Consider the following 57,671-nt stretch of genomic DNA (forward strand, 5'->3'; position numbering starts at 1 on the left):
CGACCGCCGCTCGTTTTTTCTTTATTGTACACAAAAAAACCTACAAGATGACTTTTTTCAAAGTGTCCATCTTGTAGGGTACAGTTTATACAGGCTCCTCCTTTTTTGTGTTCACTATTCCTGTGCAGTTCCGATCACGTACCAATGCGAATGAGTTTTCCCCGGTCGCTGTGTTCTGCAGGAGATGAGAAGGAGGAGGCCGTGTGAGATGAAATGGATAAAGGCATATTCTTGAGGTATCCATGCAGGGGTCCATGATATAATTCTTGCAGCTGCGGGGAGTTGGAGAAATCCCCAGGTGTGACTAGATGAGGCGGTTTATCGACAGGGCGGATTCCGGCTTGTTCAAAAACGGTAGCTACGAAGTGTGAGCAAAAGTAGGCATTATCCCGGTCAATATGAAGCCTGAACAAGATTCCCAGCAGACCCAGCAGGTTATATTTATACATATCCTGATGATCCATCATCTGCTGAACGAGATGATACATTCGGTCATAGTCTCTCTTGCTGACAGCGCAGCGATACACAGCGCATTGGGAGGAATAAAAAAACGGTGAGCGCAGATTCTCGCAAACCATTCCGCCGCTGAACGGATTGTTCGCTTGTTTGCGGCCAAAGCTGTAAACTTCGCGCAGTTCGGAATCAAACGCGATCGATGCGTGATTCAGAGGGGCGTTTGTAAAGCATTGGATCATACGGCTGAACCAGGTACCCGTGCCTGTAAGCACGATCCAAATATCTTGTTCCGTTGACATTCTCGCAAACTCCTTTTAACGGTCTTACATGTACGTACTCTATGATGTCGCGCTCTTGCTTCTTTCACAATAAACGAAATTGGTACGTTGTTCAAGGTTAATTAAAACCATTTTATTCAAATTTCCATCTCTATAAAACGGTTCGTTATAAGTCTCGGCACGATGCGACAGAATGAGTTTTTTTACGACATCTTCAGATAAAAATCTTGTTTGAATGCGTTCGGAGAAGGAGAACGGCTGGACAGCCTCGAATGTAAGTAAAAATGATTGTACAACGAGAATGGAGGAACGTTCGGATCATGATTGATGATGAAGGCCTCTGGAAGAAGATGATGCTGCAGGCATTGGAGAGCTCACCGATGGGTATGGCATGTCTCAGTCCGGATGGCCGTATTCAAAATGTGAATCCTTCGGCCTGCTTGATGCTGGGATACGAGGCAGAGGAACTTATCCACCATTATTATGAGGAATGGGTTCACCCTGATGATGCCATCCTTAATCCCTTATATCGTTCGGAGTGGGCGAAAGATGAGCCATATACTTATGAGACGGAAGTGCGATTAATACACAAACTGGGACACATCGTCTGGGTTTCTTTTACCTTGCAATCGGTTACGGAGAAGGATGGGGCACCTGTAGGATATATAGTATATCTTCAGGATTTGACGGAACAGAAGCGGGCCAGTGACTATGCGGAGTCCATGATGATCCAGTCAGACAAGCTGTCTATTGCGGGTCAGCTGGCAGCAGGTATTGCCCATGAAATACGGAATCCGATGACATCGATAAAAGGGTTTGTTCAGCTGCTGCGAACCGGTTACGGAAGCAAACAACAGTATTTCGATATCATTTCCTCGGAGATTGAGCGCATCGAATTGATATTGGGTGAGTTATTGATTCTAGCCAAGCCGCAGAGCATCAAATACGAATCCAAGGATATCCGGCTGCTGCTGGAACAGGTTATTACCTTGTTAAATACCCAGGCGATTCTGAACAATGTGGAGATCCAGACGGATTTTGATTTGAACGCTCCCTATGTGCAGTGTGATGAAAATCAAATGAAGCAGGTGTTCATCAATTTTATCAAAAATGCGGTGGAATCTATGGCGAGCGGCGGTACAATAACGATCCGCATGGATGGCGGCAGTCCCGGGGAGCTGCATATTTATTTCACGGATGAGGGCTGCGGCATGCCGGATTCTATCTTGTCACGGCTGGGAGAACCGTTTTATACAACGAAAGAGAAGGGGACCGGGCTCGGTTTTATGATCAGCAAAAAAATGATTGAAGAACATCAGGGCTCTGTTCATGTGAATAGCAAACCAGGTGAGGGTACCACCATTAAGGTTACGCTTCCTGCAGTTTCGGATGCCCGAACGACATCTTCCTGAATTTAATATTCGGGATGCATGCTAAAGCTCGTTTAGTATCAACATAATATAGAAGCAAGGAGGGCTGATCATGAGTACGAAGATCATAAGAAATCCGAAACAGCGTAAACTTCTGTTCAGTGCCGGTCTGAGCTGGATGTTCGATGCGATGGATGTCGGCATCATTTCATTTATCGTCGCTGCCTTGGCGAAAGAATGGGCACTGGGATCACAGGAGGTAGGCGTACTGGCGAGCAGTACCTCGATCGGAATGGTTTTTGGCGCCATGCTGGCAGGTATTCTCGCAGACAAATACGGACGTAAGAATATTATGCTGTGGACGCTGTTGATATTTTCTGTCGCAAGCGGACTTTCCGCACTTGCCACAGGCTTTGTGGTGCTTTGCTTGCTGCGATTCATTGCTGGCCTTGGACTTGGAGGCGAGCTGCCGGTGGCTTCAACCCTGGTGTCGGAGAGCATGCCGGTGGAAGACCGGGGACGTTCGGTTGTGCTGCTGGAAAGCTTTTGGGCAGCGGGCTGGATTTTATCGGCGCTCATTGCCTACTTTGTCATTCCTGACTACGGCTGGCGTACAGCATTTGTCATCGGTGCGCTGCCTGCACTGTACGCTTTATACTTGAGGCGTGCCATTGAGGATCCTCCAAGGTATTTGAAGCAGAAGAAGGCGCGGCGTCTGTCGTTATCCGAACGGGTGAAATCAGTGTGGTCCGGACAGCACCGGAAGACGACGATTATGCTCTGGGTGCTGTGGTTTACCGTTGTGTTTTCTTACTATGGCATGTTTTTATGGCTGCCTACGGTTATGCTCGACAAGGGCTTCAGTCTGGTCAAAAGCTTTCAATATGTGCTGATTATGACGCTGGCCCAGCTTCCCGGGTATTTTACCGCAGCTTATTTTATTGAAAAGTTCGGCCGCAAGTTTGTGCTTGTTACCTATTTAATATTTACTGGGCTCAGTGCGTTCTGGTTCGGTTATGCAGAGTCAGTAAATATGCTGCTGGCCGCTGGCATTTGTTTGTCCTTCTTCAATCTGGGAGCATGGGGCGGTCTGTATGCCTATACACCAGAACTGTACCCGACCCGTATACGCTCTACCGGTGTAGGTCTTGCAACATCATTCGGCCGGATCGGTGGAGTCATTGCCCCGCTGCTGGTAGGGGTGATGAAGGAGAACGGAACTGCTATCCCCGCGATTTTTATCATGTTTTTCTTGACCATATTGGTGGGTGCCTTCGCAGTGCTATTATTAGGAAAAGAAACCAAAGGTATAGAGCTGGCAGACTGAACGCTTCCTCCAGCAGCGATAGAGCGCAGCAAAAAAGACGGTGCCGGGATAAACTCCCTGACACCGTCTTATTTTTTGTTTCAGTTAAACCTCCATGATGGAGGGCATAATGAACGGGCTGCGCCCGAGTTCTCTTTTGAAATAGCGGTTTAACGTGGATGTGGTCATCTGCTCCCATGCCGTCTGATCATAATCACGCTGTTCTCCCGCCTTGTTAAGATGCTTGCGGAGCATAGCTTCTGCACGACGCAGCAGAGGCTTGGAGTCCTGCATATAGACAAATCCTCGTGTAATCAGCTCCGGTCCGGCCATCAGCTTCCGGGTCTCACGATTCAGCGTCATAGCTACGATCACGACGCCGTCATGGGCAAGCTGAACACGTTCTTCCAGCAGCTCCTTCTCATGGGTGCGAAGCTCACCGTTATTGATATATACATCACCCGATGGAATGTTGCGTCCTTTGCGGGCGCCGTTGCGGAAGAGAGAAAGCGTGTTGCCGATGTTCAGCAGGTACACGTTATTCTCCGGAACGCCGACGTCCATGGCGAGCTTGCGGTGGTTAAGCAGCATCCGGTATTCTCCGTGAATCGGGACAAAATACTTGGGACGAATGCTGCTGAGCATAAGCTTGAGATCTTCACGGCAGCCGTGGCCGGAGGTATGAATGTCCAGAATCGATCCGTAACGGACCTCTGCACCTGCACGCATTAACAGATCAATACTGCGGTTCACATTTTGTGTATTGCCTGGAATCGGTGACGAAGAAAAAATGACGGTATCATCCGGATGAATCTGAATGGAGCGGTGAGCTCCTGAAGCGATGCGCGTCAGTGCTGCGTTCGGCTCTCCTTGACTCCCGGTACAGATCACGACCACCTGATGGTCCCGGTAGCGGTTAACGGACTTCGCATCAATCATCATACCGTCAGGTATGCGAATGTAACCGAGTTCCTGGCCGATGGTAAACACCTTCTCCATGCTGCGGCCGACAATAGCCAGCTTCCGGTTCGTCTGGATGGCGGCTTCTACAACCTGCTGGAGACGATGCACATTGGATGCAAACGTGGCGAATAAAACTCTTCCCGGACTTTCCTGAAATTGTTTTAATATCGATTGCCCCACGGTACGTTCAGAGGGAGTAAAGCCTTCTCGTTCACTGTTCGTACTGTCTGCAAGCAGTGCAAGCACACCCCGCTTGCCGAGGCTCATAATTTTATGGATATCAGCAGGCTTGTCCTCTGGCGTAAAATCAAATTTAAAATCACCTGTGTGCACGATCGGCCCATAAGGCGTTTCTACAACAACACCATAAGCATCGGGAATACTGTGTGTGGTGCGGAAGAAATGAACGGCCAGATGTTTGAATGAGAACTTGTCAGTCTCATGAAACACTCGCAGATCACTCTGATCCAATAGACGATGTTCCTCCAGTTTGGTACGGACCAGGCCAATCGTAAGCGGACCGCCATAAATCGGCATTTGAATCTGCCGCAGTACGTAAGGAATTGCTCCGATATGATCTTCATGACCGTGGGTCAGGAACAGGCCCTTGATTTTGTTTTTATTTTCAATCAAATAGCGGATGTCAGGAATAATGTAGTCGACACCGCTCATTTCGGCATCCGGGAACTTGAGCCCGGCATCTATAATAATAATCTCATTTCGAAATTCTACGGCATACATATTCTTGCCGATTTCTCCCAAACCGCCAAGAGCAAAGACGCGGACTGGAGGAGAGGAGGGCTTGGGTTTGCGGGCTGGTGGCGTACTCTGTATCTTCTCGTTTAATAAAGGCTTGGACATAATGTAAAAGTATTCCTCTCTATGGATAATATTGTCGGACATCGAACATCAGGGCGCAGTCGAATGGAGCCGTCTCCTGAGGCCTACGGATCTTAGTGATCATCCCGCCCCATTGTGATCTTGATCAGATCGGAGCGGAAAATAATTATGAATGGAAACAATATTTAATACGAGACAGTGAGGAATCACTGCCTTCGTGTCCATTTAAACAATCAATCATTAAATAAGGTGGACCTTATGTAGCAAAGGATAATGGTCTTTATCGATTAGAACAGGGCTGGCTCCCATGGGAGACTATACGTCTATCCTGCCCCTCTCATGGTCCATCCTAACCTCGCTGTTCTGATATTGAACCGATCGCACATGAAATGATCTTATTTCAGTTTACCATTTTTATAGCAGCGTGTGGTAGTGATATATGATAAAAAAGATCTTGCCGGCTAGACACCCTGTTTTTTCCGGAATTGTGACGGGGTGCATCCCATAAACCGGCGGAATACTCTGACGAAATAACTGATATGGCCAAATCCGACATCCATGGCGATATCGGATATTTTTCGTTCATGATCCTGCAGCATTCCTGCAGCTACACGGACCCGGTAGGAATTAATATAATCCATCGGAGTCTGGCCGGTCATGCTTTTGAAGAACCGGCAGAATTGGCCTTCGCTCATCGGAATCAGGGCGGAAAGTTCGCCAAGACGGATCGGCTGCTGGTAATGAGATTGAATGAAGGCGATCACCTTCTTCAGTCGTTCAGTCCGGCTTCGGCTGTGATCTGCGCTTCGGCTGCGGTTAACCAGGAAGTTCGCGGCAGCAGCCTGGGACAGAAGGACAAGCAGGCGGCCCTTGATAGCAGCCTGATATCCTGGAAGGCGCTCTGTCGCTGCTGACATCATAGCCTTGATCTGTGCCGCCAGCTCTGGGTGCTGCACTGGGCTGATCCAGCGGGGAATTGTCGCTTTTCGTTCCTGGAAAGGGAGAACCGTTTCTTCCTGAATCACGTCGTATCCCGAACTTGCCAGCAGGGAAGGGTCAAATACCATCGCCCGGAACCGGCAGCCGCGGCTGCCTTTCGCATGGCCGGTATGAATATCCCCGCCATCGATCATGACAGACTCACCCGCCTGTACGTGGATCATCTCCGTATCAATCTGAAACAGTACTTCACCCTCCAGCACGGTGAAAATTTCATTTTCCGGATGCCAGTGGGAATCGACAACATGAGCGCCCGGCGGGAAATGGTATTCATAGATTTCAAAAGGGAAGCGTGCATCTCCATGCATCTGCATTTCTTTCAAGGAGAGTCGTAAACTCTGGTCCATAAATGGGCCTCCTTAATTACTTGTTATACAGACTGAAGTTAATAGTTTCCTCTCCGGTGGCTGCGATGGCAAGTGTTCTTACGACCGCTGTTGCCTCCAAAATGCTTGGAATTATGATCTATGGTTGCATTTCGGAGGCAAAGGCGGACGCTGCCGCTTCTTCAGAATCACTTGTCACCTCCGCAATAAGATGGTTCAAGCTTAACTTCATTCTAAATATAACAAAAAATTAGTTTGTATCAATATTATGCTATAAAAGCATGGAATCCTGTTAGTTTTGTGTCCATGATATCAGTATAATGACATTATAGCGCTTACACATTGAATGATAAACAGGAGAGGCGGTTAGTTTTATGAAATTTACGGATGGAAACTGGATGATCCGCGAAGGGTTTACCGTTTCGGGGGCAGTACAAGCCCATGATTTTGATATACGTGATAACACACTGACAGCTTATGCGTCGACAACACCGATTCCCGGCCGGGGCGCGATGATTAATACACAGCTCATTACAGTGCAGTTTCATTCACCAGCTCCAGGCGTAATCGGCGTCAAGCTGATTCATTACGCCGGGGTTCAAGATCACGGTCCTGCCTTCGAGCTGTATAAAGACAGCGGCAGCCATGCCGTCATTGAAGAAACAGAAGAGAAAGCAGTTCTTCGGAGCGGCAATCTTAGCGTTGTGATTCAAAAAGGCCCGCAGTGGTCTGTTCATTTCTATCGTGGAGAGGACCGGATTACCGGCAGCGGCTTTAAATCGATCGCACATGTTGAAGAGACCGGCGGCAAGGGCTACATGCGCGAAGAGCTGGATCTGGGTGTAGGCGAATGGATTTACGGCCTGGGTGAACGCTTCACGCCTTTTGTCAAGAACGGTCAGGTCGTGGATATTTGGAATGCAGACGGCGGCACAAGCTCCGAGCAGGCCTATAAGAACATTCCGTTCTATATTAGTAATAAAGGCTACGGTGTATTTGTAAACCAGCCGGATCTGGTTTCTTTTGAGGTGGGTTCCGAAAAGGTCAAAAAAGTTCAATTCAGCGTTCAAGGCGAATCCATGGAATATTTCATCATTGACGGACCAGATCCGAAGGGTGTGCTGGAGAAGTATACGACATTGACCGGAAAGCCTGCGCTTCCGCCGGCATGGACCTTTGGCCTGTGGCTGTCGACTTCATTCACAACCCAATATGATGAAGCGACGGTCAATGCTTTTGTCGATGGCATGATTGAGCGGGATATCCCGCTGCATGTATTCCATTTTGACTGCTTCTGGATGAAAGGGTTCCAATGGACAGACTTTAAGTGGGATGAGGAAGTGTTTCCGGACCCGCAGGGCATGTTGAAGCGGCTGAAAGAAAAGGGACTCAAGATCTGCGTCTGGATCAACCCGTACATTGCTCAGCGCTCCCGTCTGTTTGAAGAAGGGAAAGAAAAAGGCTATTTCGTGAAAAAGCGTAACGGCGACGTCTGGCAGTGGAATATGTGGCAGCCAGGCATGGCGCTGGTGGACTTCACGAATCCAGAGGCCTGCGAATGGTTTGCCGGTTATTTAGGCGAGCTGGCAGATATGGGCGTAGACAGCTTCAAGACCGACTTTGGTGAGCGGATTCCGACCGATGTTGTTTATTTCGATGGCTCTGATCCGCATAAAATGCACAATTACTATACCCAGCTTTACAATAAAGTAGTATTCGATCTGCTGGTAGAGAAGTTTGGCAAGAACGAAGCTGCAGTGTTCGCACGTTCTGCTACGGTCGGCGGGCAGCAGTTCCCTGTACACTGGGGCGGAGACTGTTATGCGGATTATGAGTCGATGGCGGAAAGCCTTCGCGGAGGCCTCTCGCTCGGCCTGGGCGGCTTCGGTTTCTGGAGCCATGATATCGGCGGATTTGAAAACACGGCACCGGCCCATGTATTCAAACGCTGGCTGGCCTTCGGCCTGCTCTCCAGTCACAGCCGTCTGCACGGCAGCACCTCCTACAGAGTGCCTTGGGCATATGATGAGGAAGCGGTAGATGTAACGCGCTTCTTCACAAAGCTGAAGTGCAGTCTCATGCCGTATCTGTTCGATACAGCGGTGGAAGCATCGGAGAAGGGAATTCCAAGCATGCGCGCGATGCTGCTTGAATATCCGAATGATCCGGCTGTCGAGCTGCTGGACCGTCAATATATGCTGGGAAGCTCTCTGCTGGTGGCACCGGTGCTCAGCGAAATTGGAGAAGTGACCTATTACCTGCCGCATGGCACATGGACGCACCTGCTGACTGGTGAAACGGTGGAAGGCGGCATCTGGAAAAAGGAAACGTATGATTTCCTGGGACTCCCGATTTACGTACGCCATAATTCTTTCCTGGCAAGAGGCAAGGACCATACCCGTCCGGATTACGACTATGCGAATGACGTAAGCTTAAATCTTTACGTGCTGGAAGACGGGAAAGAAGCAGAAGTTGTGGTCCGCAGCATGAAAGGCCAGCCTGAGCTGACCGTACGTGCGGTCCGCCAGGGCAGCCGTGTGGTGTTCACCGCCGAAGGCGCAGGTAAAGCATTCACGGTACAGCTGCACGGTATGGATACTGTTCAGGATGTGGAAGGCAAGGGTGTGACTCTTGCGGATGGTACAATTCAGATCGAAGCAGGACAGTCATCCCAAGAGTTTACGGTCACCTTGAAATAGCAAGTTTGACTGGTGATTACCCGCACTAAGATGGAATAAGCCCGGACCGGCCGACAGCCGGCAGCCGGGCTGTTCCCTATTTAGGAGCAGCAAGGGTCTTGTCGTATTCTGACAGTAGAATATAATTAGTTTACGGCAGTGAATCCTGGTTTGCATGTAAACGTTTACACATATGCCGGTGTCAGAACAGACAGGAGTGGACAGGCTTATGTTGACGTATTTTGTTCAACAGATTAATGATATGAAGATTCGCAGCAAGCTGATCCTTTCTTTTATCGTGGTAGGCTTTGTTCCCATGGCCATCATAGCGATATTTTTGACCGGTGAATTGCGGAGTTTCTCTTTTGACAACGCACTTGAGCTGGCTAAACAGAATGTAGAGAGGGTTAAGAAGAGAACGCTTGAAGTCACCAATGTGGCAGATGATCTTTCTTACCGGCTTTCCTATGATGAAAGGCTGAAGAACCTGGCTAATCAGCAATATGAAAGTGTATCCGAAGTTGTGAAAGCTTACCGGGAGTATCCCGATCTGCGCCTGGCGATTCAGATGTATAAAGAAATTTCCAACATCCGTTTTTATAGTGAGAATCCTACGATGCTGAACAACTGGGAGTTTATATATCCGCAGCCGGAAGTCAAGGGGATGAAGTGGTTCCAGTCGGCTGAAGAAAATATTGGTTTAATCCGATGGGAGTATATTACGGATGAACGGGATCATAAACAATATCTCAGCCTGATTAAGGGAGTTGACCTTGGCAGCCGCGACAACCGCGGCGTGCTGGTTATTAATGTGAGCTCGCGTCTGCTGGAAACGATATTAACGCAGGAAACCTTCGATACCATACTGGTGGACAATAACAATCAAATTGTGGCTTCAAACCGTCCCGAATTAAATGGCGGTACGCTGGATCATATTCAAGACGATTCCGGAGTGATCTACAATCAAAGCGGTATCTATGAGTCGGTCATTGAAGGTGAAGCTTCCAAAGTGCTGATTGAGCCGCTGATGCCGGACAGCAATAATGAAGGATTGCGCATTATCTCTATTTTTTCAATCGACAGCATTATGAAAGATGCCAACCGCACGAATAAGCTTGCTTTGACAGTAATTATGATCAGTTTACTGCTGATGCTTCTGCTCATTTACAGCTTCTCATCCCTGATCTCCAACCGGCTGCTGCGTCTCAGTAAACACATTACGAAAGTAGGAACCGGAAATCTGCAAATATCGATGGAGATTGACGGCAAAGATGAAATCGGCCAGCTGTCCCGTCAGTTTAATTCCATGGTATCCAGTGTCAACGAATTGATGAACGAGGTGCAGGAGTCTAATCATCAGAAGCGGATGATGGAGCAGAAGCAGAATGAAATTAAATTCAAAATGATGGCTAACCAAATCAACCCCCACTTTTTGTTCAATGCCCTAGAATCCATTCGGATGGAGGCCCATATTAAAGGGCAGAAAGAAATAGCCCACGTGGTTCGCATGCTGGGCCGAATGATGCGTAGCAACCTTGAAATCGGTACCGGTAAAATCAAGATCAAAGAAGAAATCGAGATGATCCGTTGTTACCTGGATATTCAAAAATTCCGTTACGAGGATCGCCTGATTTTTGAACTTGATGTAGATCCGGCTGCAGAGTCGGTCCAAATTCCGCCGCTGATCATTCAGCCCCTGGTGGAAAACGCCGTCATTCACGGTATGGATCATAAGCAGGAAGGAACGACCGTACGCGTGCATGTAGAGGTGCTTGATAACGGCAGTCTGCGTGTTGTGGTGGAGGATAATGGAGCAGGGATTCAGCCGGAGAGGCAGGAGCAGATCAGAAACTTCCTGAATGATCCGGATGAACATGAAGGAGAGCGTATTGGATTGCGAAACGTCCATGTTAGGCTGCAGCTCGCCTTTGGATCGGAATCCGGTTTACAGATTTGCAGTGAACCACTAGTCGGAACATCGATTCAATTTATCATACCTGCAGGAGGAGATGGAATATGATCGAGGTGCTGATTGTTGATGATGAGCCCAAATTACGAGAGGGCCTAAAGAGTATAGTTCCCTGGAGTGAGATCGGTTATCATATTGCGGATACTGCAGCTAACGGCATGGAGGCTTTGGAAAAGCATAAGCAGATTCACCCAGGACTCATGGTGGTGGATATTCGCATGCCGGGCATGGACGGCATTCAGCTGATTGAGGCGATACGTGAAACAGACCCTGATGTTCATCTGCTGATTCTGAGCGGTTATGCTGATTTTGACTATGCGAAGCGGGCGATATCCCAAGGCGTCGATGGCTATCTCTTGAAGCCGGTCGATGAAGAAGAACTGGAAAACTATCTGTACCAGATTCGGGACAAAATATTGCAGGAGCAAACATCGGACGCGATTCAAATGACCTCATCAGGAGGCGAGAGGGAGCGGTTCATACAAAAACTTGTCTCGGCAGGTACGGCGGATGCTTCGGGGCTGGAGAGGGCAGGGCAGCTGAACCTCCTTTGGGATCAGTACCAGGTGATTCTCTTGTATATCCATGGAATAGAGGGAACAGAGGCAGAGGGGGATGCCGCGCTCAAACAGATGCTTTATGAAAAGTATGAACAGAATGGCGAGGGCATTGTATTCTCCACACGATCCTGTCTGGGCATTCTTCAGCCCGTTCCGGTGTCGGGGGAGCCTTCAAGAAAGGAACTGTTGACCCATCTACAGGAGGCGGTCCAACAATGCGGACTGACAGCGGTATTCGCTATAGGTGCACCGGTTCGTGCTTTGAAGGAACTGCCGGCAGCTTATCGATCGGCGCGTGAGCTGATCTCTGCGCGTTTCTTTTATGAAGACCAGCTTCTCTTATATCCTGACTCTGTGAGATTTGGCAGTGAACATACCGGGTATAGCGATCTTGCTTATTCATCCGGTGCAGTGACAGATCAGCTGTACTACGCCATTGATGCAGGTCAGATGGAGACGCTGAGCGCGCTGGTGAATGCGGCCGCTGAGACGATGATGCAGGAACAATATACAGAAGAGAAGATGAAGGGGGCCTTTGTAGAGCTTCTGACTGCTGTGTATGGAAAGCTGACCCGCCATCGTGCTGAACTACAGTCACGTACCAGTGAGAAAGAGTACAGCGACCATATCGCTGCCGTATACCGTCAACCGAATGTGTATGCCTTGTGCAGGCATTCCATTTCTTTCCTGGAGATGCTGGCAGGGCAGGATGTCAGGGACAGCCGCGGCCAGGAAATGAAAAAAATTCTAGACCTGATTGACCGCAATTATAATGAGAATTTGAAGCTGGAATCGCTGGCAGCCGTCTTTAATTATAACAGTGCATATCTGGGGAAAATGTTCAAAAATACGACAGGAGAATATTTCAACACCTATCTTGATAAAGTGAGGATGGAGAAGGCAAAGGAATTATTGAAGCAGGGTATGAAGGTATACCATGTGGCAGAGCAGGTCGGATACAGTAATGTAGATTATTTTCACAGCAAATTCAAAAAATACGTTGGCACTTCTCCATCAAATTACCGCAAAGAGCCGGAGGAGTAGAAGAACAGGGCGCATTTGTCATGCGTCCTTTTTCGCGCGGAAAGGGGATTTCATCTCACACCGTATGTAATGTCTAATTTCTATATGATTTTTAAGCCAATCCTGTGGGTACTCCAATGATCGCGCTTCCATTATCATGAATGTATACAAAGAGAAGGGAGTGGTTGGCTTGAAAGCGGTAACACCTGGAGAGACAAAACTGCATTCTACCGCAAAAAAGAAAAGAGGGTTTTGGGCCACCTTCAAGGAGCAGAAAGTACTGTATGGGATGTCCATCCCCTTTATCATTGTGGTTTTTATATTCAGCTATATGCCGGTCTGGGGCTGGCTGATGGCCTTTCAAAACTATCGTCCGGGTAAAGGGATTCTGGAACAAAAGTGGGTCGGTTTCGATCATTTCGTAGCCTTGTTCTCAGACGAGAAGTTTTATCAGGTTATGCGGAATACACTCGCGATGAGCTTTATGGGATTGATTGTAGGCTTTACGGTGCCGATTCTTTTCGCAGTCCTTTTGAACGAGATCCGCGGAAGCGTATTCAAGAGAACGGTGCAGACGATCTCTTATCTGCCGCATTTCGTATCTTGGGTCGTTGTAGCGGGAATTGTAACCAAGATGCTGGCCGTAGAAGGAGGAGCGGTCAATCAGCTTTTGATGGGCTTGGGCTTTACTGACTCACCCATTTCGTTTATGTCCAAAGGCAGCTGGTTCTGGACGATTGTGACGAGTGCCGAGCTGTGGAAGACGATGGGCTGGAACGCCATTATTTATCTGGCTGCCATTACAGGCATCGACCAAGAGCAGTTTGAGGCAGCGAAGGTGGATGGTGCTAACCGGATCCGGCAGATATGGCATATTACACTGCCAAGCATAGCACCCACGGTTGCGATCCTGCTGATTATGTCCATCGGTCATCTGATCAGCATCGGCTTCGAGAAACAGTTCCTGCTCGGGAATCCGCTCGTCGTAGATTACTCCGAGGTTCTGGATCTGTACGCATTGAACTATGGTTTGGGAATGGGTCGATTCTCGTTCGGTACCGCCATCGGAATGTTTAACTCACTTGTCAGTATTTTGCTGCTGCTCCTGGCTAACGGAGCGTTCAAAAAATTCGCGAAGCAGTCCATCATGTAAGGAGGGAACAACATGGCTAGATCCACAGTATTTAAACCAACATTGGGAGACCGGATCTTTGATATAGCGAATTACACCTTCATGATTGTCGTTCTGATTGTGACGCTGTATCCGTTCCTGAACGTGCTTGCGATTTCATTGAACGATTCGGTAGATACCGTCCGCGGCGGCATCTATATCTGGCCCAGAGAGTTTACACTAGAAAACTATGTTCAAATATTTCAATATGAAGGCCTGCTGACCGGTGCAAAAATTTCCGTTCTTCGGACACTGGTTGGAACACTGCTCGGCTTGATCAGCGGTTCCATGCTGGGATACGTATTAAGCCGCACCGAATTCCAGGGAAGAAAATTCATTTCCGTGTTTCTGGCCTTGACCATGTACTTCTCAGGCGGATTGATTCCAGGCTTTATCCTGATCCGAGATCTGAACCTGATGAATACATTCCTGGTTTATGTCATTCCGGGTATGGTCAGCGCATTCAACGTTTTCGTCATCCGTTCCTTTATCGACGGTTTGCCGTACTCTCTTCAGGAGTCGGCCAAGCTGGACGGCGCGAATGATTTTACAATTTACTATAAGATCATTCTTCCGCTCTGTAAGCCGGTGCTGGCGACCATAGCATTGTTCCTGGCCGTAGGCCAGTGGAACTCCTGGCTGGACACCTATCTGTACAACGGCCAATCTCCGCATCTGACCACACTTCAGTTCGAATTAATGAAGGTGCTCTCGAGTACGCAGGGCACGGGGGGATCCGCTGCTGCAGTTGCTCAAGGCAATATGGCTGAACTGGTGAAGCAGGTGTCGCCGGAGGCGATCAAGATGGCTATTACGATCGTCGTCACGGTTCCCATTCTTCTGGTATATCCGTTCCTGCAGAAGTATTTTGTCAAAGGTATGACTCTAGGGGCGGTAAAAAGTTAATTCTTGGTATCAACAGGGTGACCTGTTATACAATATAGTTTTCATTTTCATTATATCAACTTATGAAATAGGGGGTAAGATCAATGAAATTTAAAAAGAAAACATCCATGCTGCTGGCCCTGACGATGGCAGCTAGTATGGTCCTATCGGCTTGCGGCGGAAATGAAGACGGTGCAAGCAGTACTGAAACGCCGGCTGAGACAGAGACAAGTACAGCGCCAATCACATTCAGCTTTTACGGTGCGGACCAGAACCCGAATTGGAACAACATGCAGGATGCAGTCGGCAAGAAAATTACGGAAGCAACCGGCGTAAGCCTGCAGGCAGAGTTTTCTGTAGACGGCTCCAATCAGAAGCTGCCGCTGCTGGTAGCTAGTGGTGAGTATCCAGATCTGGTATGGCCTAAAGGCGATGCGAACCTGTTCGTAGATGCGGGGGCGTTTATTGATCTGACAGACCTGATTGAAGAGCACGCACCGAACATTAAAAAAGTGTACGGCGATTACATGAATCGTCTGAAATGGAACAACGAAGATGAAGCGATTTACGTACTTCCTACATTAAATGCAGTCGGTCATGAAGCTCTTGATGCAGGAGGTACGTTCCAGATTCAGCATGAAGTGCTGAAGGAACTCGGCTATCCTGAAATCAAGACCGTTAAAGATTATGAGAACGCCCTGAAAGAATACTATGATAAGAACAAAACAATTGACGGCCAGCCTACGATTCCACTGACACTGAATGCAGATGACTGGAGAATTATGATTTCCGTAACAAACCCTGCATTCCAGTCCACTGGCGCTCCGCAGGAAGGTGAATTTACGATCGATCAAGACACTTATGAAGCACAGTATCACTATAAGCGTCCAGAAGAAAGAGAGTACTTCCGCTGGCTGAACCACATGAACGATATCGGATTGTTGGATAAAGAAACATTTGTCCAGAAGACAGACCAATATGAAGCCAAAATTTCCTCCGGCCGTGTGCTTGGTTTGATCGATGCAGAATGGGGCTTTGGAAACGCAACGAATGCACTGCGTACAGCTGGCAAGGAAAACCGTACGTATGCACGTTTTCCGGTACAGCTTGATGAAACGACAAAAGATACTGCTTTTCAAAGTGCAGGTTATGCTTCTGGATGGGGCGTAGGTATTACGACATCCTGTGAAGATCCGGTTCGTGCGATTAAGTTCCTGGATTACCTGGCATCTGACGAAGGACAGGTTCTGCTGAACTGGGGTATTGAAGGCGAACATTATAATGTAGAAGACGGTAAGCGTGTTATTCCTGACGATGTTCAGGACCGCAAAATCAACGATCAGGCTAACTTTGCCAAAGAAGTAGGTATCGGTCTCTACGCGAACCTGGCTGTTCGTTACGGTGATGGTGTTCAGGATCCATCCGGCAACTACTATACAACCAATTATCCTGAACTGATTCAGAAAAACTACACTGCTGTTGAAAAAGAAACGCTCAAGGCATATGGTGTAGAGATGTGGAAAGATCTGTGGCCAAGCAAGGACGAGTTCAAGGAAAAGCCATGGGGAGCATCTTATCTGATTTCCTGGCCGTCAGACTCCAATATTAACGTGATTAACAAAAAAGTAGAAGAAATCACACGTAAACGTATTCCGGAGATCATTCTGGCGGATCCGTCCAAATTTGATTCCCTGTTTGACAGCTTCCTGGCGGAGCTGGATAAAGCAGGAGCAGAAGAGGCGGAAAAAGGATTCACCGAGCTTGTGAAAGAGCGAGTAGAACTGTGGAATAACTAACATCTTCATAGGAAGGGGCCAGCGAATAGCCGGCCCCTTTGCTTTATGGAAGGAGGCAGGAATGACATTGACTGTACAGGAGCAAATGACGGAGAACCATCTTTGGTACAGTAAACCCGCGGGGATTTGGGAAGAGGCGCTTCCGTTAGGAAATGGACGGTTAGGTGCGATGGTCTTTGGAGGTGTGCCGGAAGAAAAAATTCAATGGAATGAAGATACACTGTGGTCGGGATATCCCCGCGATATGCATAACTACGATACGGTTCGGTATCTGGCTAAAGCGAGGGAGCTGTTGGCGTCTGGGCAGTATCTTCAGGCCGAGGAGCTGATCGAGCAGCGCATGCTGGGACAGCACGCGGAAGCCTTCCTTCCGCTGGGTGATCTGATGATCAGACAGGCAGGTCTGTCTCTGGAAAATGTAGAAGATTACCGCAGATCGCTGGACCTGAGCCGGGGGATATCGAAGGTCGTTTTTTCATCCAATGGTGTGCTGTATACCCGGGAGATGTTCATCAGTGCGGTAGACAAGACAGCTGTGCTGAAATACAGCTGCAGCGACGGCAGCACGATGAATTTGGAGGTCGAGTTAAGCTCTCCCTTAGAGCATGATGTTCGAGGCTCGAAGAACGGATTAGTAATGAGCGGCCGGGCACCGATACATATTGCGGACAACTATCTCGGTGATCATCCACAGCCTGTGCTGTATGAGGAAGGTTTGGGACTGAAGTTTAACATGCTGCTGAGCATTGAAAGGGATGGAGGGAGGCTTGACGTCCAGGACGGGAAGCTGTTCATTACCGGCACAGCCAGTGTGACATTCCATATCGATGCCGCCACAGATTATGCCGGATACGATAAGATGCCGGGCAGCGGAAGTGAGCTGCCGGAGGCCGTATGTGCTCGAAGAATCAAGGAAGCGCAGCAGCAGGGGTATGACAACCTGCTCCGGCGGCACCTTGAGGACCACATGAATATGTTCCATCGCGTGGAGCTGAAGCTGGGAAGTTCCGCGTCATCTGTGGACATGCCAACTGATGCGCGTCTGCGCGCTTATTCGGAAGGCGCTGAAGATCATGGGCTGGAAGGGCTTATGTTTCAATACGGCCGTTATTTACTTATGGCCAGTTCACGTCCTGGAACGCAGCCTGCCAATCTGCAGGGGATCTGGAATCACCATGTTCAGCCGCCCTGGGGCAGCGGATTTACGACGAATATCAATCTGGAAATGAATTATTGGCCCGCTGAAATCACCAATCTGAGTGAATGTCATGAGCCCCTGATTGCCATGATCGGCGAGCTGAGCCAAACGGGAGCCCGCACAGCCCGCATCCATTATGGCTGCAGAGGTTGGGCCGCCCATCACAATGTGGATTTATGGCGAAAATCGACGCCGAGTGATGGCAAAGCTTCCTGGGCGTTCTGGCCGATGAGCGGAGTGTGGCTGTGCCGTCATGTATGGGAGCATTATATATTCCAGCCGGATCTGGACTACCTGCGGGGGACAGCATATCCGCTGATCAAGGGCGCTGCACTGTTCTGCCAGGATTGGCTCATTGAGGATGACAACGGAAGGAGGATCACAAGCCCGTCCACATCACCGGAAAATCTGTTTCTGACCCCGGAAGGGGAGCCCTGCAGCGTATCCGCCGGTTCTACAATGGACATGGCGCTGATCCGTGACCTGCTCCGCCTAGGAATCCAGGCTTCAGACATGCTGGACTGTGATGGTGAACTGCGAAGAGAATGGGAGGCTATTGTGTCCAGCCTGGCTCCGTACAGCATTGACGGGGACGGGAAACTGATGGAGTGGCTGGAGCCTTTCCGTGAAGGCGAGCCGGGACATCGTCATGTATCACATCTGTACGGAGTTTACCCCGGAGAGGACATTACGATGGAAGAAACACCGGATCTAGCTGCAGCAGCGAGTGCATCCCTGGCTTCCCGGCTGAACCACGGAGGCGGCCATACGGGGTGGAGCTGTGTATGGCTGATCAATCTGTATGCCCGCCTTCAAGATGGCGAGGCGGCTTATGACTATGTCCGCACTTTGCTTACCCGTTCTGTCAATCCGAACCTGTTCGGGGATCACCCGCCGTTTCAGATTGACGCGAATTTCGGGGGAACGGCAGGAATGGCGGAAATGCTGCTCCAAAGCCAGAATGAAATCATCCGCCTGCTTCCGGCACTGCCTCAAGCATGGCAGGAAGGAGCAGTACGGGGGTTAAAAGCGCGCGGAGGCTTTACCGTGGATATGAAGTGGAGTGAAGGGCATTTGAGCTCGGCAGCGATCATATCCACACATGGCGGAATTTGTACGATAAGCGGGTCAGAACCATTGTATATAGAAGGGTCAGATGGAAAATGTAAGGCAGAAGGCCGGATTTGCAGGTTTGAAACATTTTCCGGCGAATCGTACAATGTGTTCATACATTCTAATCACGAGGAAGTGAAGAACAATGATTAATGAAAAACTGCCAAAAATGTGGTACGGCGGGGATTACAGCCCTGAGCAGTGGGACGAAGAAACCTGGAAAGAGGATGACCGCCTGTTCAAGATGGCGGGCATCGATGTCGCGACCGTTAATGTATTCTCCTGGGCTTTGAATCAGCCGGATGAGGATACATATGATTTCGGCTGGCTGGATGAGACACTGGATCGTTTGTACAAGAATGGTGTTTATGCTTGTCTTGCTACCAGCACGGCAGCACACCCGGCCTGGATGGCACGGAAATACCCCGATATACTGCGGGTGGATTATGAAGGACGTAAACGGAGATTCGGCGGACGTCATAATTCTTGTCCGAATAGCCCCACATACCGCAAATATTCGGCAGTTATGGCCCGGAAGCTGGCGGAAAGATATAAGGATCATCCTGGGCTGCTGATCTGGCATGTATCTAACGAATACGGCGGTTACTGCTATTGCGACAATTGTGCATCCGCTTTCCGGAAATGGCTGGAGCAGCGCTACGGGTCGCTTGAGGCAGTCAACAAGGCATGGAATACCCGTTTCTGGGGCCACACGTTCTATGATTGGGATGACATTGTGGTGCCGAACGCGCTGAGTGAGGAGTGGTCGGGCAATCGCACGAATTTCCAGGGCATTTCGCTGGACTACCGCCGTTTTCAATCGGCAAGCCTGCTGGAGTGTTACAAGATTGAGCGGGACGAGTTGAAAGCGGTCACTCCGGATATCCCGGTTACGACGAACCTGATGGGCTTTTATCCGGAACTGGATTATTTTGAGTGGGCTAAAGAGATGGACGTCATTTCCTGGGATAACTACCCTTCGCTGGACACGCCGGTCAGCTTTACGGCCATGACCCATGATCTCATGCGGGGATTGAAGAGCGGTCAGCCCTTTATGCTGATGGAACAGACACCCAGCGTGCAGAACTGGCAGCCTTATAACTCTGCCAAGCGTCCCGGCGTTATGCGGTTGTGGAGCTACCAGGCTGTGGCCCGTGGAGCCGATACGGTCATGTTCTTCCAACTGCGGCGCTCCATCGGCGCTTGTGAGAAATACCATGGCGCGGTCATAGACCATGTGGGAACCGAACAGACCCGCACCTTTAAGGAATGCGCAGAGCTGGGAACAGAGCTGCAGCAGCTGGGAGATACACTGCTGGATGCTCGTGTGGATGCCAAGGTTGCCATTATATTTGACTGGGAGAACCGCTGGGCTTTGGATTTAACGAGCGGTCCGAGCATTGCGCTTAAATATGTGGACGAGGTTCATAAATATTACGGCGCCTTATTTGATCTGAACATTCAGACCGATATGGTCAGCGTAGAAGAAAACCTGAGCAGCTATGATGTCGTTATTGCTCCAGTCATGTATATGGTGAAGCCTGGATTTGCGAAGCGGGTGGAAGAGTTTACGGCCGCAGGCGGAACCTTCCTGACGACCTTCTTCAGCGGCATTGTGAATGAGTGCGATCTGGTTACGCTGGGCGGCTATCCGGGTGAGCTCCGCAATCTGCTCGGGATCTGGGCTGAAGAAATTGATGCACTGCTGCCGGGTCACAGCAACCGCGTGGAAGTCACCTCGGAACAGGGTCAGCTGAAAGGCTCCTATGAATGCGGCATATTGTGTGATGTCATTCATACAGAGGGAGCAGAGGTTATCGCGCAATATGGTGAGGATTATTATAAAGGTACGCCGGCGCTTACCGTGAACCGCTTCGGCAAAGGAAAAGCATGGTATGTCGCAACGAGCCCGGAAACCGGAATGCTGAAAGATCTGCTGGCTGAAATCTGCAGAGAGCACGGCATCGAGCCAGTTCTGAATGCTCCGGCTGGAGTGGAAGTGTCGAGCCGTACGAAGGAAGGCCGTACTTATACATTTGTGCTTAATCATCTTGCGGAGGAGTCAAGCGTTCCTTTGAACGGAGAACGGTTTAAGGATCTTCTGAGCGGTGAGGAGGTCCTGGAGTCACTTCAGGTGCCTGGCCGTGGTGTAAGAATCCTGGAAAGATTATAAAGGTGCCTGCCAGGGGTGTAGAAACATAGAAGTTAGAAAGCGGTAGAGCCATATCGGTTCTGCCGCTTTTCCATTTATGGTATAAAACGTTTACATGGTTAATAAAGCGATAAACAAAGAAATTCGCTTTAGATCTTCACAAACCTAATATACCATGATATATTAGGTTAAAATATGCGCAGTAAATAGGTTTTCGTGGAGGTGCTTCAATTTGGCAGGTGAATCAACATCGGGTCCGATGTATGAACAAATTTTTGAAGCTTTGAAGGAGAGGATCCTTCATCATAAATATAAAGTAGGGGACAGAGTGCCTTCGGAGAAGGAACTTTGTGATGAGTTTGGAGTCAGCCGCATTACATCGAAGAAAGCGCTTGAAATGCTGGCGGCGGAGCAGCTGATTATCCGTCAGCCCGGCCGGGGATCTTTTGTAGCTGACGGTTCGGGAGAGCCTGTGCAGAAGATAGTGCCGCAGCCGGCAGGACGGGGCAGAAAGAACAAGCTTTTGATCGGGCTTGTCATCACTACCTTCAGCGATATGTACGGAACAGAGCTGATCTACGGTATGGAGGAGGCCTCTAGGGAGCGGGATTCATTCCTTGTCATCCGGCGCTCTTTCGGCATTCCAGAACAGGAAGACCGGATGATTCAGGAGCTGCTGGAGCTCGGTGTGGACGGACTTATTATTTTCCCGGTTCAGGGAGAGTTTTTTAGTGCGGAGATCTTAAAGCTTGTCATTGAAAAATTCCCGTTTGTACTCATTGACCGTTACCTAAAGGGGATCCCTGCTTCTTCTGTCATAACCGACAACATAAAGGCAGCCAGGGAAGGGACGGAGCATCTGCTCTCCTTAGGACACCGGAACATCGCATTTTTAACACAGCCGCCCGCTAACACAACGGCGATCGAAGAACGGATTGAAGGAATCCTTGAGGTTTACGCTGAGGCTGGGATTCCTGCGTCCAGGGAATTGTGGTATGAATCGCTGCTGTCCTCGCTGCCGAATGTATTCGATCCCCAGGCACGACGCCGGGATGTGGATCATCTGGTAGAACATCTGAAGAGTCATCCTGAAATCACAGCTTTATTCGCGGCTGAGTACCATATTGCTATGCTTGCTGTAGAAGCGGCAGAGCAGCTGAAGCTTCGGATTCCCGAAGACTTGTCCCTGATCTGCTTTGACAGCTCCGAAAGTGTGGAGCATTGTGAAATTACCCATATGCGCCAGGATCAGTTCCAGATGGGCAAGAAAGCCTTCGAGATGGTAGTGGATATGCAGAAGGGGGAAACCGCTGTCCAGCGTATTCAGCTTCCTGCCAGTCTAGTGACCGGGAACTCTACTGAAACAGTAAGAAAATAAACCATGAACCACAAGTTTTGAAACGAAAAACAGGTCAGGATACATCCACTTATGGATTCCTGGCCTGTTTTTTTATGCTGTGAAAATGAAATGTATACCATTCATGATAAATGTTATGTCATAACAGATTATGTTAGATATTTAATACCATTTATTTTAACTAAACATATTGACATATTGTTATATTAGGAATAGGATGGTGAAAGCGATTTAAATTCAACAGCATGAACAAGGGGGTACTCATTTGACATCTCAGAATACTAGCGCTATTCCACACTCGATCGTCCATATGATACAGACGGTGAAGGACAAGCTTCCAGATGAGCTTAAGCTTACGGAAATGTTTGAAAACTGTTTCAAGAATACGATCCAAACCACGATTCAGCGGCATGATGATGGTACAACTTTTGTGATAACCGGTGATATTCCGGCCATGTGGCTGAGAGATTCGGCAGCGCAGGTTCGTCCGTATCTGGTTCTTGCGAAGGAAGATCCGGAGATCGCAGAGATGATTGCCGGATTGGTCCAGCGTCAGATGGCATACATCATTCTTGACCCGTATGCAAACGCTTTTAATGAAACTGAAAATGGAAAAGGGCATCAGGATGATGTCACAGACATGACGCCATGGATCTGGGAGCGCAAATATGAAATTGACTCTTTGGCTTATCCGATTCAGCTCAGCTATCTGCTCTGGAAGAACAGCGGTATGACCTCGCAGTTTAATGATACGTTCCGCCAGGCAGCACAAGAGATTATCAAGCTTTGGCGTGTAGAGCAGCATCATGAAACGCAGTCTCCTTATACGTTCCAGCGATTGAATGCGCCTGCAACCGATACGCTGGTCAGGGAAGGCAAGGGCAGTGAGACCGCCTACACCGGCATGACTTGGTCCGGCTTCCGTCCAAGTGATGACTGCTGTGAATACGGTTACCTGGTTCCATCCAACATGTTCGCCGTGGTAGCGCTCCGCTATCTGACCGAAATTGCGGAAACGGTATACAAAGACACACAGCTGGCAGCGGATGCAGCTGCACTGGCAGAAGAAATCAACAAGGGCATCCAGGAGTACGGCGTTGTAGATCATCCGGAGTATGGAAAAATCTATGCTTACGAAACAGACGGCATGGGCAGCTATAACCTGATGGACGATGCTAATGTACCAAGCTTGCTGGCACTGCCATATCTGGGCTACAGCGATGAGAATGATGAAATCTATCTCAATACACGAAAGTTTATTTTAAGTCAGGATAATCCATACTTCTATCAAGGCAAGGCCGCAAGCGGGATCGGCAGTCCGCATACACCGGAAGGGTACATCTGGCATATCGCACTGTCGATGCAGGGACTTACCTCTCCGGATAGAGAAGAGAAGGCGCGTCTGCTTCAACTGATTCAGGATACGGATGCGGGGACAGGACTTACTCATGAAGGCTTTTCTGCGGATGATCCTCATGAGTTTACACGCCCATGGTTCTCATGGTCCAACATGCTCTTCAGTGAGCTGATCATGGACTACTGCGGAATTACCGTTCAGAAATAAATACAGGCGGACTGCTGCCTTGCAGACTGCCGCGCAGGTTCAATTTAATTAAGGAGCCCACAGGGCCCTTTTGAGGGGGATACTATTCATGAAAACGAATAAACTGAAATCTTCTTTAATGATTGCCATGACCTCTTTGCTTGTACTTACTACAGCTTGCTCCAGCGGCGGAAGTGACTCCGGTCAGTCTGCTGACGGCAAGAAGAACGTTACGATCTCGTTCCGCTCCACCGGCTCGGATGATTCTCTGGCGAAGTTTTTCAAATCCGGCCTGGTAGAGAAGTTTGAAGAAGAAAACCCGGATATCAACATTGAAATCGCTCCGGTTCTCGCCAGTGAAGGTGATTACACATCCAAAATGGTGCTGCAAATGAAATCGCCGGATACGGCGCCTGATATTGTGGCTGAAGATACTTCGATTATTAAATCCGATGCGGCCGCAGGATATCTGGAACCGCTGGATGAGAAGGTGAAGGGCTGGTCCGACTGGAACGACCATATCATTGAAAATCTCAAATCCGGTGTTACCGGTGAAGACGGCAAAATTTATGGTGTGCCGGCTACATCCGATACCCGCGGTATCTGGTATAACAAAGAGCTGTTCACCAAAGCAGGACTTGAAGTTCCATTCCAGCCTTCCAGCTGGGAAGATGTATTGTCCGCCGCACGTACCATTAAAGACAAGCTGCCAGGCGTCACGCCGCTGAACATGATTGTCGGCAAATCGAGCGGTGAAGGGGTCACCATGCAGACACTGGAAATGCTTCTGTACGGCACCGAAGATACGCTTTATAACGATGAAACCAAGAAGTGGGTCGTGAACAGTCCGGGATTGCTGGATTCCTTCAAGTTTATTGATCAAGTCTTTAATGAAGATAAAACCGGTCCGACGATGCAGGTAGCGTTGAACGGACAAGCTGGCAGTATTGCATTTGAACAGCTGTTTCCTCAGGACAAGCTCGCGATGGCGGTAGATGGCAGCTGGGCAGGAACGACCTGGTCTGAGAACGGTGCCGCCCCGATCGAAAATGCGGAAGAGAAAATGGGCTTTGCCCCATTCCCAACGCAGGACGGTCAAGAGCCTGGATCGACAACAATGTCTGGCGGATGGGCATGGTCCATTCCAGCCAATGCCAAAAATAAAGAAGAAGCTTGGAAGTTCCTCGAGTTCCTAATGAACAAGGAAAATGCAACCGCTCGTGTTGTCGCAGAAGGAAGTCTGAGTCCGCGTGATGATTCGACTGACGTCGAAGGTTATACAGACCGTCCGTTTGTAGAAGAAGCACAGGAACTGCTGAATGTAGCACACTTCCGTCCGGCTAATGATCAGTACGCTGCGGTGTCTGCACAGCTGCAAAGTATTGTAGAAGGCATTGCTTCCGGCAAGCTGACTCCTGAACAGGGCGTTCAACAACTAAAAGATAACGTATCCCGTACATTGGGTGCGGACAGCATAGAAGAGAAGTAAATGTGATCCGAACCCGGGGGAGGCTATGACGCAGATCCCCCTTTTCGGGTTGGAAGGGAGTGTAACGTATGAAGAGGAAAGGCCCCGGTGCCTATTGGTTTTTAATGCCGTCTGTTTTACTGCTGCTCATATTCTTCATCGTTCCGATTATATTAACCATCGGTTTTGCCTTTACAAACATGGCATTAACCGGATCGGCAGCACAGAATCTGGAGTTTGTCGGTTTCCAGAACTTTGTAAATATGTTTCAGGATCCTGATTTTCGCATCAGTGTATGGCGGACGCTGACGTTCCTGATATTCTCCGCCGTCATCGGCCAGGTCGTGCTTGGATTCATTCTTGCATTGCTGATGAAGGAGAAGAACATGACGTTCCGCCGGATTATCGGTCTAATCGTAATTGCCGGCTGGGTGACGCCGGAGATTGTAGTCGCCTTCTGTATGGTCGCTTTCTTCAGTGATAACGGTTCCTTGAACCAAATCCTCGGATGGTTTGGCGCGAACCCGGTATCCTGGCTGTTCAGCTTCCCGATGGTCAGTGTCATCATTGCGAATATCTGGCACGGAACTGCATTTTCCATGATGGTATACCAATCGGCGCTGGATGAAATTCCAAAAGATATCGAAGAGGCTGCGGTGATCGACAGTGCAACCAACTTCCAGATTCTCCGGTATATCACGATTCCAATGGTCAAAGGCTCTATTGTCACGAACATGATGCTGGTTACGCTTCAAACCCTGGGCGTATTTACGCTCATTTATACGATGACCGGCGGTGGTCCGGGAACATCCACGAACACGCTGCCTATATTCATGTATAACCAGGCGTTCGTGAATTATCAATTCGGTTATGGCACAGCTATCTCACTTGTGCTCTTATTTATCGGCATCATTGCCAGCCTGTTCTACATGCGGTCAATGAAAGTCAAGGTGTAACATCGAAGGAGGTGCGTTGACGCATGGTCAAACATGGTGCATTACGCAAAGTTCAATACGGCATACTGGTCTTTCTCGGGATTTGCTTCCTGCTGCCGCTGCTGTGGATCATTCTCGCGGCCTTCGATCCCAATGCTCAGCAGGGGATTAAAGTGCCGGATACTTTTACATTGAAAAATTTCTCCGACGTACTGGGGGATCCGAGTAATCTGCGTTCCTTCGGAATCGGTATACTGTTGTCCGGCGGACAAGCTATTATTGTCGTCGTCGTTTCCGTGCTTGCAGCATACCCGCTGTCACGGTATGAGATGAGATTCAAGAAAAGCTTCATGCTTTCTATTTTGTTTATGACCGCGCTGCCGATTACGGCGGTGATGGTTCCTGTATTTCAAATGTTTCTGTTCTTCAAGCTTCAGAACTCTATCATTGCCACGATGCTGTTTCTGACATCCTCATCACTGCCTTACGGGATTTGGATGATGAAGAACTTCATGGATTCGGTTCCTATCGATCTGGAAGAAGCTTCATGGATGGATGGGGCGTCCGTCTGGACAGGGCTTCGCAAGGTAGTATCACCGCTGATGCTTCCGGGTATCGCTACGATTGCGATCTTTACATTCTCCGGCAGCTGGGGTAACTTCTTTGTTCCGTATATCCTGCTTCAGACTCCGGACAAGCTTCCGGCATCGGTTACGATATACCAGTTCTTCGGCAGCCACGGGATGGTGGAATACGGCAGGCTGGCGGCGTTCTCGCTGCTGTACACAATGCCATCCGTGATTCTGTATATTTTCTCCCAGCGTTATATGTCCAAGGGCTTCAGCATGGGAGGAGCAACCAAAGGTTAATCAAGGAGGTTTAAACGGCATGACAACCAAAAAGACGGCACACCTGATCTCGCATACCCATTGGGACCGGGAATGGTATATGCCTTATGAATATCATCACACCCTGCTGGTGGAGCTGATGGATCAGCTTCTGGATACGCTGGACCGTGATCCGGAGTACCGGTATTTCCATCTCGACGGACAGACAATCATCCGCGACGATTATCTTCAGGTTCGTCCGGAACAGCAGGAGCGGCTGGACCGCTACATCCGAGAAGGGCGGATTCAATTCGGGCCATGGTATATCCTTCAGGATGAGTTCCTGACCAGCAGCGAAGCGAATCTGCGGAATTTGCTGGTTGGCCACCAGGATGCTAAGCCATTCGGGGTCATTTCCAAGACCGGATATTTTCCGGATTCCTTCGGTAATATGGGGCAGGCTCCTCAAATTTTGCAGCAGGCGGGCATCGGCAATGCGATATTCGGACGTGGTGTAAAGCCGACAGGGTTTAACAATGCGGTCGTGGATGCGGACAGCTATGAATCCCCATATTCGGAGATGATCTGGCGTTCGCCGGACGGATCCGAGGTGCTCGGCATCTTGTTTGCGAACTGGTACTGCAACGGTATGGAGGTACCGAATGAACCGGAAGCGGCTAAAGCTTACTGGGACAAAAATTTAGCGGAGGCCGAAAAATTCGCTTCGACGCCGCATCTGCTCTTCATGAATGGCTGTGATCATCAGCCGATCCAGACCGATCTGGCGGAAGCGATCCGGGTCTCCTCCAAGCTGTACGCGGATGTAGAATTTGTTCACTCCAACTTTGACGATTATATCGAGGCTGTCAGCCAGAACGTGCCAAATGATCTGGCTGTCATTGAAGGTGAGCTGCGCAGTCAGCATACAGATGGATGGGGGACCTTGGTCAATACCGCTTCGGCTCGAGTCTACCTGAAGCAGATGAATCAGTTTGGCCAGACCCTGCTGGAAAAAGCTGCGGAACCGCTGGCCGCATTTGCACAGCTGGCCGGTGTCAAAGAATATCCTCACCATCTGTTTACCTATGCTTGGAAAACGCTGATGCAGAATCATCCGCATGACAGCATCTGCGGCTGCAGTGTAGATGAAGTACACCGTGAAATGGTGACGCGTTTCGCCAAGAGCAGGCATACAGCTGAGATGATTATTTCGCAGAGTGCCAAGGCCATTGCCGGAGCGGTTGATACGCAGCAGTCCAAGCATTGGGGTGAGGACTCCGTACCTTTCACGGTGTTTAATACGAGCGGCTGGAACCGGAGCGGAGTCATCGACATCGATCTGATACTGGACAAGAAGTATTTCCCTGAAGGACCGAGCCCTGCGGCACTTGCTTCGGACCTCGAAACACAGGAGTTTGGAGCGTATCAAGTTGTGGATGAACATGGTTTGGTGTACCCGGCTCATATACAGGACCTTGGAGCACATTTCGGTTACGAGCTTCCTAAAGACCGTTTCCGCCAGCCGTATATGGCAAGAAAGGTTCGCGTAACCTTCCTGACATCAGATGCAGCGGCACTGGGATACCAAACGTTCGCGCTGGTGAAGAAGGATGATGCAGCTGCAGGCCGTAATGTGGATGCTGTCCAGGTGAACGGGACAGTCATGGAGAACGGGAAGCTGATCGCAAGCGTGGAATCAAACGGCAGTGTGACGGTTACTCATAAAGCATCAGGCAAGGTATTTGCAGGCTTGAACGTGTATGAGAACACCGGGGATATTGGCAATGAATATGTCTACCGTCAGCCGGAAGGCGAGAAGGCATTAACGACGGAGCATCTGAAAGCGGAAATCTCGGTGGTGGAGCAATCGCCTTATCGTGCAGTCATTCAAAGTGTACTGCGTTGGGACATCCCTGCGGGTGCAAATGAAAGGTTTGAGTATGAGAAGCGTGTTATGGTTCCGTTCACAGAGCGAAAGGCACAGCGGATGGAGACAACAGTACCGCTGGTTCTGACCACCACATATACGCTGGAAGCAGGCAGCGATATGGTGAAAGTGAGAACAAGCTTCAATAACCAGGCGAAGGATCACCGCCTGCGTGCGCTGTTCCCGACCGATCTGGCAAGCGATGTCCATTATGCCGATTCCATCTTTGAGGTGGCGAAGCGCAGCAATGTACCAGCCAAAGAATGGATTAATCCAAGCAATGCCCAGCACCAGCAGGCTTTCGTGCACGTCACGGACGGAGATGCCGGCCTGGTTGTTGCGAACAAAGGATTGAATGAATACGAAGTGCTGCTGGATGGTCGGAATACGATCGCGGTTACGCTGCTTCGGGCATCGTCCGAGCTGGGAGACTGGGGTGTGTTCGAGACTCCGGAAGCCCAGTGCATCGGAGAACAGAGCGTGGAGTATGCAATCATCCCGCAACAGGGAGATGGTGCGGAATCCGGTGCTTACGCTGAGGCTTATCAATTCCCGGTTCCGTGGACAGCGGTTCAGGCTGGTACGCTGGCAGATCATTCAGAGAATGCCGATGCAACTGAAATCAGCCTTCCTCTCTCAGGCCAATGGCTCAAATGGAACAGCGAAGGCTCTACTCTGGCATTTTCTACACTGAAAATGTCTCAGGAAACCGGTGATGTCATTGCACGCTGGTTCAACCTCGGCGCCGGGTCGGCTGTTCTGGATGCCGAACCGGCATTCCATACCGTGAACGTCTATGAAAGTGATGTGCTGGAGCGCCGCGGCAGTGAGCTGCGTGGTACCAAGCAGGAAGCCGGTGGCTATAAAATCGTCACCCGTTCATATCAACCCCAAACCAGATAAAGATCATATCAGTCACCTCGGACCAAGTCCCGGGTGTCTGCCAAAAGGGCCGTCCACCGTAAAGCTTCTACGGTAGACGGCCCTTGCTGTAGTTCAGGCTTTAACCAGACTGGCTGGCTTTCCGATAATCGTTAGGCGATAGTCCCTCATGCTTCTTGAATACAAGGCTGAAGTATTTCTCGTTTTTGAACCCGACCGTTTCCGCAATTTTGGATATTTTCATATCCGGGCTCCGAAGCAGCACCTTAGCTTTAGCAGTGCGGATTCGGTTAATGTACTCCGGTATGTTAATGCCGTGTGTCTGCTTGAACTTGCGCGACACATATTCCCGGCTGACATGGAACTGGGCGGACAGATCATATAAAGACACATCGCTGGCATAATGGTGATCGATATAGGAGGTAATATCTTGTATCAATTCGCCGCCCTCCGGTTTCAGAGACTGCAGTGTCCGTGACATAAGAAGCAGCAATTCTTCCCAGTAATCCTGCCAATCCTGGAGATGCAATCGGTATCGATATGGATCTGGAGCGGTAAACTCCGCCGCAGCCTGCTGGTATTCAGCAAGGAGAGGATCAGCCGCCGAAGGGGATATTTCATACGGCAGTCCCGTGAGAAAGCGCTCAATGTCCCGATTCCACTGCTTCAGCATTTCCGGACTGATCCGTCCGGATTTTCGTATGTCTGAAGTCCAAGCCTGTACAGCCTCCCGAATCACGGTCTCCTGTCCGCTCAAGACGGCCAGTCTCCATGCATCCTCGGTATGACTGAATGGAAGCTGAGGAAAGCGTCCTGTGTCTTCCGGTCTCTCTGCAGAATGAATATAGTGATTCATCTCCAGCAGGTTGCGTGTCCCGAGGACCGCGTTGACTTGCCGGTACAGCTTCGGTATTTCATCGAGACTATGCCCGGGGGAGCTGAGTCCAAAATGCATGCGGCGTCCAAGTGTATTTTCCATGCCTTGATTAATCTGTTCCAGCAATGAAATTCTGGTTTCCGGGTGTCCCCACATCAGGAATATGATGTGGTTTTTGACGCCAGGGTACCGGAAGGCGAGACCGCGGGAGTTCTCCTGCAGAAATTCGTTGCAAATATTCAGCAGCGCAAACATCAGCAGATCCCACTGATTCCCAAAACGTTGAAATAAAGCTTGATCCGAAACATCAACCTGAAGCACGCCAAGACTTATTCCGGTAATATCAGCCGGGATAATCCGGTCATCCTGCAGCCTGCGCATGGTTTGGGCCTGGGCATGTTCATCCTCAATAAGGGCAGACAGAAGCCGCTCAGAATAAGCTGGCCGGTATTCGTTCACCTGTACATTCTGGCGCTGGGCGGCCTGCCGTTCCTCTTCCTCACTGTGCCAGATGCCGGCTGCTTTGGCTACGGCGGAGTTGATCTGTTCTTCATCCACCGGCTTCAAAATATAATCAAGCCCATTGTACCGCAGTGTGCTGCGGACATAGTCAAAATCATCATGGCCGCTGATGACAAGAAACTTGGTGGATGGGGTGTGCTCATTCATCCATTCCATGAGATCCATCCCGTTTTTTAAAGGCATCATCATATCCAGCAGCACAATATGCGGTCGAAGCTGCGGAATCAGCTCCATCGCTTCCATGCCATTTTTCGCCTCATGGACTTCCGTAATCCCGTGCTCCTCCCAATGGACAAGCAGACGGATGGCTTTTCGAACGCGGCTCTCATCATCCACGATCAATGCTCTCAATGCGTTCACCCCCTGTATACATCCTCATCGTGACACGAAAACCGCCCTCGGCGACGTTATCGACCCGGAACCCTGCTTCCCCTCTGTAGAACAATTTCAAGCGGGTGAGCGTGTTCAGCAGGCCGATGCCTCCTTCGCTGTCCGATGTTCCTTCCTCGAAGACTTCCAATTGCTCTATATCCAAAGCTTCAATCTCCTTCAGCTTATCCTGCAGTTTCATTAAAGCAGGCTCCGGCATGGAGCGGCCGTTATTTTCGACGGTGATTTCCAGAGCAGATCCTGAATGCCATCCCGACCGGATACCAATCACATTTTGATCAGAAAGCGGATCCATCCCATGTTTGAAGAAATTTTCAACCAGGGGCTGAATCAGCATTTTAGGTATTAACAATTCACGAGTCGAGTCTTTCACATCGTAAAGGATGTGGAACTGATTCTCAAATCTTTCCTTCTGCAGCTCGATATAATCCTCTACGTGCTTCAGCTCGGTCGCCAGTGTTACCGGCTTGTCCGTATTGTACATACTGTAACGCATCATCCGTGCCAGTGCAGAGATCAGCGAGTAAATCCGTTTCATGTTGTGCTCCAGTGCCAGTGTCCCTATGGTCTGCAGGGCATTGTTCATGAAATGCGGATTAACCTGGGCCTGTAATGCGCGAAGCTGGTTGTTGCTGTTCGCCAGCTTGAGTTTATATTCTCTCAGAATCAGATTATTGATGGTATCCATCATGCTGCTGAAACGGCGGTGCAGGATGCCGATTTCATCCTTCCTGTCTGACTGGACGTCCACGGTCATATTTCCGCTGCGAACCTGGCTCATCAGACCGACCAGTCCCCGAATCGGCTTGGTTACATAGACGGATACCCAGATGGAGGCCCCTATAATGAGAATCAGAGAGAAGGCCAGCAGCAAAATATTGATCAAGGCTGCTTTGTCAGCACTTTGCAGCAGATAGGAAGATGGAATTTCCTTTACGATCGTCCAGCTGCCGGATGGGGCGGCAATAGGCTCATACAGATAGATATGCTTATTCATTTCAAAATGGCCCTGGCCTCCGCCTGAATCCAGAACACGGCCAGCCCAGGACTGTTCTGCCCGGCTTCCGATGACGCTTTCATTCCCGGAGTACAGAACCATGCCGTCCTCGTTCATAATGTAGAGCTGTTCATGATCAGGCTGATAGAGCTGACTGCTGATGCGGGAAAAGAAAGTGAGATCTACGTCGATGGCGAGTATACCTAGCTGCTCCGTGGAAGGGACTCTTTCGATAGACCGGTATAAGGTAAAGACTTTATGCTCCGGCTGATAAGAATGGGAAAGCTGGAAACCATACGTATGAATAGGATGGGGAGTCTGGAACTGCAGACTTTGGTTTTCCAGATCCGGAGTGTCCTTGTATAAAGGATAGCCGGTTCCTTTTTTTACAACGCCTTGGGCGTACAGGGAAGATTCCTGTCTGGATGGGATATACAAATAGACCTGCATGATATCATTCACGGATTGGGCAATGGTCTGCAGGGTAGCGGACTGCCGCCCGCTGGCCCGGATATCCTCTTGACTGTAGGTCAAGCTTCGGAAAAATTCAGGATCCGAATATACAATCAGGGAGCTGCGATCTAACTCCTCCAAATCGTTTTCAAGATTCAGACTTCCCTGATACAGGAGGTTCTGGTTTTCTGTAACTGCCCGTTCCTTCATGGAGCCTGTGGTCATGACATAACTGATCATCATGGAGATCAGCGTCGGGATCACAGCAGCCAGGATCATAAAGACGATGAGTTTACTTCGCAAGCTGTTCCAGTTCAATATGGTTTCACCCGCCGATCAATTTTCTATACCATTTAGTTCACATGAGGTGGTAGTCCCCGGTTCCTAATCTTAGCATAATTGAACTATAGAAAAGCAGCAGAGTTTTTTTGGAGGGGGGAGCATTCATGAATAACAAGAGATGGGCCGGCTTGGCGCAGCAGACAGTATATATCGGTCCGGCGCTGCTGTTCTTCGCCATAACGATTATTATTCCTTTTGTCATGGGGATGTATTATTCATTTACAGACTGGAACGGGGTATCCGGTACGGTGACCTGGGTCGGGCTGGATAACTTTAAACGGATGTTCACTAATGACGATGCCTTTTTGACATCCTTCTGGTTTACGACCAAATTTACGATCGTGGGTGTCATTTTAACCAATCTGGTCGGATTTTTTCTGGCTTACTTTTTGACCAAAAATATTAAAATGAGAAACTGGCTTCGGACCGTGTTCTTTATGCCGAACGTGATCGGCGGTCTCCTGCTCGGTTTTATCTGGCAGTTTATTTTTATCAAAGGTTTTGCCACTGTGGGGGAGGCAACTGGCATTCCGTTCTTCCAGCTCCCTTGGCTGGGGGATGAGACCACAGGTTTCTGGGGAATCATCATGGTGTTTGTGTGGCAGTCCTCAGGTTACCTCATGGTTATCTACATCGCCTCAATCACTAATGTGTCCAAAGAGGTGCTTGAAGCAGCCGAGATTGACGGGGCCAGCCGGTTCCAGGTCCTTAGAAGCATCATCGTGCCGCTGATTATGCCGGCGGTGACCGTGTGTCTCTTCCTGGCGATCTCCTGGTCGTTCAAAATGTTCGACCTCAACCTGTCACTGACTAAAGGGGGCCCTTACCGGTCTACGGAGTCACTGGCCATGAACGTATATGATGAAGCTTTTGTTAAAAACCGTTATGGTTTGGGTACGGCGAAATCTCTGGTCTTCTTCCTGGTCGTGGCTGCGATTACGCTGGTTCAGGTACGTCTGACGAAGAAAAGAGAGGTGGAGGCGTAATGAAAACCAAAACCAGATCCAAATCAGCCATGTCGATTTCGGACATTATTGTCCAAGTCCTCATGATGCTGGCTGCACTGATCTTCCTGTCTCCGTTTTATTTCCTGCTTGTCAATTCGGTAAAGACACTGGGTGACATTATGGTGAATGCGGCGGACTGGCCGGCGCAGTTCCACTGGTCTAACTATAGTAATGCCTGGAAAATGACCCGCTTCCCGGAAGCGTTAACAAACTCGCTGATCATTACGATCATCAGCAATCTGCTGATCGCTTTGTTCAGTGCGATGGCAGCATACCGCCTCGTGCGGGCGAATACAGGACTCAACCGCTTTATCTTTATGATGTTTGTATCGGCAATGGTCATTCCCTTTCAGTCGATTATGATTCCCTTGCTGAAGGTGATCGGCTGGCTGGGTGTCACCAACAGCATGTTCGGCCTGATCCTCAGTTATATGGGGCTCGGTATCCCGCTGTCCATCTTCCTGTTCCACGGGTTCGTTAAATCGATCCCGCTGGAGATTGAAGAGGCGGGCACGGTGGACGGGGCATCCTCCTACGGCGTATTCGGACGGATCGTACTGCCCATGCTGAAACCCATGCTGGTTACGGTCATTATCCTGAACTGTTTATGGATCTGGAATGACTATCTGCTTCCGTCCCTGATTCTGCAAAGTCCGGAGCTGCGGACGATTCCGCTGGCCACCTTTGCTTTCTTCGGTCAATATTCCAAGCAGTGGGACATCGCGCTTCCGGCGCTAGTGCTCGGGATTACACCGATCATTATTTTCTTCCTGTCGCTTCAAAGGTATATTGTTGAAGGTGTCGCGGCAGGTTCTGTTAAAGGCTGATCATGGCCTGCGGCATAAGATTCATTTGGTTTTCCTTGCAAGAACATATATAAAACATTATTAGGGGGTAAAACAATGAAAAACTTCAGATTGACACTGGCACTGCTTCTGGTGTGTTCCATGTTCCTCTCGGCCTGCGGCAGTTCTGGCGGCAGTGAAGGTGAGAATGGAAATGCCGCATCCGGAGAGAAAAAGAAAGTTACGGTATTCCAGTTTAAAACAGAGATCGTAGATGGGCTGAACGAACTGAAAGTCGAGTTTGAAAAAGAATATCCGGACATTCAGCTGGATATCCAGACGGTAGGCGGCGGTGCCGATTACGGTGCGGCGCTGAAAACGAAATTCGCATCCAACGATGCGCCTGATATTTTCTCCAACGGCGGGGATGCTGAAATGGAAATGTGGCTGGATCATCTGGAAGATTTATCAGATCAGCCTTGGGTAGATGATCTGCTTGAACTGACGAAAGAACCGATGACGAAAGACGGTAAAGTATATGGTATGCCGATGAACCTGGAAGGCTGGGGTTACATCTACAACAAAGATTTGTTTGAGCAAGCAGGCATTACGGAGCTGCCTAAGACATACTCCGAGCTGGAAGCTGCAGCGAAAAAGCTTCAAGAAGCCGGAATTACTGCATTTGCTAATGCCTATCAGGAATGGTGGCTGCTTGGAACTCAGGGTGTGAATCCTGCTTTTGCCCAACAGCCGGATCCGAACGCATTTATTCAAGGCTTAAATGAAGGAACAGAGAAAATCACGGGTAACGAGAAATTCGAGGAGTGGGCCCGCCTGCTGCAGCTGACGCTGGATTATGGCAATAAAAATCCGCTGACAACAGATTACAACACGGCAATCTCCTTGCTGGCCACAGAAAAAGCCGCGATGATGCAGAACGGGAACTGGGCACAGACAGAAATTGATGCCATCAACCCGGATTTGAACCTGGGCTATCTGCCAATGGCGATGGGTGACAACGCTGAGGAAAATGACAAGCTGAATGTCGGCGTACCGGCAAACCTGGTTATCAACAAGAACTCTGACGTTAAGGAAGAGGCAAAAACCTTCCTGAACTGGCTGGTAACTTCCGATATGGGTAAGGAATATATCGTGCAGAAGTTCAAATTCATCCCGGCTGTCACGACCATTGATGCGAAACCGGAAGATATGGGTGACCTCGGTGCAGCTGTATGGGAATATGTACAGGCTGAGAAAGTACTGGGCAGACAGTCTGCCAAGTTCCCTGACGGGGCAGGTCAAGAATTTGCAGGAGCAATCCAGGCTTACTTGGCAGGTAAATCCGATACGAATAAAATGCTGGAAGACATGCAGGCAACATGGGATAATCTGAAGAAATAATATGGATTATGAGCTCCATAAATATTAATATCAAACAGCCGTCCCCGGCAGGTTAAGAACCTGCCGGGGACGGCTGTTTGACGTTGTTTTGAAGTCTGGCACAGATATTCTTTCCTTGGCTGCACCGAGAAACTACACCGAGATCGTATAGACACCGCGGCCGTTCTCAAGAGTGACCTGCTGCTCCTGCACGTCGGTCCGGGTCAAATTTTCTACAGGGATGGTGAATGTCCCGGCAGGCAGAGGGGCTTCCTCGGTGTCGGTCACGATGACTCCGGAGCCGCGCAGCAGCAGCACCTGGCAGGCCAAATAATCGTCGATGCTGCAGTTGTCTCCGTCTTGAAGCTCGACAGAGTCCACCGTAAGCCGGATCTCGTCCAGATCGTCCAGCTCGCGCTTTTGAATCGTAAGCTCCTGCTGCTTATGTGCATTCAGCCATTCGGATACCTCTTTTAATGAATGATTCAAGGGTCTCACCCTCCTCCAAGTATGAATAGATCGTACCTGTAATCATTACCCAAAACAGCGGCGATTATTTCTTATGCTTCTAAAATCCAAACTTCGGGCCTGTACATCGTGTTAGTATAACAAGGAGCAAGTTCATGAAATGCGTCAGGAGGGAAGACAATTGAAGAGAACCTGGATGGCCGCTGGCATCGCGGTCTTGGCTGCAGCCATCAGCTGGACTTGGAATCTTTGGCACTATCATCAGAATCAGCTGGGAGAGCCCCTTTTTCTAGATCATCATATTGACCTCCAGAGACAAGGATTCTTTGACCTGTATTATCTGGAGGATCTGAATACAGAGCACAAAGTCATGCAAGTCAACTTTCCGGATAACCCGGAATTGAAAGTACAGCATCGTATGCCATCGTGCAACGCTTATACTTATCAGCAGCTCTGCAGTCTGGGTATTGTGTCGCATACGGAGATAGAAGTGCAGGATACCGCTTCGAACCAAGCGAAAGCAGACGCCAAGCCGCTTGTGGTTCAGGTGATGTTCACCGACGGAGCCAGCAAAATCATAGAGACGGGAACCATCCGCCAACTGCCTGGAAATGAAAATAACGACATGCCAGTAAATCATACCTCTTCAGGCTCATCAAGTAATGGAACAGGTTTCAGCTCTTTGCATGCAGATCGTCCGGTTCAATGGGTGGATGCCGCACTTCAGAATACTTCCCTGATCGAGAGCGGGAAACTGGATGTCTATGCGGAAATATACAATAATCATGTACGTCCGGAGTTATACAGTTACGGACATCATGGGGGTGTTGATCCTTTAGATCCGAAAGAGGAAGGGCAGCGGCTGGAGGAGCTGCAGTTCCCTCTTAGTCTGAACAAGGGAGATGCCATCCAGATTCGTTACCGGATCAATCGGAATAAATTTGAACCAGATGAGGTTTATTACACATTCCTAAGGATGACTTTCCAGGACGTGAAAGGGGAAGGGACATGGGAAGATGATGTTGTCCATGTGAACAGGTATCCAGACCTCACGAACACAGATGTTCGTGAGTTGGTGAAAGAGAGGAGATCTGCAAATGAGAAAGGCTTGTAACCAAACAGCCTGGGGCTTGATCTTCCTTCTTCTGGATATACGGATTGGATTCCTGGATATCCTGCCGGATCTCATTGGCGTGATCCTTATACTTGCAGGCCTGGGCCGGCTGAAACAGGAACATACCTATTTCTCTACCGCGTGGATCATGACGTGGCTGCTGCTTCCCCTCAGCATCACTGAATGGTTTATATTCGTAGACATTCCGCTGGGCAATGGGTTGGATCAGATTCCTGCAGCCGCATTAGTGCTCCAGGTTACTGGAGCTCTGGTCCGGTTAACTGTGCTGTACACGATATGCCGTGCTGTCCAGGTGATGGCAGAGAAACAGAGGAAGATTATGCTGAGGAATGCCGCAAAGCTGCGCCTGCAATGGTATTTGTTTTTTGAAGGGGGCTGGCTTATTGTCATGCCGTTCGGATTTAATATGGATGCCAATGATTTTACACTTATGTTCATGGGTTTTGCTGTTGGCCTTATCGCTTCAACCCTGGCTGTCATTCTGCTGATCCGAAAAAGCGGGAACATCCTGAAGAGCACGCCAAAGCATAAAATCGATATCAGGGTTTGATCATGCGAAATGCCATTCGCGGTGCGCACAATAAAGAAGATATGGTAACATAATAGGAGTGTCAATATTGACATGCATTTACTTGTTTTGCGGGTCGGGCTTATATTTAATCGTAACACCCAGCTGGGTGAAAGTTTCTTCGGCATAATGGTGATCCGGACAGTGCTTAGTCATAGACATATGATCATGGCTGGTTAGAAGCTTTTGCTGGCATTCAGGACAGCGGTCTTCAAACAAAAGTTTCAGTTTACTGAGCACAGGATACACCTCGCCTTTTCCGATGACTTTACTTGGTATTATAGAGCATCATGAGCTCTGCGTACAGAACTATTATTTTCTTTTTTTATGAAAAAATAACGAATGGGGCTCTTCATCATGCTTACACTACATATTGTGATGATTCTAATAGGACTCATCGGAGCGTTTTTCTCCGGTCTGCTCGGTATTGGGGGAGCCATTATTAATTTTCCCATGCTGCTGTATGTGCCAGGCTGGTTCGGGCTTGAAGGATTTACAGCCAAGGAAGTAGCGGCGATCAGCATGCTTCAGGTATTCTTCGCTTCTCTCTCGGGTATGCTCTCCAACCGGATCAGTGCAAAAGGAGGAACGTCCCTTATTCACAAAAAGCTGGTGATTCAGATGGGAGTTTCCATCTTAATCGGCAGTCTGGCAGGCAGTATTTTCTCTGTGCTGATGAATAGTGCGGCCATCAATATGGTTTATGGCGTGCTGGCTGTGATTGCCGTCATTATGATGCTGATCCCGACCCAGGCTTCCATCGAGAACAAATCATTGCACGAGGTAACCTACCCTGTATTGACTGCGGTAACTGCTGCTTTTCTGGTGGGCTGTGTTTCGGGGATTGTGGGTGCCGGCGGTGCTTTTATTCTTATTCCTATTATGCTGAGTGTGCTGAAGATTCCTGTTCGGATTACCATTGCCTCTTCACTAGCGATCGTGTTTATGTCAGCTGTCGGCGGGGTTGTCGGTAAAATTGCGGCAGGGGGCATTCCTCTCTGGCCTGCTGTTTTCGCGGTAACAGGCAGTTTGCTGGGCGCGCCGGTCGGCACTTATCTTAGCCGAAGGCTGAATATAAAACTGCTGCGGTATGCACTTGTTTTGCTGATTGCTGTTACAGCTGTCAAGGTTTGGAGTGATATATTAAGTTAATAGGCTTTAAATAAAAGGGACCGTTTAGCCAAAGAGGAGGAATAGATCATGAAGCAAAACCGGATTGGACGATCGGAACTGATCGTTGGAGAGATCGGGCTGGGATGTATGTCCCTCGGTACGGAAGAGAATCATGCTGTGCGTCTTCTTCACGAGGCGCTGGAACAGGGAGTGACGCTGCTGGACACCGCGGACCTGTATGATAACGGCATGAATGAAGAATGGGTCGGCAGAGCAGTGAAGGGGCGCAGGGACCAGGTTGTGATTGCTACGAAGGTGGGTAACCGGAGAGAGGAAGGGAAGGATGGCTGGGTCTGGGATCCGTCCAAGGCCTACATTCAATCTGCGGTAAAAGACAGCCTCCGCCGGCTGGGAACAGACTATATTGATTTGTATCAGCTCCACGGCGGCACACTGGACGATCCTATCGATGAGACTATCGAGGCTTTTGAGGAGCTGAAGCGGGATGGATGGATTCGTGAATACGGCATTTCATCCATTCGTCCGAATGTCATTCGCGAGTATGTCAAACGTTCCGGCATTGTGAGCGTCATGTGCCAATATAGTATATTGGACCGCCGTCCGGAGGAACAAATTCTCCCGCTGCTTGCTGAAAATAACATTTCGGTTATAGCGCGGGGACCGGTGGCCAAAGGAATTCTTTCGGATCGGGCAGAGGAAAAATCGGAAAAAGGTTATCTCGACTACAGCAAGGACGAGCTGCTAGAGGTAACCAGGCAGCTGCGTGAAGGACTTGATCCCCAGCGTGATATGTCCCAGACAGCCATACGGTATGCACTGGCCCATCCGGCAGTTGCAAGTGTCATTCCAGGAGCCAGCTCAAGCCGTCAGCTTTTGCATAATACAGAAGCTTCTGCGGCACCTGAACTTACCGTACAGGAGGTCCAATATATACAGTCTGTCAGCCGCCCCAACGCCTATGAGCAGCACCGCTAGAATTTCTAACATATAAAAAGGATGGTGAGCAAAATCCTCCGGGATTTTGCTCACCATCCTTTTATTTATCTTAAATGCACTTTATTTTAAAGGGGTCTCCGGCAGTGTGTTGTGCGTATAAGCTGGAGCTGGCTTCAGCACGGGTTTCTCTGTAACGGGTCCCGGTTCAGCAGCATATTGAAACTCTGCGCCGTCTGGTGCCGGTCCGGAAGCCCAGGAGCCGAGGCTGCTTTCTTCTCCGGCTGAGAAGTTATACAGCACGTGAGACATCTCCTGTTTTTCCAGTTCAGGAGGTGCTGTGCTTGGTACAATTACACCTTCCTGCGATTCCAGCTCGCGAATGGCGGCGATCCACTGATTCTGATGCATGGTATCACGGGTGAGCAGGAAGGAGAGCATGTCCTTGACCCCGCGGTCATCCGTCATCTCGTACAGCCTTGCAACCTGTAGACGTCCCTGGGACTCCGCATTCAGGTTCGCACGGAAGTCTGCCAGCAGATTGCCGCTGGCTACGATGTAGCCGGCATTCCAAGGTACACCTGTACTGTTCACCGGCATGGCGCCCAGGCCGGATACGATAGCATGCTGCGGATTCATACCTCCCAGGATCGCTCCGATTACAGGGTTCTGTGCCGCGTCCTCCTGATCCTTCACCGGCGCATCATCCAGCAGCCGGGCAATCATGGTGGCAATCATCTCCACATGACCGATTTCCTCGGTGCCGGTGTCCATAATCAAATCTTTATATTTTTCGTTTCCACGAGTGTTAAAGCCTTGGAACAAATACTGCATCGCAACAGAAATTTCACCGTATTGACCACCCAGGATTTCCTGGAGCTTTTTTGCGAATAACGGGTCTGGAGCATCCGGCATGGCAGGGTTTTGAAGTTCTTTTCTATGATAGAACATATAGGATTCACCTCTTCGTCTGATTTGTGGTGCAGCACCTTCTATTACCCTCCCATTTTATTTTAAAACTTTCCAGATTAGGTTTTATGAGGTTTAGTTACCAAATGAAAACCAAATTTATAGACAATATCCTATCTTACTGGCTATACTTGTCTCTGCACGAAATCACAGGAGAATAATGCACGAAAAATTTGCGATAAGCTCAAACTTTATGCGGATGATGTTCGTTAGAGAAACAAGAGCCGCGCGGCTTGATAACAGAGTGATGAAAGAAAGATATATAGAAGCTAGATAGATTGAACTATAGAATAAACCCTTCTATAGCGGAGGTGACAAGTGATTCTGGAGAAGCGCTAGCGTCCGCCTAAAAGCTTTCCGCAGGAAAGCTAGCATCGAAAGCATAAGCTTTGCCTCCAAAATGCCACCACAGATTATAATTCCAAGCATTTTGGAGGCAACAGCGGTCGTAAGAACACTTGCCATAGCAGCCTCCCTGAATGGTAACTTTTAACTTCAGTCTATATAGGATAGAGAGGAACCCTGTATGATTACGATTGAGCACGTATCCAAAACCTATAAAAAAGGGGCGTGGGCGCTTCTGGACGTGTCGGTTACGCTGGGCAAGGGAATGACAGGACTGCTGGGTCCTAACGGCGCCGGCAAAACAACCTTGATGCGCATTCTGGCCGGTCTGGCCGCACCGACCTCCGGTCATGTCACCGTGGCGGGCATTCCCTTGACACGTCCTGATGAAATCAGGCAGATGATCGGATACCTGCCGCAGTATTTTCATATTTATCCTCAAATGACAGGAAGAGAATACCTGGATTATGTCGGTGTGATGAAGGGGATGAGTGATCTCAAAGCACGCCGTTTGGACATTGCACGTTTGCTGGAAATGGTCAACATGCAGGATAAAGCGGATAAAAAGGTACGCACCTATTCGGGCGGCATGAAGCAGCGCATCGGTATTGCCCAGTCCCTGATGGGATCACCGGAAGTCTTGATCGTCGATGAACCGACCTCCGGGCTGGATCCGCGGGAACGTGTGCGGTTTCGGAATATGCTGACCCGCTTCAGTCTGAAGCGGACGGTGCTGCTTTCGACACATATTGTCGCTGATATCGAGAGCAACTGCCGCCAGGTGGCTGTATTGAACCAGGGAAGCCTGCTGATGACCGGAGATCTGCAGGATCTTCAAGGCTGCGGTCAGGGATATGTATGGGAGGCGATGTTAAGTGCGGAGCAGTATCATGCATTGGATCCCTCGTTGGTGATGTCCTCCCGGCAACAGGAAGGGATGATGATCTGCCGAATGATCAGTATGCATAAGCCGCATCCGGATGCTCTTCAGGTAGAGCCCGGTTTGGAAGAGGGCTACATCGCCTTGCTGCGGAGGGAACGTGATGAGTAAATGGCTGAAACAATGCAGGCTTGAACTTCGAATGATCCTCAGAAATCCGCTGTTTGCTTTGCTCCCGGTGGTGTACAATCTTATTTTTCTGTTCTTTATTTTTTCGATTCAGGCTGCGGAGAAGCCAGGCACATTTGGAGACATTTTCGAGTTTAATGCGATCCTCCATACGCTTTCGCTGGGACCTGTCATGCTGCTCGGCATCATCAGTGTCCGGCGGGACATCGGCAAGCCATCTTTTGAATGGAACCGGAGTCTGCCGATTTCCTTCAGTATGATGATGTCGGCCAAATATATTGTAGGCCAGCTGTATCTGCTGCTCTTTACATTACCGGCATATACCATAATGTATTTCTCTCTGGTCCGTCAGCCTGTTCCTGCAGAAGCTGTGTGGAGGCAGTATTTACAGCTCATGCTGCAGTCCGAGATTTCATATCTGGTCACATTGGCGCTGGCTATGCTGCTGGCGGTTTGTATCGGCGGCCGAGTGGTGTATCTGATCGGATTTTGTGCCTGGATGTTTGGTACCTTTTTTATGGACATTTTTCTTATTAGTCAGATGGGATGGGATATGCTTCGTACGTTCCATTTGAATCAATTTTTTTTGTCCAGTGATCTGATGAGCGGTGAAATCTGGGGATATGATCTGTATCAAAGTGAATTGGCCATATCCTGGCGGTTTGTTCTGGCCTTTACGGTGCTTATGCTGGTGGTCAGTCTTCTGCTGATTAATCTGAAAAGACCGACGATGTGGATCAAATGGTGGTGGCTGGGCGCTTTTATGAGTGTTCTTATAGCGGCCGCGGGATTGAATTCTTATTTGAGTCTATGGCAGGAGCGGTCATCTGCAATCCGTGAGATGCTCGCAGATCCAACGCTTTATTCAGCAAGCAGCGCGTACGCAGCTGACCCCAGTATTCCAGAAGTCTCTCTGAGGCCGACCATATCCAGTTATGACATTTCGCTGAAAAGGCGGGATGATGACAGGCTTCAGCTGTCTGCTCGTATGACGATTCCTGCTTCCAGCTGGAATAAAGCAAGTGTATTTCCAATGACGCTGCACCGAGACTTTCATGTCGAGCGAGTGAACGTCAAGGGTAACCAAGTGGAGTATCGCAGGCAGGGGGATCAGCTGTCTCTGGTGCTTCCCCGGGATGCATCAGGTGAGCTCGAAGTCATCATCGAATACTTTGGGAAGCCGGGAGACTATCTGCCGCGTGAAACCAAGAAAAGATCGCTCTTCAGCATCGGCGGTGAGGTCAAGCTTCCGTCTTACATGGCTTGGTATCCGCTGGCAGGTGAGCAGTCTTTGTACTTTAAACATGGCCATCCTGATGACGCGATCAATCGGGCGGTTTCTTTTAGGAGGATGCTCTTTCCGCCTGTGGACTTTTCATTAACCGTAGAAGGGTATCCTAATCCCGTTTATGCCAGCATCAGGGAATGGAGCCGGGATGACGGTATTCAGCGTTTTAAGGGAGAGCAGGTAGAAGGTGTTACGCTGCTGGGGAGCCGCAATCTGATCCAATATCACAGTCCTGACATTCCTGCCAAGATGATTACGACACCTTATAATATGGCGTATGCACAGACCCAATTAGAGGATTTTGCACAAAAATATAAATATTTCAGCAGCTGGGTCTCGGAGATGCCTAAACAAGATGTTCAGGTTTTTTATTCGGACAGCGGGTATGATGTAAATCCTTACAATGGTTATATGGAGAGTGACCTGATTATTTCTCCCGTTTATTATTATTACGATTTTGATGTGAACAGCCTGCCTGGAGAATGGATGAATGCCCTGCTGTTTGGTAATCAAAATGGATTTTACAGAGATGGTCGCAAACAGCAGGAGGATGTTCGGAATGTGATTAGCAGTCTGTTCTGGTATATGTATTATCGGGAGGAGAAAGGGCTCACGGACATTCAAATTGAAGAGCAGTACAGCTGGGCAAGATCGGTACAATTTCTGTTCGGCTGGGTGGATCAAGAAACAGATCCTGATAAGATCAGACAGAAGATGGTTTCACAGGTCGCCAAGGCGATGAAGGAAGGGAAAACCACGCAGGTGAAAGCGCTGCTGAATGAATTTTATAGTGCAGGACTGAGGCTTCCCGATAAGCAGGAGGCCGTGTATCGTCCGGAAGAACCTGTCACTTATACGCAATGGCAGCAGAGATGGAACGAAATCGTGGAGTCTCCCGGGGGTAAATAAAAGATAAAGGATAAAGCGGAAGGGGGAGAGGCGCTTGATCAGTGACGGGATACTGACAGAGCGGATGGCTGCGGGGGACCAGGAGGCATTTGAAATGCTGGTGACCCGCTATCATGGACCGCTGCTCAGCTATGCCTCAGGACAGCTGGGAGACCGGCAGAAGGCGCAGGATATGGTCCAGGAGACCTTTCTGCGGCTGATCCGCCATCTTCGCCGGCATGGAGCGCTGGAGCATGTCAAGGCTTGGCTGTACCGGGTGCTGCTGAATCTGTGCCGGGATTATTGGAAAAGCTCGGCCTACCGCTCTGAAGGTCTGGCTGGCGAGGAATTTCCGGAAACGGCAGATGACGCCGCTGGTGCCCAGGAGCAGCTGGAGCAGCAGGAAACATCCAGTGAGATCGCCGCTTCGCTGGAAGCTCTGCCGGATGTGCAGCAGCATATAATATCGCTTCGGTTTTTTCATGATATGAAGCTCCAGGAAATCTCTGAGCAGCTGGATCTCCCCCTAAGCACGGTGAAGACCCATTTATACAGCGGCTTGCGCAAGTTGAAGAAGGTTATGGCCGCACAGGCTGAACCATCCCGAGAAAGCGAGGTGTATTCCTATGGATCATCTGTCCGATAAAGAGCTGCAAAGATTGGAAGACGAATTGAAAGGGCCTCTGACCACGGCTGTCCGCCAGCCGCCTAGTACTCAGGAGACTGCCTTTTTGATTTCTTCGCTGCAAGATGAGTTTGATCTGTTAAAGGCGGGGGCGGCACCTGCCAAGCTGGACTTCAATCCGCAGGTGGATCCCCCCTCCTTGAAACAGCTGCTGCTAAATCAGTTTCGGCTGAACCAGAAGATGATCCTGCTTGCAAGCTCTGCGGTATTTATCATGCTGGTCTTGCTGATCGATCCGAGATATCCGATGGATCAACTGGGCGGAATTCCCGGCGGGATCTTCCCGCTGATTACCCCAGTGCTTCTGATGATGTCCATGCTGTTCAGCAGCCGTACATGGGACCGGGGTATGCGTGCGGTAGAGACGATTACACCGTATCCGCCGTCGCTCGTGCTGTACAGCCGGCTTCTATCGGTAACGGTAATTATCATGAGCCTTGGAATGATCAGTACGCTGGTTCTGGGCATCCGCTCAACCTATACGGAGGGCTCTTACTTTCTAATGGGACCTTTTCTGTTGGAATGGATGAGTGTTCTGCTGCTGACCGGCGGCGCGGCAATGTATATGATGTTTAAAAAAGGGATCATTTCTGCCATGTGTGCAGCTGTGCTTGCTTATGTCGTCTGGATTTTCTTTCAGGGTGAGCTGCAGTACCAGCAGCTGCCCCTCGTTATGAAAATGTCGATAGATACAGTCGTGCTGGTCGTTGGAGCACTGCTGGTCATTACCGCTTATGCACAAAGCCTCAAAAACCGGCCAGCCTCGCGCGAGACCCGCTCATGATCAGTATTCAGAATCTTGCGCGGCAGGCAGGTACTTACCGGCTGGAGGTAGAGCAGGCGACCCTGCATTCCGGTCTCAACCTGATCGTAGGTTCTAACGGAGCGGGAAAGACGACCTTGATGGAGATGCTGACCACCCTCCGGATGCCGGATGCTGGCACCATCCGGTACAAGGGGCGCCAGGCAGCGGAGCATCTTCCCCTCGTTCGCAGCCAGATCGGGTATGTGCCTTCGGACATTGAGCTGTATGGAGATATGAAGACAGAGAAGCTGCTCCGGTATCTGGCCGAGCTGAAGGGTGTGTATTCCGGGGAAGCGATCAACCGGCTGATCAATGATTTCAGGCTGGACCCCCACAGACGTACCAAGGTCAAGAAGCTGTCGCAGGGTGTGCAGCGCAGGATTGCCGTCGTTCAGGCGCTGCTCGCCTCGCCATCGTTTCTGTTTCTGGATGAGCCTCTGAATGGCATGGATGCGGAGGAACGGAGATTTCTGATCTCTTATCTGACCCGCTATGCCAAGGACAGAGTGGTTGTTGTCGCCGCTCATGAGCTGAATGAGTGGGAAATGGCAGCCGATTATGTCATTTGGCTTCATCGCGGTAATATCCGGTACAATGGGCCTGTCCGAACCTGGCAGCTGGCGGTTCCCTCCAAAGTATGGGAAGGAGAAATATCATTGCAGGCATTTCACCAGATTCCAGAACGGCAGCTGATTCATTTTCAAATGTCGTCCGTGGGAGTGCGCGTGCGGAGGATGGGTGAATCTGCGCCAGGTCCGGAATACAAGGAGAAGGACCCGACACTGGAGGATGCTTTCTTTCTTCATATGGACGATATGGAGGGGGAGCGGTTTTAGAGAATCAAAGCGCTCTCATTGGGGTAAGAAGAGTTGTACAGACCACCCCGAAGGGAGCGAGGTTTTATGGGAACAACAGGAGCAAACCAACAGGAAAAGGTCGCACTGGTTACTGGAGCAGGTATCGGCATTGGACGCGGTGTCGCCAAAGTACTGGCGGAAAAAGGCTACCGGCTGGCATTGACATATCACTCCAGTGATGAAGATATCAAAGCGGTGTCGCAGGATATCAGTCACACCTACGGCAAGGAGCCGCTGCTGATCCAGAGTGACCTGAGTGTTCGTGGCGAGGCGGAACAGACCATCAAGAAGACGGTGGAGGAGCTGGGACGGATCGACCTGCTGGTGAACAATGCGGGAATCGGAAACCATTCGGTATTGACCGACATGGAGGAAGAAGACATTGATATGACCATCCATCTGGATTACCGTGCACCCATTCTGCTCAGCAAATATGCGGCAAAAGAAATGATAGCACGGGATATTCCCGGCAGTATCATCTTCATTACCTCTTCGCGGGGAGAGCGGGCATACCCGAAAGACAGCATCTATGGCGGCATGAAGGCAGCACTCATGCGCTCAGCACAGTCCCTGGCCCTGGAGTGGTCGCGTCACGGAATTCGCGTGAACTGCATCGCTCCCGGGGCAACTGTCAACCGGCTGGATCAAAATGCGGAGGATGAGCCGCTGGGCAGCAAAATCCCGCTCGGCCGTATTGGTACCCCGTCTGATATCGGGGAGGCTATTGCCTGGATCAGCTCGGACAAAGCATCCTACATCACCGGCATCAATCTGCGGATTGACGGAGGCTTGATTCTGCCGGGCATGCCGGAGGACACTTCCCCGGAAGCCGGTTACGGCTGGGGTGAAGTGAGACAGGATTAACCATAACAAGCTAACCGCAGCAAGCTGAACCGGCCCTCCACAGGCTGCCGGCACAGCTTGTTTTTTTTGTGTACGAGGATGCAGGGCTGTGGAACACGGGCATTGTTTCTGCACATCAGCGTTTTTGTTTATACTGCTGCCGGTACTGTCGGGGGGAAGTATGGACCGTTCGCTTGAACATTTTGCCAAAATGAGAAAAGTTGCCGAACCCCGCCTGCCAGGCAATATCCGTGATCGGAATGTCACTTTCACGCAGCAGACGCTGTGCCTCTTTGATCCGCAGCAGGTTCATATAGTCGCTGAATGTAAAGCCGGTCGTCTTCTTGAACAGACGGCTGAGATAATACGGGCTGATGTCAAAGCTGGCAGCCACATCCGGGAGCTGAAGGGATTCCCGGTAGTTCTCATTCAAATACCGGAGCACCGCCTGCAGCGTAGGGTGCAGATCCGGTTCTATATCTGAAGGAGTTACTTGTCCCCTGGTATGGTTCCGGCAGGCTAGCACGAGCAGATCCACAAGCCGCTGCCGAAGCAGCTGGCTTCTGCCTGGCTGGAGGTGAAGCATTTCCTCCACCATATCCTGCACAATCCTCCCCGCCGCCTCGCTGTAAGGGGATGGCAATCTCAAAATTGGTATATCCCAGTTAAAAGGTTCCATGATTGTCTGCGTAAGATCAGACGGTACATCCATCTGTGTGAAAAGCTCCGGATGGAGATAAAGGACAAGCCGTTCATGATCCGCACGGCCGCTGTCCAGCGTTTTGTGAACGCTGTTTCGGTCCACAAAAACGAGATCACCGGCCCGGATTCGGTATGAGCGGTCTTTGATAAAATAAATTCGCTCGCCAGATATTAAATAATACAGCTCATACTGTGGATGATAATGGTCTGCTGCCATCGAAAAGTAACCGTATCTGCGGTCATATTCCATCGTCAGCCATCCGGAGTCGTCTTGAAAATCGGCTCGGCTGGTGTTCGACATGCATCTCCACCTCCTTTAAATACATTATAGCAAAATAAGCGGTGTTAACGCTTTATTTCGCATCATATGCGGAGAAATAAATGCTCTATTGTTATAATCTATACCTATATTCAAGGAGGCGATAGAGATGAGCAAGAAGAAACGCTATGTACTGGTAGGAACCGGAGGCCGGGCTGAATTTTTTTATGGCGCGCTGGCTGAACATTTCCGGGACCGTTCCGAGCTTTTAGCATTTTGCGATATTAACCAGACCCGTATGAACTATGCTAATCAGCTGCTCCGGGAAAAATATGATTATCCTGAAGTGTCCACATATACAGCGGACCGCTTTGATCAGATGATTGAAGAACAAAAACCTGACTATGTGATCGTGACCAGCGTCGACCGGACGCATCATAAATATATTATCCGGGCGATGGAACTCGGCTGCGATGTCATTACAGAGAAGCCGATGACCGTCGATGAGGAGAAATGCCAGGAGATTCTGGACGCATCCAAAAGAACAGGCCGGAACATTCGCGTGACTTTTAACTATCGCTATGCGCCGCATCATACCAAGGTGCGTGAGCTCATTATGAACGATACGATCGGCAAAGTAACCTCGGTGCACTTTGAATGGCTGCTCAACACCCGTCACGGTGCAGATTATTTCCGCCGCTGGCATCGGGACAAGCGCAACAGCGGAGGACTTCTGGTGCATAAATCGACCCACCATTTTGACCTCGTTAATTTCTGGATCGGCTCCCAGCCGGAGACGGTGTTTGCATTCGGTGATCTGATGTTCTACGGAAAAGAGAATGCGGAAGAGCGCGGTGTTACACAGTTCTATAACCGTTCGACCGGCAATCCCCTGGCAAAGGATGACCCTTTTGCGCTTCACCTGGATTCCAATGAACATATGAAATCCATGTACCTGGACGCCGAGAGTGAAGATGGTTATCAACGCGACCAAAGTGTGTTCGGCGACGGTATCAATATTGAAGATACGATGGGTGTTCTGGTGAAGTACCGGAACAAAGCCGTTTTGACTTACTCACTCGTCGCATACCAGCCTTGGGAAGGATACAGGCTTGCGATTAACGGCACCAAGGGCCGGATTGAAATGTCGATTCTGGAGCAGTCCTATGTTAACTCGCAGGGAGACAAGAAGCTCGAAGGTGCGCTGAAAGGTAAAAGCCTGGAGGTCTTTCCAATGTTCGGTGCTCCTTATGAAGTGGAAGTGGAAGAACGTGAAGGCGGACATGGCGGCGGTGATCCGGTGCTGCTGAATGATCTCTTCGGCCAGCCTGAAGAGGATCCATACAACCGTGCTGCCAACCAGGTCGATGGTGCCAGATCCATCCTGACCGGCATTGCAGCCAACAAGGCCATAGCTACGGGCCTGCCTGTACAGATCAACAGTCTGGTGCGTTTCTAAGGATAGGTTGACGTTAATCTACCTGTTAAAGGCTGCGTGAAATTCACGCAGCCTTTAATTTTTATAAGTGATGTAAGGGTTTGCTTAATTCCGACCAGATTAATTGGTTTTACCTCTTTTCAAAACTCACAAAGTATGAGAGAATGGGAGAAATTCTTCACATTATAAATCTTTCCATCGGAAGAAAAGGGAGGAAATACTTATGTCAGATCAACGCAAACTGGCTATTGAAACACTGGCTGTACATGCCGGACAGGAGATTGACCCGACCACCATGTCACGTGCAGTACCGCTGTACCAAACAACATCTTATGGCTTCCGTGATAGTGATCACGCCGCCAATTTGTTCTCGTTAAAGGAATTCGGCAACATATATACACGGATTATGAATCCGACAACCGATGTATTCGAACAGCGCATTGCGGCGCTGGAGGGCGGTGCTGCTGCGCTGGCCACGGCTTCGGGACAGGCAGCCATCACGTTCTCCATTCTGAACATTGCCGGTGCAGGCGACGAGATTGTATCTTCTTCAAGCTTGTACGGCGGTACGTATAACTTGTTTTCCAACACCCTTGCAAAGCTGGGCATCAAGGTTCACTTTGTGGATTCTTCCGATCCAGAAAATTTCCGCCAATACATTAACGAAAATACGAAAGCGCTGTATGCCGAAACCATTGGTAACCCGCAGGGTAATATTCTGGACGTCGAAGCGGTGGCAGCCATTGCCCATGAGAATGGCATTCCGCTGATCGTGGATAACACATTCCCGAGCCCGTATTTGCTTCGTCCTATTGAGCATGGAGCAGATATCGTAGTCCATTCTGCGACTAAGTTCATTGGCGGTCACGGCACTTCGATCGGCGGCATTATTGTCGACGGCGGCAATTTTGACTGGGCGAAGAGCGGGAAGTTCCCTGGACTTACCCAGCCGGACCCGAGTTATCACGGCGTTGTGTATACGGATGCTGTTGGACCGATTGCCTATATCATTAAAGCCAGAGTACAGCTGCTTCGTGATATCGGCGCTTCCATTTCGCCATTTAACTCCTGGATGCTGCTGCAAGGTCTCGAGACACTGCACCTGCGCATGGAGCGCCACAGTGAGAATGCGAAGAAAGTTGCCGAGTATCTGGAGAAGCACGAAGCGGTAGAGTGGGTAAGCTATGCAGGCCTTGCGAGCCATCCTTCTTATGAGTTGGCCCAGAAGTACCTGCCGAAAGGACAAGGCGCCATCTTGACGTTCGGGATCAAGGGAGGCAGCGAAGCTGGCCGCAAGGTGATTGAGAACGTTCAGCTGTTCTCACATCTGGCGAACGTAGGCGATTCCAAGTCGCTGATTATTCATCCTGCAAGCACAACACATCAGCAGTTGACTGCAGAAGAGCAGGTCAGTGCAGGTGTGAATCCGGAGCTGCTCCGCATCTCGGTAGGTACCGAGTCGATCGACGATATTCTGTACGATCTTGAGCAGGCATTGGCCGCGAGTCAGAAGTAACGTATCTTTTTAATAATCACAGTAAGGATCCAGAAGAGACACTGCGGTACGATACCGTGGTGTTTCTTTTTTTGTCTGCCTAAAAGCTGTGATCGTCCGTATATTTCAGGAAAAGCCACAATAATCTGTAGGGAGGCAGGGAAACCGCCAACTCCACACTTCATAAGAAAAGAGGTAGGATCCACTTATGACGGAAGCGAAACGGGCACATGGCATGGAGACTGGTAAACGCTTTTATGATCTGTTCACCCGGTGGGATCGTGACCGTCCGTCCGAGACATACTCCGAGCTGCAAGGGCTTGGTGATCTGGCGGTCAAGGGAGGGATCACTCATGAGGAAGCGCTGCTGCTTCTGGCTCCGCCTGATGAGATAGAGTCGATGCTCTGCAAGAAAGACCATTCCGCCACCGGCATGCTGCATAATCAGGCGGAGGCTTCCATCCAGCGATTGCTGGCATGGAGTGATACCAGACGAAGACTGAAGGTACTGGTTCGCGCCGATTCCAAAGAAAAAGCCCATGAAGGCATGCTGCGGGGAGCGCAGGGAATCGGCCTCATACGCGGTGAAGAAATTCTACGTGAAGACGGGCTGCTGCAGGTGTATCAGGATTGGCTGCAGTGCAGGGAAGATGAAGAGCGGCGGGTCCATTACCGCAGGCGAATAGTATCTTTATGGACTGAATCCTGGGCTTCGATTTTCCAGGCGGCTGGGGCACGCCCCTGCGCGGTCAGTCTCGTCTGGGATGCCTTGGCGGACAGCCGCCCTGAAGAACGTCTGGAGCTGCAGGATATTCAGCTGGAGTCTCTGTTCAGAGCCGTGGCACGCTGCCAGGAAGAAGAAATATATAGTCAGCTGGAGCTGCTGGCTTTATGGCCGATGGATGAAGAGGAGTTTTTGGCTGCCTATGATTTGATCGAAGAGGTGGGACGTCAAACACTGGGTTCACACCGATGGGATGGGAGTCTTAAAATAGGAGCTCTCCTGCACCCTGATGTTGCGCCGTCTGATGCGGCGGGTATTGCCCGTTCGGCAGATCTGATCGTCATGGATACAGAGAGTGCGTCCCGATTTCATCTGTTGGAGCAAGGGCACCCGCTCGGAGGGCCTTCACGCCTGATTCCCTTGGATGAACCGGTAAGTGAATGGGCCAGTCCGGCGTTGCTTCATTCGCATTTGGAAGAAACCGTGCGGGTGATCCGGATGATCAAGCCCAATATGATTCTTCGTGCAGGCGGGGATATCAGATCTTCTGATCTCCGGACCGTGTACCGGCTGGAGATTTTGGGCGTGTGCTGTGCCCCTGAAGATGTGGCAGCGGTAAAGCTCACCGGACTCCGTCTGGAAATGAGTGATGACCGCTTCACCTCTGCTGAAGAGGCTTAGAGATCATACGTACAATCACAGCCCCGTATGTGAATATAGCAAGCGCCCGGTCCCTTGATCAATCAAGGGAGCCGGGCGCTTTTAGTTGTGAGCAGAATGGGTTGGAGAACAATTTTATAAAATTAGGCGGCTGGATGTTTACACACCCACCGAATATGGGTATTATATATTCATAAAGTTGCGTTAAGGAAAATAAATTGTACTCAGTCAAAAACGATTCTCATTCTCATTTAGCATGCTGCTCCGGTTTAGCCGGGGCAGCATGAGTCATTTTAAGGGCAATAAGAATGGATCTCATTCTCAAGTGCGGGAGGAATAAAACATGGAATGGACACAGAATACAGCATCACGGCCAGTCTCTCAGGTTCAGCAAGGGGAAGGACCGAGGGAACCGGGCCAAGGCAGTAAATGGGATCTTCGCAGCCTGTTCAGCAATTCGGAGGTGCTGGCTGCGGTCGGCAGCGGTGTGCTGATGCTGACCGCCTGGGGCGTCAGCGGCTGGTCTGAATGGGTATCGGTGATGCTCTATATTATCTCGTATACCGTTGGCGGCTGGATCAAGGCGAAGGAGGGCGTCGAAACGCTGATCAAAGAACGGGATCTGGATGTCAATCTGCTGATGATCGCCGCAGCGCTCGGCGCAGCTTCCATTGGTTATTGGAACGAAGGAGCCATGCTGATCTTCATCTTCGCCATGAGCGGTGCGCTCGAAAGTTATACGATGGAGCGCAGCCGCAAGGATATTTCATCATTGATGGAACTGCAGCCGGAGACTGCATTGCGGCTGGATAACGGGAACATGGTTGAAGTAGCGATCGGCAAGCTGGAAATCGGAGATCTGATTCTCGTAAAACCGGGAGAGCTGATCCCGGCTGATGGCAAGGTGTACCGTGGCGGTTCGTATGTCAATCAGTCTTCTATCACCGGAGAGTCAGTCCCTGCACAGAAACAGGCAGGAGATGAGGTGTTTGCAGGCACTTTGAACGGCGATGGTGTGCTTTACATTGAAGTGACGCAATCTGCGGAGTCTACGATATTTGCTAAAATCGTCAAGCTGGTCGAAGAAGCCGAGAACGAGGTTCCGCAGTCGGAGCGTTTTATTAAACGTTTTGAAGCGATATATGCACGAGTGGTCGTGGGCGTGACAGCAGCTATTCTCTTAGCGGCTCCGCTGGCCGGATGGGACTGGGATACGTCATTTTACAAGGCGATGGTTTTTCTGGTTGTCGCTTCTCCATGTGCGCTGGTGTCCTCAATCATGCCGGCCATGCTCTCCGCGATTTCCAACCGGGCCCGTAAAGGGGTTTTGTTCAAGGGAGGCGCCCATATTGAGAACATGGCGCGTACCGCAGTAGTGGCTTTTGACAAGACAGGTACGCTGACAGCAGGTGCACCGGTGGTCACGGACTTTATAGCAGGCAGTGGCTATGACCGGACCGAACTTCTGGGCATCTGCGCTTCCGTGGAAAGCATGTCCAAGCATCCGCTGGCCCAGGCTGTTGTATCCAAGGCAGCGGAAGAAGGCATTTCGCTTCAGCCTGTAGAGAACGCAGAATCCGTGACTGGCTGGGGCATGGAGGGCATCGTTGGCGGTCAGGTGTGGAAGATCGGGAAAAGTGATGTGCTGGACCAGGGGACTGGTAACTTGTCCGGTGAAGTCTCCGGGGCTGCAGCACCTTCCTCTGTTGAAGAGGGGGATGACTGGCATGTCATCCGGGCGGAACTGGAATCACAGGGCAAGACGGTATCGGTGATCCTCCGCGGTGAAGAGGTGGCTGGAATGATTGCCCTGCAGGATGCGGTCCGGCCGCAGGCTGCAGCAGCCGTCAAGCAGCTCCAGCGCCTGGGGATTAAGGTGGCGATGCTGACAGGAGACCGGAAAGCCACAGCAGAGGCGATCGCGAAGCAGACCGGGGTGGATCTGGTGTTCTCTGACCTGCTGCCCGAGAATAAAGTGAAGCATATCAAGGATCTTCGAAGTCAGTATGGACATGTGGTGATGGTCGGTGACGGCGTCAATGATGCACCTGCGCTGGCGACGGCCACCGTGGGCATCGGTATGGGCGTATCGGGCAGCGGAACCGCGCTGGAAGTCGCTGATGCGGTGCTGATGAATGACAATATTGAGGAGATTGCATCCACAGTCAGAATCGCGCGCCGAGCAGGGGCCATCGTGAAACAGAATATGGTGTTTGCGGTCACCGTCATTCTGACATTGATTGCCGCAAACTTTATCCAGGGCGTAGCACTCCCGCTGGGCGTGATCGGGCACGAAGGCAGCACGATTCTCGTTATTCTGAACGGACTTCGCCTGCTGCGCGCCAAGTAAATAAAGCAGAAAGTAAATAGAAAAACTACAAAGAAGTGGCGACTGCAGAGCGTTTCATCCTGCATCGCCACTTCTTTAAGTTGGTCCAATGACCTTTTCCTAGATGCACGAAACTGCGGAGTGAACGAATTATTCTGGACCAGCGGCAGCGGTCGCCTTTGTCTCCAAAATGACTCCATTGATCATCATTCAAGCATTTTGGAGACAACAGCGATCGTAAGAACACTTGCCATCGCAGCTACCAGCGAGGTGAATATCTACTCCAAGATGAAATTTTGATGAACATGATTGACAGAATAATACCTCCCAATCATAATAAATATTAGTTTATAATAATTATAATTAAGATCGTGAAACATACAGAGGAGGGAACCCTACATGTACAAATCCATTATTATCGGCACCGGCCCGGCAGGATTGACTGCCGCCATTTATCTGGCCCGTGCAAACCTGAACCCGCTGATCATTGAAGGTCCGCAGCCCGGCGGTCAGCTGACAACAACGACGGAAGTGGAGAATTTCCCGGGATTTATCGATGGGATTCAAGGTCCGGAGCTGATGGATAATATGCGTAAGCAGGCCGAGCGATTCGGTGCAGAATTCCGCACAGGCTGGGTAAACAGTGTGGATATGGGACAGCGTCCGTTTAAATTAAGCGTAGAAGGTATCGGAGATGTTGAAGCGGAAACCCTGATTATTTCTACAGGTGCCACGGCTAAATATCTGGGCATTCCTGGCGAACAAGACAATATCGGACGAGGTGTAAGTACATGCGCAACCTGTGACGGATTCTTTTTCCGCAACAAGGAGATCGTGGTCGTTGGAGGCGGAGATTCCGCGCTTGAGGAAGCGAACTTCCTGACCCGATTTGCATCCAAGGTTACCCTGGTGCATCGCCGCGGCGAGCTGCGCGCATCCAAGATCATGCAGGACCGCGCCCGTGCCAATGACAAAATTGAGTGGGCTCTGAATCGGACACCGGTGGAAGTTACAGCTGGAGAGCAGGGCGTGACCGGAATTAAGTTGCTTAACAATGACACAGGAGCAGAGGAAGTCATCCCGGCCAGCGGTGTGTTTGTGGCGATTGGCCACCATCCGAACACCGGCTTCCTGAATAACCAGCTGACAACGGATCCGAACGGTTATATCGTTACGAATCCAGGCACATCCGAGACGAATGTACAGGGCATATTTGCCTGCGGTGATGTACAAGATACCCGCTACAGACAGGCGATTACGGCAGCAGGAAGCGGCTGCATGGCAGCGATGGACTGTGAGAAA

Annotated in this window: 43 protein-coding genes (1 of these 43 running past the window's edge); 35 read left to right on the forward strand and 8 right to left on the reverse strand. The window is 50.0% G+C overall.

Going from position 1 to position 57,671, the window contains the following annotated elements; all coding sequences use genetic code 11:
* Nucleotides 1-134: 134 nt before the first annotated feature.
* The gene (locus HII30_RS15720) at nt 135-755 is read right to left on the reverse strand and encodes a hypothetical protein (RefSeq protein ID WP_169506001.1); all 621 of its coding nucleotides are present in this window, start codon (nt 753-755) and stop codon (nt 135-137) included.
* Nucleotides 756-1,018: 263 nt separating this feature from the next.
* Here HII30_RS15720 and HII30_RS15725 point away from each other — a divergent pair, with 263 nt between their 5' ends.
* Nucleotides 1,019-2,146, forward strand: coding sequence for an ATP-binding protein (locus HII30_RS15725; protein ID WP_246246525.1), 1,128 nt, complete (start codon nt 1,019-1,021; stop codon nt 2,144-2,146).
* Between the two features lie 70 nt (nt 2,147-2,216).
* Nucleotides 2,217-3,431 (forward strand): MFS transporter, encoded by a 1,215-nt coding sequence (locus tag HII30_RS15730; protein ID WP_211184634.1) that lies wholly within the window; start codon nt 2,217-2,219, stop codon nt 3,429-3,431.
* An 84-nt stretch (nt 3,432-3,515) separates the two neighbouring features.
* On the opposite strand, the gene rnjA is transcribed toward HII30_RS15730, so the two are convergent.
* The gene (gene rnjA, locus HII30_RS15735; RefSeq protein ID WP_169506003.1) at nt 3,516-5,234 is read right to left on the reverse strand and encodes a ribonuclease J1; all 1,719 of its coding nucleotides are present in this window, start codon (nt 5,232-5,234) and stop codon (nt 3,516-3,518) included.
* 95 nt (nt 5,235-5,329) lie between these two features.
* Here rnjA and HII30_RS21670 point away from each other — a divergent pair, with 95 nt between their 5' ends.
* Nucleotides 5,330-5,461 (forward strand): YqcI/YcgG family protein, encoded by a 132-nt coding sequence (locus HII30_RS21670; protein ID WP_343045119.1) that lies wholly within the window; start codon nt 5,330-5,332, stop codon nt 5,459-5,461.
* A gap of 213 nt (nt 5,462-5,674) precedes the next feature.
* Here the strand turns inward: HII30_RS21670 and HII30_RS15745 are convergent, their stop codons facing one another.
* A complete protein-coding gene (locus HII30_RS15745; protein WP_169506004.1) occupies nt 5,675-6,559 on the reverse strand; it encodes a helix-turn-helix transcriptional regulator in 885 nt (294 codons plus the stop codon).
* A gap of 353 nt (nt 6,560-6,912) precedes the next feature.
* Here HII30_RS15745 and yicI point away from each other — a divergent pair, with 353 nt between their 5' ends.
* The 14 genes from yicI to HII30_RS15815 all read left to right on the forward strand — a co-directional run bounded on the left by yicI (nt 6,913) and on the right by HII30_RS15815 (nt 30,043).
* Complete coding sequence (gene yicI / locus HII30_RS15750) at nt 6,913-9,237, forward strand: alpha-xylosidase (protein ID WP_169506005.1); 2,325 nt, start codon at nt 6,913-6,915, stop codon at nt 9,235-9,237.
* A gap of 208 nt (nt 9,238-9,445) precedes the next feature.
* Nucleotides 9,446-11,236, forward strand: coding sequence for a sensor histidine kinase (locus tag HII30_RS15755; RefSeq protein WP_169506006.1), 1,791 nt, complete (start codon nt 9,446-9,448; stop codon nt 11,234-11,236).
* On the forward strand, nt 11,233-12,789 hold the full coding sequence (locus HII30_RS15760) for a response regulator transcription factor (protein WP_169506007.1): 1,557 nt from the start codon (nt 11,233-11,235) through the stop codon (nt 12,787-12,789). The genes HII30_RS15755 and HII30_RS15760 overlap by 4 nt, the downstream gene beginning before the upstream one ends.
* A 169-nt stretch (nt 12,790-12,958) precedes the next feature.
* The gene (locus HII30_RS15765) at nt 12,959-13,921 is read left to right on the forward strand and encodes an ABC transporter permease (protein WP_425496002.1); all 963 of its coding nucleotides are present in this window, start codon (nt 12,959-12,961) and stop codon (nt 13,919-13,921) included.
* 12 nt (nt 13,922-13,933) lie between these two features.
* Nucleotides 13,934-14,845 (forward strand): carbohydrate ABC transporter permease, encoded by a 912-nt coding sequence (locus tag HII30_RS15770; RefSeq protein WP_169506009.1) that lies wholly within the window; start codon nt 13,934-13,936, stop codon nt 14,843-14,845.
* 83 nt (nt 14,846-14,928) lie between these two features.
* A complete protein-coding gene (locus HII30_RS15775; RefSeq protein ID WP_169506010.1) occupies nt 14,929-16,620 on the forward strand; it encodes an ABC transporter substrate-binding protein in 1,692 nt (563 codons plus the stop codon).
* A 61-nt stretch (nt 16,621-16,681) separates the two neighbouring features.
* On the forward strand, nt 16,682-19,084 hold the full coding sequence (locus HII30_RS15780; protein ID WP_169506011.1) for a glycoside hydrolase family 95 protein: 2,403 nt from the start codon (nt 16,682-16,684) through the stop codon (nt 19,082-19,084).
* Nucleotides 19,077-21,104, forward strand: coding sequence for a beta-galactosidase (locus tag HII30_RS15785; protein ID WP_169506012.1), 2,028 nt, complete (start codon nt 19,077-19,079; stop codon nt 21,102-21,104). The genes HII30_RS15780 and HII30_RS15785 overlap by 8 nt, the downstream gene beginning before the upstream one ends.
* Before the next feature lie 211 nt (nt 21,105-21,315).
* Entirely contained in the window at nt 21,316-22,461 is a 1,146-nt protein-coding gene (locus HII30_RS15790) for a GntR family transcriptional regulator (protein ID WP_246246526.1), read from the forward strand.
* A gap of 289 nt (nt 22,462-22,750) precedes the next feature.
* On the forward strand, nt 22,751-24,004 hold the full coding sequence (locus HII30_RS15795) for a glycoside hydrolase family 125 protein (protein ID WP_169506079.1): 1,254 nt from the start codon (nt 22,751-22,753) through the stop codon (nt 24,002-24,004).
* Nucleotides 24,005-24,092: 88 nt separating this feature from the next.
* Nucleotides 24,093-25,472 carry an extracellular solute-binding protein gene (locus HII30_RS15800; protein ID WP_169506013.1) on the forward strand — a complete coding sequence of 460 codons (1,380 nt, stop codon included), beginning with the start codon at nt 24,093-24,095 and terminating at the stop codon, nt 25,470-25,472.
* A 68-nt stretch (nt 25,473-25,540) separates the two neighbouring features.
* On the forward strand, nt 25,541-26,407 hold the full coding sequence (locus HII30_RS15805; RefSeq protein WP_169506014.1) for a carbohydrate ABC transporter permease: 867 nt from the start codon (nt 25,541-25,543) through the stop codon (nt 26,405-26,407).
* 23 nt (nt 26,408-26,430) lie between these two features.
* Nucleotides 26,431-27,255 carry a carbohydrate ABC transporter permease gene (locus HII30_RS15810; protein ID WP_169506015.1) on the forward strand — a complete coding sequence of 275 codons (825 nt, stop codon included), beginning with the start codon at nt 26,431-26,433 and terminating at the stop codon, nt 27,253-27,255.
* A gap of 19 nt (nt 27,256-27,274) precedes the next feature.
* Nucleotides 27,275-30,043, forward strand: coding sequence for an alpha-mannosidase (locus HII30_RS15815; protein ID WP_169506016.1), 2,769 nt, complete (start codon nt 27,275-27,277; stop codon nt 30,041-30,043).
* 100 nt (nt 30,044-30,143) lie between these two features.
* On the opposite strand, the gene HII30_RS15820 is transcribed toward HII30_RS15815, so the two are convergent.
* Complete coding sequence (locus HII30_RS15820; protein ID WP_169506017.1) at nt 30,144-31,772, reverse strand: response regulator; 1,629 nt, start codon at nt 31,770-31,772, stop codon at nt 30,144-30,146.
* Nucleotides 31,750-33,579, reverse strand: coding sequence for a cache domain-containing sensor histidine kinase (locus tag HII30_RS15825; RefSeq protein ID WP_246246527.1), 1,830 nt, complete (start codon nt 33,577-33,579; stop codon nt 31,750-31,752). The genes HII30_RS15820 and HII30_RS15825 overlap by 23 nt, the downstream gene beginning before the upstream one ends.
* Before the next feature lie 128 nt (nt 33,580-33,707).
* On the opposite strand from HII30_RS15825, the gene HII30_RS15830 reads away from it, so the two are divergent.
* The 3 genes from HII30_RS15830 (at nt 33,708) to HII30_RS15840 (ending at nt 36,796) form a co-directional block, all read left to right on the forward strand.
* Nucleotides 33,708-34,589, forward strand: coding sequence for a carbohydrate ABC transporter permease (locus HII30_RS15830; RefSeq protein WP_169506018.1), 882 nt, complete (start codon nt 33,708-33,710; stop codon nt 34,587-34,589).
* 29 nt (nt 34,590-34,618) lie between these two features.
* Nucleotides 34,619-35,437 carry a carbohydrate ABC transporter permease gene (locus HII30_RS15835; RefSeq protein WP_425496003.1) on the forward strand — a complete coding sequence of 273 codons (819 nt, stop codon included), beginning with the start codon at nt 34,619-34,621 and terminating at the stop codon, nt 35,435-35,437.
* Between the two features lie 75 nt (nt 35,438-35,512).
* The gene (locus HII30_RS15840; RefSeq protein ID WP_169506020.1) at nt 35,513-36,796 is read left to right on the forward strand and encodes an ABC transporter substrate-binding protein; all 1,284 of its coding nucleotides are present in this window, start codon (nt 35,513-35,515) and stop codon (nt 36,794-36,796) included.
* 132 nt (nt 36,797-36,928) lie between these two features.
* Here the strand turns inward: HII30_RS15840 and ymzB are convergent, their stop codons facing one another.
* Complete coding sequence (gene ymzB / locus HII30_RS15845) at nt 36,929-37,264, reverse strand: protein YmzB (RefSeq protein WP_169506021.1); 336 nt, start codon at nt 37,262-37,264, stop codon at nt 36,929-36,931.
* A 160-nt stretch (nt 37,265-37,424) separates the two neighbouring features.
* On the opposite strand from ymzB, the gene HII30_RS15850 reads away from it, so the two are divergent.
* From HII30_RS15850 to HII30_RS15870, 4 genes are all read left to right on the forward strand, one after another.
* A complete protein-coding gene (locus HII30_RS15850; protein WP_169506022.1) occupies nt 37,425-38,357 on the forward strand; it encodes a hypothetical protein in 933 nt (310 codons plus the stop codon).
* Entirely contained in the window at nt 38,341-38,928 is a 588-nt protein-coding gene (locus HII30_RS15855) for a hypothetical protein (RefSeq protein ID WP_169506023.1), read from the forward strand. The genes HII30_RS15850 and HII30_RS15855 overlap by 17 nt, the downstream gene beginning before the upstream one ends.
* Nucleotides 38,929-39,303: 375 nt before the next feature.
* Nucleotides 39,304-40,098, forward strand: coding sequence for a sulfite exporter TauE/SafE family protein (locus HII30_RS15865; RefSeq protein WP_169506025.1), 795 nt, complete (start codon nt 39,304-39,306; stop codon nt 40,096-40,098).
* A 48-nt stretch (nt 40,099-40,146) separates the two neighbouring features.
* Nucleotides 40,147-41,055, forward strand: coding sequence for an aldo/keto reductase (locus HII30_RS15870; protein WP_169506026.1), 909 nt, complete (start codon nt 40,147-40,149; stop codon nt 41,053-41,055).
* Between the two features lie 81 nt (nt 41,056-41,136).
* On the opposite strand, the gene HII30_RS15875 is transcribed toward HII30_RS15870, so the two are convergent.
* Nucleotides 41,137-41,964: a manganese catalase gene (locus tag HII30_RS15875; protein ID WP_169506027.1), complete on the reverse strand. Its 828-nt coding sequence runs from the start codon at nt 41,962-41,964 to the stop codon at nt 41,137-41,139.
* 544 nt (nt 41,965-42,508) lie between these two features.
* Between HII30_RS15875 and HII30_RS15880 the strand changes: the two genes are divergently transcribed.
* The 6 genes from HII30_RS15880 to HII30_RS15905 all read left to right on the forward strand — a co-directional run bounded on the left by HII30_RS15880 (nt 42,509) and on the right by HII30_RS15905 (nt 48,783).
* The gene (locus HII30_RS15880) at nt 42,509-43,378 is read left to right on the forward strand and encodes an ABC transporter ATP-binding protein (RefSeq protein WP_169506028.1); all 870 of its coding nucleotides are present in this window, start codon (nt 42,509-42,511) and stop codon (nt 43,376-43,378) included.
* Nucleotides 43,371-45,593 (forward strand): ABC transporter permease/M1 family aminopeptidase, encoded by a 2,223-nt coding sequence (locus tag HII30_RS15885; RefSeq protein ID WP_169506029.1) that lies wholly within the window; start codon nt 43,371-43,373, stop codon nt 45,591-45,593. Before HII30_RS15880 ends, HII30_RS15885 begins: the two co-directional genes overlap by 8 nt.
* Before the next feature lie 34 nt (nt 45,594-45,627).
* Nucleotides 45,628-46,218 carry an RNA polymerase sigma factor gene (locus tag HII30_RS15890; protein ID WP_169506030.1) on the forward strand — a complete coding sequence of 197 codons (591 nt, stop codon included), beginning with the start codon at nt 45,628-45,630 and terminating at the stop codon, nt 46,216-46,218.
* On the forward strand, nt 46,199-47,041 hold the full coding sequence (locus HII30_RS15895; protein WP_169506031.1) for a hypothetical protein: 843 nt from the start codon (nt 46,199-46,201) through the stop codon (nt 47,039-47,041). Before HII30_RS15890 ends, HII30_RS15895 begins: the two co-directional genes overlap by 20 nt.
* Entirely contained in the window at nt 47,038-47,898 is an 861-nt protein-coding gene (locus HII30_RS15900; protein WP_169506032.1) for an ATP-binding cassette domain-containing protein, read from the forward strand. Before HII30_RS15895 ends, HII30_RS15900 begins: the two co-directional genes overlap by 4 nt.
* A 66-nt stretch (nt 47,899-47,964) precedes the next feature.
* The gene (locus tag HII30_RS15905) at nt 47,965-48,783 is read left to right on the forward strand and encodes an SDR family NAD(P)-dependent oxidoreductase (protein WP_169506033.1); all 819 of its coding nucleotides are present in this window, start codon (nt 47,965-47,967) and stop codon (nt 48,781-48,783) included.
* 115 nt (nt 48,784-48,898) lie between these two features.
* Here HII30_RS15905 and HII30_RS15910 read toward each other — a convergent pair whose 3' ends face one another.
* The gene (locus tag HII30_RS15910; RefSeq protein ID WP_169506034.1) at nt 48,899-49,765 is read right to left on the reverse strand and encodes an AraC family transcriptional regulator; all 867 of its coding nucleotides are present in this window, start codon (nt 49,763-49,765) and stop codon (nt 48,899-48,901) included.
* 127 nt (nt 49,766-49,892) lie between these two features.
* Here HII30_RS15910 and HII30_RS15915 point away from each other — a divergent pair, with 127 nt between their 5' ends.
* The 5 genes from HII30_RS15915 to trxB form a co-directional block, all read left to right on the forward strand.
* On the forward strand, nt 49,893-51,182 hold the full coding sequence (locus HII30_RS15915) for a Gfo/Idh/MocA family protein (RefSeq protein ID WP_169506035.1): 1,290 nt from the start codon (nt 49,893-49,895) through the stop codon (nt 51,180-51,182).
* 202 nt (nt 51,183-51,384) lie between these two features.
* Nucleotides 51,385-52,677, forward strand: coding sequence for a homocysteine synthase (locus HII30_RS15920; protein ID WP_169506036.1), 1,293 nt, complete (start codon nt 51,385-51,387; stop codon nt 52,675-52,677).
* A 187-nt stretch (nt 52,678-52,864) separates the two neighbouring features.
* Nucleotides 52,865-54,061, forward strand: a complete 1,197-nt coding sequence (locus HII30_RS15925; RefSeq protein ID WP_169506037.1) for a PEP-utilizing enzyme, TIM barrel domain protein — start codon at nt 52,865-52,867, stop codon at nt 54,059-54,061.
* 322 nt (nt 54,062-54,383) lie between these two features.
* Nucleotides 54,384-56,390, forward strand: a complete 2,007-nt coding sequence (locus tag HII30_RS15930) for a heavy metal translocating P-type ATPase (protein ID WP_169506038.1) — start codon at nt 54,384-54,386, stop codon at nt 56,388-56,390.
* 378 nt (nt 56,391-56,768) lie between these two features.
* Nucleotides 56,769-57,671: the 5' portion of a thioredoxin-disulfide reductase gene (trxB, locus tag HII30_RS15935; protein ID WP_169506039.1), read on the forward strand. It continues 39 nt past the right edge of the window; 903 of the gene's 942 nt are visible here — the first part of the coding sequence; its start codon is at nt 56,769-56,771; the stop codon falls past the right edge of the window.

The sequence above is a fragment of the Paenibacillus lemnae genome, assembly GCF_012933385.1.
In the GTDB taxonomy this organism is placed as follows: Bacteria; Bacillota; Bacilli; order Paenibacillales; family Paenibacillaceae; genus Paenibacillus_AQ; species Paenibacillus_AQ lemnae.

What these genes read in the sequence shown, in the direction of transcription:
- HII30_RS15720 (WP_169506001.1), bottom strand. Translation starts at nt 755, where the DNA reads ATGTCAACGGAACAAGATATTTGGATCGTGCTTACAGGCACGGGTACC.
- HII30_RS15725 (WP_246246525.1), top strand. Translation starts at nt 1,019, where the DNA reads ATGATTGTACAACGAGAATGGAGGAACGTTCGGATCATGATTGATGAT.
- HII30_RS15730 (WP_211184634.1), top strand. Translation starts at nt 2,217, where the DNA reads ATGAGTACGAAGATCATAAGAAATCCGAAACAGCGTAAACTTCTGTTC.
- rnjA (WP_169506003.1), bottom strand. Translation starts at nt 5,234, where the DNA reads ATGTCCAAGCCTTTATTAAACGAGAAGATACAGAGTACGCCACCAGCC.
- HII30_RS15745 (WP_169506004.1), bottom strand. Translation starts at nt 6,559, where the DNA reads ATGGACCAGAGTTTACGACTCTCCTTGAAAGAAATGCAGATGCATGGA.
- yicI (WP_169506005.1), top strand. Translation starts at nt 6,913, where the DNA reads ATGAAATTTACGGATGGAAACTGGATGATCCGCGAAGGGTTTACCGTT.
- HII30_RS15755 (WP_169506006.1), top strand. Translation starts at nt 9,446, where the DNA reads ATGTTGACGTATTTTGTTCAACAGATTAATGATATGAAGATTCGCAGC.
- HII30_RS15760 (WP_169506007.1), top strand. Translation starts at nt 11,233, where the DNA reads ATGATCGAGGTGCTGATTGTTGATGATGAGCCCAAATTACGAGAGGGC.
- HII30_RS15770 (WP_169506009.1), top strand. Translation starts at nt 13,934, where the DNA reads ATGGCTAGATCCACAGTATTTAAACCAACATTGGGAGACCGGATCTTT.
- HII30_RS15775 (WP_169506010.1), top strand. Translation starts at nt 14,929, where the DNA reads ATGAAATTTAAAAAGAAAACATCCATGCTGCTGGCCCTGACGATGGCA.
- HII30_RS15780 (WP_169506011.1), top strand. Translation starts at nt 16,682, where the DNA reads ATGACATTGACTGTACAGGAGCAAATGACGGAGAACCATCTTTGGTAC.
- HII30_RS15785 (WP_169506012.1), top strand. Translation starts at nt 19,077, where the DNA reads ATGATTAATGAAAAACTGCCAAAAATGTGGTACGGCGGGGATTACAGC.
- HII30_RS15795 (WP_169506079.1), top strand. Translation starts at nt 22,751, where the DNA reads ATGATACAGACGGTGAAGGACAAGCTTCCAGATGAGCTTAAGCTTACG.
- HII30_RS15800 (WP_169506013.1), top strand. Translation starts at nt 24,093, where the DNA reads ATGAAAACGAATAAACTGAAATCTTCTTTAATGATTGCCATGACCTCT.
- HII30_RS15805 (WP_169506014.1), top strand. Translation starts at nt 25,541, where the DNA reads ATGAAGAGGAAAGGCCCCGGTGCCTATTGGTTTTTAATGCCGTCTGTT.
- HII30_RS15810 (WP_169506015.1), top strand. Translation starts at nt 26,431, where the DNA reads ATGGTCAAACATGGTGCATTACGCAAAGTTCAATACGGCATACTGGTC.
- HII30_RS15815 (WP_169506016.1), top strand. Translation starts at nt 27,275, where the DNA reads ATGACAACCAAAAAGACGGCACACCTGATCTCGCATACCCATTGGGAC.
- HII30_RS15830 (WP_169506018.1), top strand. Translation starts at nt 33,708, where the DNA reads ATGAATAACAAGAGATGGGCCGGCTTGGCGCAGCAGACAGTATATATC.
- HII30_RS15835 (WP_425496003.1), top strand. Translation starts at nt 34,619, where the DNA reads ATGTCGATTTCGGACATTATTGTCCAAGTCCTCATGATGCTGGCTGCA.
- HII30_RS15840 (WP_169506020.1), top strand. Translation starts at nt 35,513, where the DNA reads ATGAAAAACTTCAGATTGACACTGGCACTGCTTCTGGTGTGTTCCATG.
- HII30_RS15855 (WP_169506023.1), top strand. Translation starts at nt 38,341, where the DNA reads ATGAGAAAGGCTTGTAACCAAACAGCCTGGGGCTTGATCTTCCTTCTT.
- HII30_RS15865 (WP_169506025.1), top strand. Translation starts at nt 39,304, where the DNA reads ATGCTTACACTACATATTGTGATGATTCTAATAGGACTCATCGGAGCG.
- HII30_RS15870 (WP_169506026.1), top strand. Translation starts at nt 40,147, where the DNA reads ATGAAGCAAAACCGGATTGGACGATCGGAACTGATCGTTGGAGAGATC.
- HII30_RS15875 (WP_169506027.1), bottom strand. Translation starts at nt 41,964, where the DNA reads ATGTTCTATCATAGAAAAGAACTTCAAAACCCTGCCATGCCGGATGCT.
- HII30_RS15880 (WP_169506028.1), top strand. Translation starts at nt 42,509, where the DNA reads ATGATTACGATTGAGCACGTATCCAAAACCTATAAAAAAGGGGCGTGG.
- HII30_RS15885 (WP_169506029.1), top strand. Translation starts at nt 43,371, where the DNA reads ATGAGTAAATGGCTGAAACAATGCAGGCTTGAACTTCGAATGATCCTC.
- HII30_RS15895 (WP_169506031.1), top strand. Translation starts at nt 46,199, where the DNA reads ATGGATCATCTGTCCGATAAAGAGCTGCAAAGATTGGAAGACGAATTG.
- HII30_RS15900 (WP_169506032.1), top strand. Translation starts at nt 47,038, where the DNA reads ATGATCAGTATTCAGAATCTTGCGCGGCAGGCAGGTACTTACCGGCTG.
- HII30_RS15905 (WP_169506033.1), top strand. Translation starts at nt 47,965, where the DNA reads ATGGGAACAACAGGAGCAAACCAACAGGAAAAGGTCGCACTGGTTACT.
- HII30_RS15910 (WP_169506034.1), bottom strand. Translation starts at nt 49,765, where the DNA reads ATGTCGAACACCAGCCGAGCCGATTTTCAAGACGACTCCGGATGGCTG.
- HII30_RS15915 (WP_169506035.1), top strand. Translation starts at nt 49,893, where the DNA reads ATGAGCAAGAAGAAACGCTATGTACTGGTAGGAACCGGAGGCCGGGCT.
- HII30_RS15920 (WP_169506036.1), top strand. Translation starts at nt 51,385, where the DNA reads ATGTCAGATCAACGCAAACTGGCTATTGAAACACTGGCTGTACATGCC.
- HII30_RS15925 (WP_169506037.1), top strand. Translation starts at nt 52,865, where the DNA reads ATGACGGAAGCGAAACGGGCACATGGCATGGAGACTGGTAAACGCTTT.
- HII30_RS15930 (WP_169506038.1), top strand. Translation starts at nt 54,384, where the DNA reads ATGGAATGGACACAGAATACAGCATCACGGCCAGTCTCTCAGGTTCAG.